Here is a 57,671-nt window from a genome sequence, read left to right as displayed (position 1 = left end):
TTAAGATGAATTTTTGTGCTATTAGATAGGCTTATAAGGTTCCTTTATACCTTATAGTGATAACTTCCCTGTAAAAGAGGCATTGTTCCCTGTTTAAGAGGCATTTTTCCCTATCTAAGAGGGAATGTTCCCTATATTAGAGGCATCATTCCTTGTATGAGCGGGATTGTTCCCTGTTAAAGAGGCATTGTTCCCTATCTAAGAGGGAATGTTTCCTGTATGAGAGGCATTGTTCCCTGTTAAAGAGGCATTGTTCCCTATCTAAGAGGGATTTTTCCCTATCTAATAGGCATCATTCCCTATTTAATAGGCATTGTGTTTTTTGAAGATTATTCTTTCCTCAAGCTTAAAATATTCAACATATTTGTAATTGTAAGTAAATACAATTTGAAATGGAAATGATAGTTAGACAAGCGCAAGAGAAGGAAATAGATACTTTACTCGAATTTGAAAAAGGGATTGTATTAGCAGAACGACCTTATGATAGCACGCTAAAACCTGGCGAAATTCATTATTACGATTTATTAGAACTAATAAAATCATCAGAAGCAGAAGTGCTTGTTGCTGAAATTAATGGAGAAGTTGTAGGATCCGGTTATGCTAAAATTTTAACGGCTAAACCTTACTTAAAGCATGCTCAATTTGCATATTTAGGTTTTATGTTTGTGAAGCCAGAATTTCGTGGCAAAGGCATAAACAAAGTTATATTAGAAGAACTTCTACGTTGGGCAAAAGAAAAGGGAATTTCTGAAATACGGCTTGAAGTTTATGATGAAAACATAGCGGCAAAAAAAGCTTACAGCAAAGCAGGTTTTACATCTAATTTATTAGAGATGCGCATGGAAATTTAAATTTTCCATGCGTTTATTTTCCATCACAAAACAAATTTTTATTCTGATAGAACTAATTCAAACTCGCCAAAACACCCATTTTTAAGTCGTAGGTAGAAAGTTTTATAGTTTTTATTTCCGTAAAATTTAATACATAATTGGTTAGCAAAGCTGCCATTACAATCATATCAACCCGCAACGGAATTAACCCTTCCATGTTTTCACGCTCAGCATGAGTAGATTTTAAGAACGATGCTGCTAACTCTTGATAAGCGTTAAAATTTATTGATGCAGATTTAATTTCCTTCGTATTTAATTCAGGATGTAGAATACCCGCAAAAGTTTCAAAAGCCCCGGCAGAACCTATTAAAGTTGTAGGTTTATATTCTTTACAAACCTGTTTTAAACCTTCCATAGTTTCCTCAAGATGTTCTAAAATTAGGCTTTCATCAGCTTTACTTAAAGGATCTGAATGAAAAAAACGTTGCATTAACCGTGCGGCCCCAATGTTATAACTCTTTTTCCATAATAAACCTTCGTTATTGCAGATAATAAATTCGGTGCTTCCACCACCAATATCCATAATAAGCGAAGTGCCTTTAATTGCACCACTTGCTTTTACGCCTTCAAAAATGAATGTAGCTTCTTCCTCACCAGAAATTACTTCAATATCAATTCCTGTTTCCATCTTAACGGCCTCTACAAAATCCTTTCCGTTACTGGCGCTCCGTATTGCCGATGTTCCGGTGGTTTTAAATTTAGTAACGCCATACTCCTTTAAAGTTTCGCTATAAATTTTTAATTGATTTACTCCACGTTTAAAAGCCGCATCAATAATCAAATTATCATTTAATCTACCCTCACCAAGTCTAACAGGTGCATTTGTTTTATAGATTATTTTAAGTTCATTATTTTCTTTTTCAGCAATAATTAAATGAAAGGTATTTGTTCCTAAATCGATGGCAGCAGTACGCATAATTTTAAATTTGGATAAATATCACTGTAAATATTGTAACGGCAAAGTGCACAAAGCAAAAAAGCACAGAGAACACGAAGAAGAGCATCTACTTCAAATTAAGCTTCGTTTTCTTAGCGTAAAACTTTGCAACCTTATCCGTTAAAATATAAAATAACTAGCCTTTATACCAAAACCATTTTACCATTTCTTTAAAGCTTGCCTTTTTGCCATACATTAAAATACCAACGCGATAAATTCTTGAAGCAAACCAAACTGTTCCAATAAAGCCAATAATTAAAATGGTCATGGATAAAATCAGTTCCCAAGCCGGAACGCCATATGGTAAACGCACAACCATTGCAATAGGGGAAGTAAACGGAATCATGGAAAGCCAGAAAGCTAAGGATCCATACGGATCATTGTTTACAACACTTAAAGATAGCGCATAACTGAGCAATAAGGGCATCATTACGGGCATCATAAATTGCTGCGTTTCCGTTTCACTATCAACCGCAGAGCCTATTGCAGCGTACAAAGCACTATAAAATAAGTAACCACCTAAAAAGTAAAATACAAATACAGTTATAATTTTACCGAAATCAAGCCCCTCCAAACTTTTTTGTATATCGCCCATTGGCCCATTGTTTATAGCTGATATTTGTGCCTGACTTGCTGCATTAACCGTTGGAACTTTTGATGAAGCTATTGCTATACTTTTTACATCATCTTTGTTCACAAATACACTTACTGCTAGTGTAGAGATAGATACAGTTAAAATAATCCAAAGTAAAAACTGTGTTAAACCAACCATTGCAATGCCAATAATTTTGCCCATCATAAGTTGAAATGGCTTAACAGAAGATATAATAACCTCAATAATGCGACTTGTTTTTTCTTCTATTACACCACGCATTACTTGTACGCCATACAGCATAATGAACATAAACATGAGCACACCAGCTACAAAACCAATAATTGTACTTGCGCCGGCGCTAGAATTTTCTTCTTTTCCAGTATCGTTAATCTTTTTAACATCAATATTTACTGTACTTTTTAAATTGTTAAGCTCTTCTTGTGATATACCTGATTTTTTAAGTTTATAATCTCTGATTAAATCTTCAATTGCATCAGAAATTTTTCCATCTAAGGATAAACCAGCCTGTTTAGTACCAATTAATTGAATGCCTTTGGGTGCGTCGATGTTAAAATCGGGTAAGTACAAAATGTAATCGAAATCAGATTCACTTAAATTTTTTTTCAAATGCTCAAAAGAATCTTGTTTATAAACAAAGGTTAGGTTTTTGTTTGAAGTCAATTTCTCTGTTAATGTTTTGTTTTCGTTTATTACTGCAATCTTATCAGATTTATCAGAAACGCCCTTAATACTGAAATAAATAATCAGTCCATAAAAGCCCGCAACGATTAAAGGCGTTAAAAAAGTCATTATAATAAATGATTTTTTCTTTACCCTCGATAAATATTCTCTTTGTATAATTAGTAAAATCTTATTCATGGCTTATTTTTTAACACTTTCGATAAAAATATCATTCATACTTGGAATTACTTCTGCCAGGTGGTTAATTTTAACTTTAGGTAGCATTGTTCCTAGCACATCATTTACGGTATAAGCATCTTTAAGCTTAAACTTGATTTTTTTGCCCTCCTTTAATGACTCAGAATTCAATATTTCAAACATCCAGTTGCTTTCAAAACTACTCTCGCCTGCATACTCAATTACATAAGTATTGTTCCTGTAGGATGCTTTAATATCATCGACAGCACCATCCAAAACTTTTTTAGATTTATCAATCAAAGCGATATTATCACAAAGCTCTTCTACACTTTCCATTCTGTGCGTTGAAAAAATGAAGGTAGTTCCTTGCTTGTTTAGTTCTAAAATTTCATTTTTAATCAGGTCTGCATTAACAGGATCGAAGCCAGAGAAAGGTTCGTCCAAAATGATAAGTTCAGGATTATGCAAAATGGTAGCTACAAACTGTACTTTTTGTTGCATACCTTTACTAAGATCTTCCACTTTTTTACTCCACCAACTGCCCATTTCTAGTTTTTCGAACCAGAATTTTATTCTTTTAGTTGCTTCAGAAGTACTTAAGCCCTTTAATTTTGAAAGGTAAAGAACTTGTTCACCAATTTCCATTTTTTTATACAATCCACGTTCCTCTGGCAAATAACCGATTTGATTAATGTGATTAGCGTTTAGTTTTTCTCCGTTAAAAAATACTTCTCCGCTATCGGGTGCAGTAATTTGAGTAATAATTCTAATTAAAGACGTTTTCCCGGCTCCATTTGGGCCCAATAAGCCAAAAATTTTTCCTTTTTCAACTTCTAAACTAACATCATCGAGCGCACGATGATTGGAATATTGCTTTACAATATTTTTAACAATGAGCATAGTTACAGTTTTAGTATTGTTTAGAATGTAAAAGAAGCTAAACGTTACAGCTCTTGGTGCGAATATTGCTTTGAAAAAAAAATCAGATTACTAAAACCAGAAAACATGAAATTAACAGTTAAATTAATTGCCCTTGCTTTCGTCGTATCATTTGCCGCTTGTAAGGGTGGAAATAAAAAAGATGGAGCGAAAACGGAATATGCAGATTCTAATAAAGATGATGCAAATGCCATTGTAGAGTATAACAACGTATTGGTTAGTTATACCGATAAAAACAACGATTACCTGAAAAGCCTTGATCGTACACTAACCAGAATTAGTAAGGCACTTGAAAAGCCAAACGATAAATTATCTTGGATAGGTATAATCTCACCAATGTCTACTCCTTATTTTAACCATTCTAAAGTTAAGCCAGAAACGCCTCCTGCTGCCTTGAGTAGTGATGACCAAAAGTTTTTTAAAGAAAACGTAACAAGTTTAAATAGCGCTATGACGAAAATAAAGGATACTTATAAATCCTTAAACGATTATATAAAAGCTGAAGATTGGAAAGATGATAAGGGCGCTAAGGGGAAGCTTTTAGTAGATTCTATTTACTCCATGAGTAAAACCTATTATACTTATGACGATAAAATTTTAGCAAAGCTTGAAGTGATAGGCGATGATGCCGAGAGAATTATTTTAAAATCGCACCCATTAAAAGAGTATATTTTTGCTTTTAAAGATGACAAAAAAGCGGTTGATGATTTTAATCATTTACTTGGAGAAAATGCTGAGAAATATAAAGCAGCCGAACCTAAAATTAAAACTGCTTACGCCGCATTGGAAGCTCAAAATACAAAACATAGCGCAATGACACCTCCAAATGCAAAGGAATTTCCAGGGCAAGATGGTTCTTTTAAACGTTTTAATGAAGCTTTTAATGATTATTTGATTGAAGCACGAAAGGTTATGAGAGATGCCTCTGCTTCAGGAAAGATTAGCCAAAATGATGGCGAAAGCTTAGTTAGAAAACAAGATTATATGCGTACTGCTTATAATAGCTTTGTAGATTAAAATTAGTTAATGAATGATTGAATTTTGAATAAATGTTAATATTCACTCAGTAATTCAATCATTCATTAATTTAAAAATTTACTCAAAATATTCCTTCATTCTTTCGAAGAAACTTTTATCGTTTTTACCAGGTTGTGGCTTAAAGTTTGGAGATTCACGTAATTTCTCTAAAGTATTACGTTCTTCACTACTTAAAGCTTTAGGTGTCCAAATATTAATATGAATAATTTCATCACCTCTATGGTAAGAATTTACTTCTGGTAAGCCTTTACCTTTTAAGCGTAATAATTTTCCGCTTTGTGTACCTGGCTCTATTTTAATTTTTGCTTTGCCATCAATTGTTGGTACCTCAATACTTAAGCCTAAAGCAGCATCAATAAAGTTTAAGTGTAAATCATAAACAATATTATTGCCTTCGCGTTTAAGCACTTCGTGTGGAGTTTCTTCAATTAAGATAATTAAATCTCCAGGAATACCACCATTTGGCGCTGCATTACCTTTACCACTCATGCTTAACTGCATGCCTTCGCTAACACCTGCAGGAATATTAATAGTAATGGTTTCTTCGCCTCGTACTACGCCATCACCATGACAAACCGTACATTTTGAAGTAATTTGTTGCCCGCTACCATTACAAGTAGGGCAGGTAGATGCTGTTTGCATCTGCCCCAAAATAGTATTGGTTACTCTACGTACCTGGCCACTGCCACCGCAAGTACCGCAAGTACTTACCGATGATTTATCCTTTGCTCCAGAGCCATCACAGGTTTTACAAACAATAAGTTTATTAACCTTAATCTTCTTCTCTGCACCGTGGGCAATTTCTTCAAGGGTTAATTTAACTTTTATCCGCAGGTTTGAACCTTTAGCAACCCGACGACCGCCACGTTGCTGACCGCCACCGCCGCCACCAAAAAAGCTTTCGAAAGGATTGTGTCCACCAAAAATATCACCGAAATTGCTGAATATGTCATCCATATTCATGTTACCGCCACCGCCATAACCACCAGCAGCACTACTGCCAACACCTGCATGACCAAATTGATCGTAGCGTTGTTTTTTCTCTGGATTACTTAAAACTTCGTAAGCCTCTGCAGCTTCTTTAAATTTATCCTCTGCAGCTTTATCTCCTGGGTTTTTATCCGGGTGATATTTGATAGCCATCTTACGATAAGCCTTCTTAATCTCATCTGCTGCTGATCCCTTGGTTACGCCCAATACGTCGTAATAATCTCTTTTGCTCATCTTCTTTATATAATGATTGAATTTTGAATGTTAGAATGATTGAGTTTTACATCCTCTCATTCAATATCTTCATTCATTCAATAATTTCCATTTCTAATAATTGAATTTTAAATAATCGATTTTTGCATTCTTTCATTCAATCCTTCAACCATTCAATAATTATTTTACGCTCCAACTACAACTTTAGCAAAGCGGATAACATTATCATTTAAAGTATAACCTTTTTCTACCTCGTCAATTACTTTTCCTTTAAGATCAGGTGTAGGAGCAGGTACATTTGTGATTGCTTCATGGAAATCTGTATCAAACTCTTTGCTGATGCTTTCAACATCTTTCAGACCTTTTTGCGCTAAAATACCTTTTAACTTGTTGTGTACTAAAAGCACGCCTTCTTTAACTGGCTCTATATCAGCAGCAGTTTCCATTGCTTTAAGTGCACGGTCAAAATCATCTAATACAGTTAATAAAGAAACAATTACATCCTTACCTGCAGTTTGCAATAATTCTACACGCTCTTTTTGGGTACGACGTTTATAATTGTCAAACTCAGCATATAAGCGTAAATATTTATCGTTTAGCTGTTGAACCTCTGCTTGTAATTTCTCTTCTGCAGATAATTCAGGTGCTTGTTCGGTTTCATTTGCAACAGCATCAGAATTTTCTACATTTTCTGCTGCAGTATTTTCTGACGTATTTTCAGGATTCATTATATTTTCTTCTTTATCGTTATTTTTCTTCTTATTAAACATAATATTAGGCTGAATTTTTTTGTCTTAATCTCAACAATTTTGCCATAAACGGAAATCAGCCAAGCTGTCAGTTTTATTTTAGATTAACTGAACAGATTGGCTGATTAGCTGACGGATGTCAGGAATTTTATGCTATTTGTGCATCTTCATGTACAATACCATTATCACATTTAATAATGCGTGATGGATATGTTCTAATGATATTATAATCGTGTGTAGCCATTAAAACAGCAGTTCCGTTTTGGCTAATTTGTTTTAAAAGGGTAACAATTTCTGAAGAGGTTTCAGGGTCAAGATTTCCAGTTGGTTCATCGGCTAAAATAATCTCCGGATCATTTAACAAAGCTCTGGCAATAACAATACGTTGCTGCTCACCGCCAGAAATTTCGTGAGGCATTTTTTTAATTTTAGAACGTAATCCTACTTTATCTAAAACATCTTTAATGCGCTCATTTATAAGTTTTTCATCTTTCCATCCTGTTGCCTTTAAAACAAATTCAAGATTTTTTTCAATGGTACGATCGGTTAATAATTGGAAATCCTGAAATACAACACCCAATTTACGGCGCAAAAATGGAACTTGCTTTTCGGTTAGATTTTTAAGGTCAAAACCAGCAATATCTCCATTACCATTGCCAATGTGTAAATCGCCATATAAAATTTTAAGTAAACTACTTTTTCCTGAACCTGTTTGCCCAATTAAGAACACAAACTCGCCTTTTTCTACATGTAGATTTACGTTTGAGAGTACCAGATGTTTCTGTTGAAATACATCAACATTGCTTAAATGAATTACTGCGTTTTCTGCCATTTTATATTTCTAATTTAGCAATCTGCCCAAAAGGCAAATCTTTTACCATTTGCATAATGTATTCCAGTTTGTCTCCAAGGCCCAATTTATCTAACGATTTATCAGGTCTATCAACCCTAAAATAAGCCAATAAGGTGAATTTATCATCTCTTAACTGAACATAATCGGGAATTTTGGCGATGCCTTTAACTTTAATGATATACATTGACTCCAAAAATAGCATTTCCAATCGATAAGCGAAAGCAAGCGTGCTTTTTTATATAATTGTATGCCTAATTATAATATTAGTTAAGCCCGTTTAAAAAATCAATAGTATTTACATTGTCCGCATAATCCCAAAGTTTTGGATGCTGACTTTGCCCGAAATCAAAGGTATTTAGGTTTAAATTCGCCTTGGTAATTACGCATTGAATATGTTCCTCTTTATCCTTCAAAATTGTTTCAACATCGTCAAGCTTTTCATATTCTTCATAAAATAAAACTGCCAATGGCGAAGTTAAGTTTTCATCTTCCTTTAAAAGTAAAAAGCCATTATCAAAGTGTTTTGCAGCATTTACCAGATAAATGGATTTATTATAATCGTAATTATTATTGTACTTAAAGTGGTTGATAATTGGTTGGTAGCTTTCAATACCTTCATAAAAGTTAGCAATATCATAGCCTGCCGGAAAATATATTTTAGATACATTTCTGCATCCCAATCCGAAATAATCAAACACATCAGCACCTAAATTTTGAATGTCTTCTTTGCTTTCAGTACCAGTTAAAACGGCTACGCTGTTTCTGTTTTTTCTAATGATATTTGGAACTTTACTGAAATAATAATCAAAGTATCTTGAAGAATTATTGCTTCCAGTAGCAATAACGGCATCAAAATCCTTTAGCCTTTCTACATATTGTATTTTATCTTCAAAGGTGGGTTCTATTTTAGTTAATTCGGCTAATACAGCTTTTAAAAGTTTATCATCAGATGATGACAGTTTAATTAATGCGATGTTACCTGTGGCTAAAACACACAAAACATCATGAAAACCTACCATAGGAATGTTTCCAGCAAGAATTAACCCTACTTTTTTAGGTGATGAAGTAAATGTTACAGATTTAAACCAAGTATCAACATCAGCATCATTTAGCATTTCTGAAAAAGATAAAACTGATTTTTTTACGTTTTCTACAGTAAACCAAGCATTGCTGTTTTCGGCAGCATAAATTGTATTTTCCAGTACATCAGTAGGATTTGAAAGTAATTTACCTAGTTTTTTAAAGGCATTTATTACTTTATCATGTGTTAGTGCTGACATATTTAGAATTATTATTAAGTGATTATGTATTATATTTGCATCGCAAAGGTAAACTAAGCAAAAGAATTAGACGATAACATGGCGATTAAAATAACAGATGAGTGTATAAATTGTGGGGCTTGCGAACCGGAATGCCCTAATAACGCAATTTACGATGCCGGTACTGCATGGCGTTTTTCTGATGGAACGAATTTAGAAGGTATCATTGATTTTGGAAATCAGCAAATTGAAGCTGATGCAACACAGGAAGCAGTTTCTGATGAGGTATATTATATTGTATCAGATAAGTGTACCGAGTGTAAGGGCTTTCATGATGAGCCACAATGTGCTGCGGTTTGTCCGGTAGATTGTTGTGTGGATGACGAGGATATTCGTGAAACTGAAGAAGAATTATTAGCTAAAAAAGCCTGGTTACATCAGGAAGGTTAATGGTATTGTAGCAATACAATTTAGATATAATAAATGTCCTGATGAAAATTGGGACATTTTTATTTTAAGCCGTTTATAACTTGATTTATTCTTTCTTCGACGGAGAAATCGCCTCTAATCTCTAAAATTTTACTTTTTATTTGTTTAAGCCAGCTTTCATGCACTTTTAATGATCTTCCACTAAAGCCAGATTCTTTAGGGTCAACATCATAGTTTATAGCCCAATCTAAGAATTCCTGATACAACTTTATCCTTTTTGGATCTGTATAAATTACTTCTCCATAACGTTCAAGTTCTCTCTTTTTTAATCTTTCCATCCTAATTTCTGAAGGGATCCAAAGAAATACTACAAGATCAAATTCAGGAAACACATCTTCGCCCCATTTTAAGCTTGAACCGCCAAAAATCCAATCGTTTGTTTCTGTTAAGATAAATTTTACCATTTTATTTCGTTCCTCAGGAATTCTTTTTTCTGTAAAAGGAGGATTAGAGGGTATCCAAAAATATTCATCACTATCAAAATAAGGAATATTTAATTTTTTAGAAAGTGCATTGCCTAAAGTTGTAACACCGGAGCCAGAAGCACCGAAAATATGTATTTTCATTTAGTCAAAAAACCTTTATTAATCTATATCACATTTGTTGGGTATAATTAGAACCGGGCAGGCCGATTTTCTGGCAACATGTTCAGCAACGCTCCCCATTAAAAAATGATATAAACCAGTACGGCCATAAGTTCCAATCACAATTAAATCAGATCCCCATTCGTCAGATTGTTGGATAATACCATGCGCTGCAGTATCAACAATGCTTAAATATTCTGTTTTAATACCTTTTCCATACTTAGATTCCATTTCTTTTAGCAACAAATGGCTGTTTTCTTCGCTGTTATCGTAGGTTTCCAGAAATACTGGCGCTAAAGTTAAATCGGGGTTTACATTTGCTGGTACAGGCTCTACAATATTAACTAATGCTACTTCGGCTCCAAACTTCTCAGCCATATCATATCCGGCTTTTGCTGCCTTTTCTGAGCAAGTACTATTATCAACAGCAATTAATATTTTTTTAAAGTTCATGGTATGAAAGTTTAAATCTAATTATCATAAAAATAACAATTTTAAGCTCAAAATGTTAGGCTATTAATGGAATTTATTAGTTTTACGAAACATTCACTGTCAGTATTTAATGGAAAATCAATATGGCATTTGCAGGGTAGCCGTAGCACCTTTGAGAGCAGATGCATCAGATAAAGCAGAAATTGTATCGCAACTATTATTTGGCGAGCATGTAGAAATTATTCAGAAAGAAGAGCGTTGGTGGTTGGTGCAAAATGGCTACGATGGGTATGAGGGCTGGATGGATTTCAGGCAACTGGCATCCATTTCTCAAAGTGAGTTTGCTGATCTGCACGATTGCAAATTCTTTGCACCATTAAGCTTTAATAATGTACTTACAGCAGGGGATGGAAGCTTGTATCATTTAAGTCCTGGAAGTAATCTTCCTTTTTATAAGGATGGATATTGTTTCGCTGGTGCTGAGAAGTTTAAATTAGATTTTGAACCGCATAACGATCAATTTATAAATTTTAATTCAGATATTATTTCTACCGCTAAATTTTTTCAAAACATTCCTTATTTATGGGGTGGAAGACATTTGTTTGGTTTGGATTGCTCTGGCTTTGTTCAAATAGTTTTTAAATTATTAGGCATTAAATTAAGGAGAGATGCATCACAACAAGCGGAACAAGGTGAATTAGTTGGCTTTTTAGCCGAATGTAAGCCTGGCGATGTGGCCTTTTTTGATAATGATGAAGGCAAAATAACACACGTTGGAATCATGTTAAACAATAGTGAAATTATTCATTCATCTGCTAAAGTGCGTATAGATCCTATTGACGATCAAGGTATTTTTAATAAGGAATTGGGTAAATACACACACAAACTTAGAATTATTAAACGCTTTGTGGATTAATGAATCTTTGTGCATCTATAAATAAAACGCTTTATGAAGCCTGAATTTAAGATTGTAATCCCCGAACCTTGCCATGAAAAATGGTATCAAATGACTGAAAATCATGTTGGTAAATTTTGTGATTTATGTCAGAAATCTGTTGTTGACTTTACAGGGTTGACGGATCAGGAATTGAAAAAGTGGTTTAAAAAAAATCAAGGAAAAAGTTGTGGAAGGTTTAAACCAGAACAATTAAATCGACTAATGGATTCAAATATTTCAAATAGAAAATTTAGTCCAGGACTAATCGCAGCATCATTAATAGCATTTTTAAGCTTTCCTAAATTAAGCGAAGCCAGACAAGTTGAAAAACATAATGTTTATCAACTTGATAAGAACCAGAATGTTTCTTCCGAAAATCAAAATAGCCAAACTTCGGTAGATTCATTAAAAACAATAAAAGGGAAAGTTGTTGATAAAGACGATAAAGCAGCTTTGCCAGGTGTTAGCATTCTTTTAAATGAAACCAATTATCGTACTTCAACAAACGAAAAGGGAGAATTTCTCGTTAAAATCCCTAAAGATTTTAGCCAAGATAAATGTTCTATCACCATAAATTATATCGGTTATAAGCGTTTGACTTCAATAATTAATTTATTAAAACCAGAACCCTTAAATTTGGAGCTTTGTATAAGTACTGAAGTACTGGGAGGTGCTGAAATTGTTTACGTTCGAAACCCCTCCATTTGGGACCGCTTAAGACAATTATTTGGTAAGAAAAACTAATTGGTAATTTCCCAAATCATAACTTTTCGGTCATCTCCGGTAGATATCAAATATTTGCCATCGTTTGACCAAATAATTTTATTAATGGAATGTGTATGACCAATATTTGTTTTCTCAAGGCTTAAAATTTTATACAGCTTAAAATTTTCAGCATCCCATAATTTAATGCTTTTATCCTGGCTACTGGTTGCAAAATAGGGGAGAGTAGGATGAAAAGCAATATCATAAATGGTAAACATATGAGCAGGGATGCTTTCCTTGAGTTCGTAATTTGGCAAACTCCATATTTTTAACTGCGCATCGCGACTTCCCGAAATCAGATATTTTCCTTGAGGATGGTAAGCCAATGAAGTTACAGGTAAAGAATGGCTTTCCAGTTTTTGTTTTAAGCTATAATCCGCCAAATTGTAAATCCTGATCAGGTGATCTTTGCAACCAAATGCAATTTCAGTTTCATCTGGCGAGATGGCGATGGTTCTAACGGTATCATATGCAGCCTGAAAGCGATAAATTTCTTTAAAATCATTTAATGACCAAATTGCAACAGTTCCATCTTCACCAGTCGTAATTAATTCATTTTTAGATTGAACCGTTTTTATATCGAATATTGGTTTTAAATGCGCATTGATTCTAACAATTATTTCTTCTTTTTTTAAATCATAAACACTAAAAGCTCCGCTACGTTCTCCTATAAAAAGTTTGTTATTGTAATAATGTAAATAGTAAACAGAACTTTGAACAGGCATTTTAACTTTTACAAAGGCCATTTTTTCAATAGACCATTCTACAATACCTTTATCGTTGCCTGCGCTATAGAAAATATTTCCATCCGCTGCGGCAGATAGGGCATATACAGGATTTTGGTGGCCAGAAAATGTTTGTACGTATTTTAGCATTTTTCTTAATTGGAAAATATTTTAGGGAAATTTATTTCTTCACCAAATTCATTAATTTTGATTTCATTTAATCTATTGAAAATTCTTTCCGAATCTGAATATTTTATTGGTAAAGAAGTTTTAAATATTTCCAGCGGTAATTTTTCTTCATTATACTTCCTAAAGGTCAGCTTTATTGGCTCATCAGGCATAATTTTAATTTCGTTATTATTGATTGAAATTTCATTGTAGTTAGATGTTTTGAACTTGCTTCTCCAAAATCCATAATTGTGCTGATGTGATATATGAGTAGTGCTAATGATGTAAATCTCTTCGCCAAATATATTCCAAAATAAATACCTGCCCATGGTTAGAAAATATCCTATGGGAATTAAAAAGGGAAAAAAGTTTGGTTTATTACCTTGTACACTAATTGCTAACCAAAATAAACCGATAATAGCCGCACAATTGAAAATAAATAACATTACTTTTAAGAAAGTGTTTGTTGGCACTTTACTTAAAATATATATGTTTAAAGAATCAAATGTTATATCTGTTTTCAATTTTATTTATGTCTTTTTTCTAAATTTTTAGCAATATCCTGGATGGATAAACCTTTTTCTTTTAACAGAAATAATAAGTGAAAAACAAGATCAGAAGCTTCGCCTATAAGTTCTTCTTCTGTTTCTGCTAGTGCTGCAATTACAGTTTCAACACCTTCTTCTCCAACTTTTTGAGCAATTTTATTCAATCCTTTATTGCGCATCTTGTTTATGTAAGATCCTTCTACCGGGTTTTCATAACGATCTGCAATGATGTTTTCAAGCTCAAAAATAAAATTCTGATTAAAATCCGTTTTAAAGCAGCTACGGCTACCTGTATGGCAGGTTGGACCAACGGCATCCGCTTTTATCAAAATCGTATCATTGTCGCAATCCACAAACATATCCTTAACATAAAGAAAATTATTGCTCGTTTCTCCTTTAGTCCAAAGGCGATTTTTTGTACGGGAAAAGAAGGTTACTTTGCCTTCGGCTTTAGTTTTTTCAAAAGCTTCAGCATTCATATAACCCAGCATTAACACCTCAAGTGTTTTATAATCCTGAATTATTACAGGAAGTAAGCCCGCTGTTTTGTCCCAATCAAGGGAAGTAGTATCAATATTCATTTAATTTTTTTTATTGCCGCATGTTTAGTGCATGCAGCCAATATAAACATTAGCCTTTATTTTAAAGCTTTGCTTTTCTACAGTTTTTAATCTATTTAAAGCGCTATCCGCACTTTTTTCAGTTCCATAAATTCCCGTTACAAGGGCAATCATCTTTTCGTGAGACTGAGGATGATAGGTGTTGAGGTATTCCAGACTTAAGTTTTCAGAAGGTGATCGCCTGGGGAAATAATCACCTGCATAAATTTCATCAGGATCATTTTCAGGTAAAGCAATCAAATTTTTCTTTTTATTGTAGGAGCGTCCCATTAAATCAACTGGAATATTTAACTGTTTACTTAATCTGATCATTTTTTGATTTAGGAAGTCGTAATTCTTGTTTGTATCTGCTACAACAATATAATAAATGGCATTATTTTCGTCAATGCTATCATTATCGCTCGTAATTTGCTTGTTTACAGTTACCAAAGGGGATGCCTTTTTCATAATTGGTTTTTGCTGTTCTTCTTTAACTTTAGGCGAATGACAAGCACTAAGCAATATTACTGAAAACAATATAGATTGAAATTTAGCCTTCATTATCTTAATTTAAATCCTTACTGGAATATTATTTCTTTTCAACTCCTGCTTTAAATCAGGAATTAAAATTTCTCCATAATGAAATACCGAAGCCGCCAAAGCTGCATCAACATTTGCCTTTTGAAAAACTTCTGTAAAATGGTCCATATTGCCAGCTCCACCTGAAGCAATAATTGGGATATTAATCATGTTGTTGATTTTGCCCAATAATCCACAGTCGAACCCGGTTTTTGTACCATCATGATCCATTGAGGTTAGCAAAATTTCTCCAGCGCCCAAATCTTCAGCTTGCTTAATCCAATTTTCCGTTTCCAGTTCGGTCAATAATCTACCACCATTTAAGTGAACCATATTTTTACCATTTATAAATTTGGTATCAACTGCTAAAACCACAAACTGAACACCAAAAGCCTTGGCTAGTTCTTCAATTAATTTCGGATTTCTAACTGCTGCCGAATTAATACTAATTTTATCTGCTCCTGCATTTAATAAAGCTTCAGCATCGGCAATTTCAGAAATTCCGCCACCAATGGTAAAAGGAATATTTAACTGTCTGGCCACAGATTTAACCATTTCAATCATGGTTTTACGGCGTTCATGAGTAGCTGTAATGTCTAAAAAAACCAATTCATCGGCACCTTGTTGAGCATATTGGGCGGCTAATTCAACTGGATCACCAGCATCACGCAAATCAACAAAGTTTACGCCCTTAACGGTACGGCCATCCTTAACATCTAGGCAAGGGATTATTCTTTTGCTCAGACCCCCGCCCCCTGAAGGGGAGGATACAAATTTGTTAACCTGCATGGTTTCTTTTATTTTCTCCAAAACCGAGTTTAAATTATTGTAAAGTTCAAAATTCTTAAATCTGATTACTTTTATTCCAAATTTTTCAAGAGCCTTTTGCCGTTCAATATCCTTCTTAATAACTTCAGGTAAGTTATGAATACTGCCGTCTAGTTCAATTATCAATTTTTTTTCATGGCAATAGAAGTCAGCTATGAAAAAAGATATTGGATGCTGCCTTCTAAATTTTACGCCTAATTGTTTATTACTTATCGAATTCCATAGTATTTGCTCTGCATCAGTAACATTATTTCTCAAACGTTTTGCATTTTCAAAAATAATGCTGGATGCTCCATAAAACATATTTGGTTCATCGCTTCCTAAATCTCCTAAAGGAAACTTTGAATTTTTTCTATTCATGTTTTATAAACTCTATTTTAATTTGGCAGTAAATGCCCCCTCCAGGGGATTAGGGGTTATATCGAGCTCAAAGCCTTTAAATTCCATTCTTTAATTTCTTCAATGGTAATTCTATCTTCGTAAATCGCTTTTCCAACCACTACACTTCTAATTGGAAACTTAGCTAATTCGTAAATATCTTCCATAGAACTTACTCCGCCAGATGCGATTAATTTAATCATTGGAGAATGCTCAAGCAGTTTTTTATACAGTTCGATCGCTGCGCCACCAAGTTTTCCATCTTTGCTAATATCGGTACATAAGAAGCGGAAAAAACCAAGGGCAAGGCATTTATCTACATAATCCATTAGCCTTATTGGAGAGCTTTCCATCCAACCAGAATATTTAATTACTTCATCCAAAACATCAATAGCAATTACAATTCGGTTTGCATAGTTATCCTTTTTAGCAAAAGCTACACTTAATTCTTGTAAAAAATCTGGATTGGTAATGGCTTGTGTGCCCACAATAACCCGGTGAATCCCTGCATCAAGCAAATTGGTAACTTGCTCAATGGTACGAATTCCGCCACCATATTGCACTTTCATTTCAGTTTTCTTAATGATTTCGAAAAGAGATTTCTGATTGCTGAAATCGCCTTTGGCACCATTTAAATCAATAATATGAATAAAATCTGTACCATTAGAACGGTATCTTTCAATCATTTCTGCGATAGAAACATCATATTCAGTTTTCTGATTGTAATCGCCTTCACACAGACGGACAACTTTTCCATCCAAAATATCAATAGCAGGTATTATGTACATTTTATAAGCTTAAGTTTGAAAAATTTTTTAATATCAGTTCACCGGCTTTTCCTGATTTTTCAGGGTGAAATTGTACGCCGTAAAAATTGTCTTTTTGTATCGCTGCAGAAAATTTTATTCCATAATCGGCAGATGCAATATCAAAAGTAGGGTTATATTCGATAAAGTAAGAGTGCACAAAGTAAAATTGTTCGTTATTTTCAATCCCAGTAAATAACGGATTTTTATTCGGTTGTATTGCGTTCCATCCCATGTGTGGGATTTTGATATTCAATGCTTTATCGAATTTTTTGGTTTTTACTGGAATGATTTCCAAAAGTGCAGAATCGCCTTCTTCTGAGTGTTCCGTAATCAATTGCATGCCCACACAGATTCCTAAAACAGGTTTGTTTAAGTTTTTAATCGCTTTAATCAAGCCTGTTCCTTTAAGTTTTTCCATTGCAGCACCAGCATGGCCCACACCTGGAATAATGATATGGCTATATTTTCCCAAATCAGCCTCGGTGTTTATCATGCCATAGGTAATATCCAAACGTTCTAAAGCAGCCGTTAAAGAGAAAATATTGCCAGCACCGTAATTTACTATTCCAATCATAATTAGTATCAAGTATTTAGTGTCGAGTATCAAACAAGGCACTTTTTTATAAAATTTGAAAACGAATGTCAGTTTTCCAAAGGTTCTGCAATCCCGCTATTCGTTTTTCCCGATGAAAAATCGGGATCCACTGCTATCGGGTTTATTTAACAGTATTTGTGCATCAAAACCTTTCAAATTCTCTACAATAATCCTTTTGTGCTTGGTAAAACCATTTTCTCGGCATCACGCTTTATGGCCATTTTAATTGCTTTCGCAAAAGCTTTAAATATAGCTTCAATTTTATGGTGCTCATTATCTCCTTCAGCCTTAATATTTAAATTACATTTAGCGGCATCACTAAACGATTTAAAAAAGTGGTAAAACATCTCTGTGGGCATGTCACCAACCTTTTCGCGTTTAAATTCGGCATCCCAAACAATCCAGTTTCTACCTCCAAAATCTATAGCAACCTGCGCAAGGCAATCGTCCATTGGTAGGCAAAAACCATACCGCTCTATGCCTAATTTATTGCCTAAACCCTTTGCAAAGGCTTCACCCAAGGCAATTCCGGTATCTTCGATGGTGTGGTGCTCATCAATATGAAGATCGCCTTTGGCAATAACTTCCAAATCAACGCTTCCATGTCTGGCAATTTGATCCAACATATGGTCAAAAAAGTTTAAACCAGTTTCAATTTTAGCCTTTCCTGTGCCGTCTAAATCCAGATTAATGGTTATATCCGTTTCATTTGTTTTGCGTACATGGTTAATTTTTCTGCTTCCACCTTTAAGCAAATTGTAAATATCTTCCCACTTTTTGGTTTCCAGAATAATTACATCCAGCAATGTTTCATGTTTATCTAGAGCTTCGGTTGAGCCTAATGCATCATTTTGACGAAGAAAAATAGCTTTTGCACCTAAATTTTTAGCTAAAACAACATCGTTTAACCGATCGCCTATTACAAATGAGTTCTTTAAATCATATCCCTCGCCAAAGTATTTTGTTAAAAGCGCAGTTCCAGGTTTGCGAGTAGGCGCATTGTCTTTGGCAAAAGTCCGATCAATAATTACATCATCAAAATGTACACCTTCACCTTCAAAAGTATTGATGATAAAATTGTGTATAGGCCAAAAATTTTCTTCAGGATTTGAAGGTGTTCCCAGTCCATCCTGATTTGTCACCATCACCAATTCGAAATCTAATTCTGATGCAATTTTAGAAAGATAGTACAACGCCCGAGGATAAAATTGTAGTTTAGCAAAACTATCTACCTGTTCATCTTCCGGTTCAATATCCAACGTTCCATCACGATCGATAAATAATACTTTTTTCATTTATAAATTTTTTAAAACGTTTAATAATTTGTCATTTTCCTCTTTAGTTCCAACGGTAATTCTTAGGCAGCCTTCGCAAAGTGTAACCTTAGAACGGTCGCGAACAATGATGCCTTCTTCAACTAAAGTGTCGTAAATTTTTAGTGCATCTTTTACTTCTGCTAATATGAAATTTGCATCAGATGGGTACACCTTATTTACAATTTCAAGTGCAATTAAATCTTTAGATAAACGTTCGCGTTCTGCTACTGATTCTTTGATCCAATTGTTTACTTGAGCAATGTTTTTTAGTGCTTCAAAAGCTAAGTCTTGCGTTGCTTGATTAATGTTATAAGGTGGCTTAATTTTATTCAAAACATCAATCACTTTTGTTGATGAAAATGCCATGCCCAAACGTAAAGCCGCAAGCCCCCAAGCCTTAGAAAAAGTTTGCAAAACAACTAGGTTTCCGTACTCGGTTAACTCTTGAATAAAGGTCTTTTGTCTGGCGTAATTTATGTAGGCTTCATCAATCACAACAATGCCTTTAAAGTTGGCTAAAATAGTTTCAATATCGGTTCTATTTATTGAATTTCCTGTTGGATTATTTGGAGAACAAATGAAAATTATTTTAGTGTTTTTGTCGATCGTTTCTGCAATTTTTTCAAGGTCTAATTGGAAGTTCGGAAGCAGGTTTACTTTACGAATTTCTACATCATTTATGTTCGCAGAAACTTCATACATTCCGTAAGTTGGAGGTAGGATAATTACGTTATCTTTTCCAGGATTACAGAAGGCACGATACAATAAATCTATAGCTTCATCGCTACCATTTCCAAGGAAAGTATTTTCAATTGGAACACCTTTTATTTTGCTGATTGCATCTTTCAAATCCAGTTGCAATGGATCAGGGTATCGGTTGTAATTTGCTGGCAATGGAGAGCCATAACTGTTCTCATTTGCATCTAAAAATACTGATGCCTGCCCTTTAAATTCATCCCTTGCCGTAGAGTAGGGGCGTAGGTTCTTTATATTTTCTCTTACTAAATCGTTAATATCCATATTATGACTCTAATCTAATCGTAATTGCATTTTTGTGTGCTTGCAAGCCTTCTGCAGCTGCAAGGGTTTCTACTGTAGATCCAATGTTTTTTAAGCCTACAGCTGATAAGTGTTGGAAAGTGATTTTTTTGATAAAGGCATCTAATGAAACGCCCGAATAAGCTTTTGCAAAACCACTAGTAGGTAAGGTATGATTGGTTCCTGAAGCATAATCGCCAGCACTTTCTGGGGTTAAATTACCCACAAATACAGATCCAGCATTAATAATTTGGGGGATAAGGCTTTGGTAATTATCTGATGCTATAATTAAGTGCTCGGGTGCATATTCATTAGAAAAGCCCATTGCAGTCTCTAAATCAGGCACTAACACTGCATAAGAGTTCTCTATTGCTTTTGCAGCTATTTCCTTTCTTGGTAGCTTATCTATTTGTTTTTCAATCTCTTTTAACGTTTCTACTATTATTTTGTTCGAAGTAGAAACTAAAACGGCTTGACTATCAGCTCCATGTTCAGCTTGTGCAAGTAAATCAGCGGCAACAAATGACGGAATGGCAGTTTCGTCTGCGATCACTAAAACCTCCGATGGACCTGCAGGCATATCAATTGCGATTGTGTTTTGAACCATTGTTTTCGCTGTAGTTACATAGCGGTTTCCAGGGCCAAATATCTTATAAACTCTCGGTACGGTTTCTGTGCCAAAAGCCATTGCTGCTACAGCTTGGGCGCCACCTATCAGGTATATTTTATCAATGCCAAGAAGTACCGCACAATAGGCCAAAAAGCAGTTTGTTTTACCATCACTTTGTGGCGGCGAGCATACCACAATTTCCTTGCAGCCCGCAATAATTGCCGGTGTTGCAAGCATTAAAAAAGTACTCGGCAAAACAGCCGTTCCGCCAGGAATATAAAGCCCAACTTTTTCTATTGCTCTAGCCTCACGCCAACATACTACACCAGGCATGGTTTCTATTTTATCTTCTGCTTTAAGCTGTGCCTGATGAAAGGTTTTGATATTTTGATAAGCAATATCGATAGCTTTTTTTGCCTCGGCAGGGATAGTAGATGCAATTTCTTTTATAGCATCTGCATCTAAAAATAATTTATCTAAATCAACTTTGTCAAATGTTTTTGCGAAGTTAAAGAGTGCTTTGTCTCCCTCTTTTTTAACCGAATTTATGATCGAAAAAACACGCTCTTCGATCAATTTATCGTCTTCAATTTGCCTCGAACACAGATATTCAATTTTTGATTTATATAAATCCTTATAACTGTAGACTTTCAATGTTTTATGTTTTTAAATTAACTAATAGTTAATGGTGTTTTTGCCTATTTATTTGATTATTTTCTCAATTGGCATCACTAAAATTCCTTCAGCACCAGCTGCTTTTAGGCTGTTAATTTTATCCCAGAAATCTTCTTCTGCAATTACAGAATGAACGGCAACCCAGTCTGGTTCAAAGAGTGGAACAATGGTTGGACTTTTAACTCCTGGCAATAAGTCTACAACTTTTTGTAAGTTATCTTTTGATACATTTAATACCACGTACTTATTGGATTTTGCACTTAGTACAGACCGAATTCTTTGCAACAACTCTGCAACTTCTGGATTGTCTATTATGGATTTATTTCCGATTAAAACGGCTTCGGATTGCATCACATCTGCGAACGGTTTTAGTCCATTACTTTTTAAAGTTCCACCAGTTGAAACAATGTCAAAAATGGCATCACTTAAACCCAAACCCGGACCAATTTCTACTGATCCGGAAATCGTTCTAATGTCTGAATTTATACCTTTAGATTTTAAGAAATTTTCAAGGATAACCGGATAAGAAGTTGCGATTGCTTTGCCGTTTAATTCTTCTAATTTTTGGATGTTACTTGTAGCTTGAACGGCGATTTTTAAAGTGCATTTTCCGAAGCCTAATTTTTGTAAATAGGTTACATCTGCCTGCGCTTCAGTAATCACATTTTCGCCAACAATTCCAAGGTCGGCAATACCATCCTGAACATATTCTGGAATGTCATCATCCCGAAGAAAAAGTATCTCCAAAGGGAAGTTGGTAACAGTTGATATTAAAGAGCTTTTATAGTTCTCGAAAGATAAGCCACAATTTTTTAAAATTTCTACGGATTTTTCGTTTAACCTACCCGATTTTTGGATAGCAATTTTGAGTGTTTTCAAAGTATTGAATATAGAGTGAACAGGAAATTATTTTACGGAAAAAAAGTTTTGAAGTACAAAACAAACATATCATATCGCCTATCGGCGATGGTGTAAATGTAAGTGATGGTTCAAAATTAAGTTCATAAAATTATTTGTGCCTGTATCAATACTTTAGCTGATAAGCGATGGCAAATATAAAGATACAATTGATAAAACAAAAAATTATGGCACTTAATTTGCCCTTTATTGCTTTTTTAACATAAACCATCGGTTTTTACATAAAATATAGTACATCTTGAAAAACTTTCGCTTTCTAATAATCCCTGTTATTTTAACATTTGGTGCTTGTAATTGGTTTAAAACACCTCCTCAGATCGGTGTCGTATTATCAGAGCATTTTAAAAATAAAATTTATAAGGATTTTGATACTGTAGCCTACGATAGCGTTTTTGTGAAGACAATAGATAGCTTAGCAGACGGTTTTGCGAATCCTAAATTAATGAAAGCATTTTATGCCGACAACAATTCTTCACCGCACATGGTGACGAAATTCTTCATTAATGGCGGTTTAGATTCACTTGAACTGTATTTACAAAACAGCAAGGCACATGGCTTTAATCCAAAAATATTTAAAACTGATGAAATAAAAAGTTTATTGGATGAATTAAATGCTAATAAATTTAAAAAAGTAGACGAAAGTTATCCGGTAATTGCGAAGTTAGAGTTGTTATCTGCGAGTGCTTATCTTAATTATTTTAACTATTTAAATTACGGAGTTGTAAATCCTCGTAACATATTTTCACGTTATTATATTAAGGTTAAAAGGCCAGATAGTTTATCCATTACCGGGCTGTTAAAAACTGAAAATATTTTAGATAGTTTGCACGCTGTTCAGCCAAAATCCATTCAATACAAAGCATTACAAAAAGCATACATAAATACAAATGCCGACGACGAAAAAAGAATTCTTTTGTTGAACATGGAACGTTTCCGTTGGAAGCTTCCAGAGACGGGTGATAATTACGTTCAGGTTAATATTCCTGATTTTAAATTGACCTGGTTAAATAAGCTTGATACTGTAATTTCGATGAAGGTTTGTGTAGGCGGAAAACGTGAGGCTGGGTATGAAGAAAAGATGAAAGCTTTTGCTAAATCTGGTAACCTGGATGATAAACCAAAGAACCACGAAACGCCGATGCTTTTTAGCAAAATTAATTCCATTCAGGCAAATCCAATTTGGAATATTCCAGTAAGTATTGCACAAAGCGAAATATACTGGATGGCTAGAAAAGATCCTTATTATTTATCAAACAGCAACATTAAAGTTTACTATAAGGATAAATTAATTAATGAGCCTGATACCATTAACTGGAGCAAATATTCAAGAGATAAATTACCCTTTAAATTTAAACAAGGTTCTGGTGGAGGAAATGCTTTAGGGAAATTTAAGTTTATTTTCGACAACAGTTCTAGTATTTATTTGCATGATACAAATAATAAAAATGGTTTCAATTTAACCAATCGTGCAATTAGTCATGGTTGTGTACGAATTGAAAAACCATTACAATTTGCAGAGTTGTTGGTAAAAGATCCTTACACTTACGATAAGTTGAGGGCTGAGGTTGATTTGCCGCCTGTTGATAGTACGCACATCAAATGGTATAAAAAACGCATGGCTCAAAAAGCAGATACGCTAAATGCATTTCAGTTAAAACCAGCATGGTTTGGGCCTAAAAAGGCTGTTCCTTTAATTATTACTTACATAACTGCTTGGTATCAAGATGATAAAATTCAATATCGTCCTGATGTTTACGGAATGGATGATAAATTATGGGTAGCTATGAAGAAATTTAGATAGAAGCCGTAGATTTGCAAAATGCAGGAAAAACCAACATTCAATCATCAGGCCGATATTGTTAACAGTGCAATTAGATTTATCAATTCCTGGTTTAAGCAATCTAAAACAATTACTGATGAGCTGAGTGATTTCTTTATCCTTCCTGGAAATAAAGTAATTGGCAGGGATGTTATTGTTGCAAGGCTGAAAGGTATTTTCGGTAAATCCGATGAATATGTTGGTGGCAGATACGATATTATCGATTCGAATTTTGAAACATATGGTGAAGGAAAGGGAATAGGCTTTGTAGAAGGCGTTGCTGGTTTTAGAGCAGTACTTAAAAATCAATCGAAAATTGTTAGTGGGCCTTTCAAACTTTATTTCGGATTGCAAAATGGACAATGGAAAATCGTAAATATTGTTTTTCCTGGCTTTGCGTATTGATTGCAGGAATATCTTGATTTGTTTGATCCGAAATTCGCTACTTTCCATATTTTTTCTATCTTTGGTTTTTAATGAATTTCCTTTATCCGGGCTTTCTTTTTGCACTACTAGCGGTTGCCATTCCGGTTATTATCCATTTATTCAATTTCAGGAAATTTAAAAAAGTTTATTTCTCTAATGTTCAGCTTTTAAAGGAAGTAGAGCAACAAAATTCCTCAAAAGAAAAACTTAAAAATCTGCTTATTCTGCTTTGCCGAATATTAGCCATTGTATTTTTAGTTTTAGCGTTTGCGCAACCTTACATTCCTTCAAACGATAAAAAAACAACTACCTTAAATAATGCGGTAAGTATTTACATTGATAATTCTTATAGCATGGAAGCCATAAATAAAGATGGCAATTTGCTTGATGAAGCAAAAAGAAGAGCAAAGGAACTTGTAAAAGGATTTGGTTTAAATGATCGTTTTCAGCTTTTAACAAATGATTTTGAAGGCAAAAACCAACGTTTACTCAACGCTGATGGTTTTTTGCAAGCGCTGGATGATGTTAAAATTTCAGCTTCTAACAGAAATTTACAGCAAATTATAAACCGACAACAAAACGTTTTAACAGGATCTGTAAATAAGTACGCTTTTTTAATTTCCGATTTTCAGAAGAATATTTCTAATGAAAAAGTTATTCAAGCTAATCCAGAGGTGCAATTTGCCTTTATGAAACTAAACGCAACCACTTTACCAAATGTTGCTGTAGATAGTGTTTGGGCGCTTTCGCCTAATCATCAGCCAGGAGCTAGTGAAAAATTGGTGGTTCAAATTCGTAATTATTCAGAAGAAGACGCTAAAAATATTCCGCTAAAACTTACTTTAAATAATCAGCAAAAAGGATTAAGTGCAATAACAATTCCCGCAGGAAAGGTAAAACGTGATACGCTGAACTTTTCAGGACTAAAATCTGGTTGGCAAAAAGGGGTAATAAGTATTAAAGATTTCCCTGTAACGTTTGATGATACTTTATCTTTCAGCTTTAAGGTAAATAATAATTTGCCCGTACTTACAATTAACAGCGCAGGTGATGGAAATTATATTAGAGCTCTTTTTAATGCAGATCCTTACTTTAAATTAACCGAAAACGCTGAAAGCAATGTAAATTACAATAACTTTTCTGGTTACGGCTTAATTGTTTTAAACGGACTTAACAATCCTTCTACCGGTTTAGCGCAGCAAATTAAAGCGTATGTTAATAATGGTGGTTCTGTGGTTTTATTTCCGGATTTAGATGCTGATATTAAAAATTACAACGCATTTTTAAGTGCTTTGTCATTACCTCAAATCCAAGCTTTGAATACAGATCCAGTTAGAGTGGATAAAATAGATTTGCAACATCCAATATTTAAAACTGTATTTGAACAGGTACCTAAAAATTTAGATTTACCAGAAATTAACAGATACTTCACATTTATAGAAAGCAATACCCAGCGCAAAGAAAATATTCTTCAGCTACCAGCAAATAAATTGTTTTTCGCAAAATTTAATGTTGGTAATGGTCAGGTTTATTTAAGTGCCACAGGCTTAAATGCAAAAGATGGTAATTTAGCGCATCATCCAGTCTTTGTTCCACTAATGTATCGCTTAGCAAATAGTGGAGGCTTAGAACAGCCTTTATATTACACCATCGGACAAGAAAATGTGTTACAAAGCAAAAAGATAACGTTAGCGAAAAATCAAAGCTTAAAATTAATTGCCGATCGTTTTGAAACCATTCCAGAGCTACGCCAGGTAAATGGAAAAACTTTAATTTATGTAGCCGATCAGATTAAAACCCCTGGATTTTACAATTTAAAGCAAGCCGATTCTACTTTAACCATTTACAGTTTTAACAATAGCCGTTCAGAATCTGATATGCACTATTTAAGTAAAGCAGATTTGGAAAATTTGACCGGAAAAAGCAACTTAAAAATATTTGATACCGATAAGGATGCAGTTAAATTAATTTCTGGCGAAAACAAAATCGGACAATCTTTATGGAAACTTTGTCTAATTTTGTCGCTGATTTTTATTGCAGCAGAAATTTTGCTCATCCGATTTTTGAATAACCCTAAAAAAACAATATGAATCTCTTAGTTAAGAATGCCAATATTATTGATTCGCAAAGTAAATTTGATAAAAAACAAAGCGATGTAAGGATTAAGGATGGCAAAATTACGAACATTGGTAATTTAACTGCCGAAAAGAATGAAACCGTATTTGATGCTGAAGGTGCTTTCTTAACACCTGGTTTTTTTGATTTAAACTGTGTAGCCGGCGATCCAGGTTTCGAAACTAAAGAAGATATACATACACTTACTGCTGCTGCAATGGCAGGTGGTTTTACAGGATTGGCACTTTTACCACAAGCAAGTCCAGTGGTACAATCAAAATCACAAGTAGAATACATCATCAATAAAGCCAAAAATAATCTGGTAGATGTGTTGCCGATTGGTGCAATTAGTCAAAACCGTGAAGCTAAAGAACTCGCCGAATTATTTGATATGCAACAGGCGGGTGCTGTTGCCTTCTCTGATGGTGACAAAGCTTTACAGGATGACGGCTTTATGAGTAGGGCATTGCAATATGCCAAAGGTTTTGATGCGTTGTTAATGGTTTATCCCGAAAATAAATCTATTGCAGGCAAAGCTCAGGTTAACGAAAGTAAAACGAGTGTGCTTTTGGGGATGAAGGGTTTACCTGCTTTGGCAGAAGAAATGCACATTGCCCGTGATATTTTTTTAGCAAGCTACAATGATACTAAAATTCATATCAATAATATTTCTACAGCAGGTTCAGTTGCATTAATCCGCAAGGCGAAAAAGGATGGCGTAAAAATTACATGCGATGTAACCGCACATCATTTAGTGTTTACCGAAGAACTTTTAAATGATTTTGACAGCAATTACAAAGTGAAACCACCACTAAGAGGCAAGGCCGATGTTAAGGCTTTAATCGCTGGCTTAAAGGATGGAACAATTGATGCTATCACTTCTCAACACAGACCTGAAGAAATTGAGTTTAAAAATGTAGAATTTGAAATTGCACATTACGGGATCATCGCATTGCAAACTGTTTTACCATTGCTAATAAAAGCAGGTTTAGATGCTACACTTATTGCCGATAAGCTAGCGATTAACCCACGTAAATTGCTAAATTTAAACGTTCCGGTAATTGAAGAAGGAGCCGAGGCAAATTTTACAGTTTTTGCAGCAGATCAAAAATGGTTATATACAACAACCAATAATTATTCAAAATCCGCTAATTCGCCATTATTGGGAACGGAATTAACTGGAAAGATAAAGTTGGTTTATAATAACAATCAATATCAAGTTAATAACTAAAGACGGCTTCAAAGTCAAAATATTATATTTAAATACTAAAAATCCAAACGATGGACAATAGAGTAAAAAAAGCGCTAAGCGCATCAATCAATAAATATGCTGAGGTATCGGCTATTACTGCAGGTACATTTGAAACAGAATTAATTACAGCTTTTGAACTGGATGCAAAATTTATGGATAAAGTTGGTGCTTTTGACGAGGTATTTGATTCGAACCCAAAATTTGAAGAATTAAGAGAAGTTTATTTCGATCTGCTTATGGTAAATTTCTTCTCAAGTGATGTTCAAAAGCTGGAAGATGATTATCTGGAAAGTGAAGAATGGGCAAATATTGAAGAAGAAACTATTGATAGAGGTAGCGAAATGCTAAACCTTCTTTTATACATTAAAGAATGTCATGATGAGGATTTAGATCCTGAATTGGGCGATTTCTTAAAAGAATTTTTATTGGTTGAAGATGATGAGTTTCAGGATGAATTTGAAATTTATGAAGAACTAATCAGCAATCAACAATTGGCAGAAAGCAGTATTGAAGAAATTTGCAAAACAGCACCAACCTTAAATATTAGTGATGAAATGCAAGAGTTATTTGTTCCATTCATGGCTTTTTTCCTTGATGTAGAGGGCAGTGCCGAAACTACAAAAGAATTAATTCAGTTTAGTCGTAACAAATCGTTCGATGTTGCTACTTATACATTAATAACAACTATTAATAACTAAATTAAACCCCAATCATGGAACAACAAATTATCCAGGAAGAAAAGAAACCAAACTTATTGGCATTTCAGGTTGCAATTGCTTTTGCTTTTTATACACTTGCACTAATATTTATTCTTAACCTTATCGGTATGGGAGCGCAAGGTATTGATGCCCCAATTTGGCAGAAAGCACTATCAATGGTTTTGTCATACGGAACATTTATCATTGCAATTTATTATGCACAGTATAAGCACAAGCAAGATTTAGGCGGTTATGTAACTTATAGTCGTGCGTTTTCTACTGGTTTTAAAGTTGCCGCCTACGCAGGTTTATTTATTGCCATTTTAATGGTTCTATATTATAAAGTTATCGATCCATCTGCACTTCAGGATATAATTGATATGCAAATTAAAGCTGTTGGCGATAATGAACAGGCTATAAAGGGAGTACAAATGATGAGTAAGTATATGACGCTTATGATTGCATTTGGGTCTGCACTTACTTATACTTTATTTGGCTTAGTTATAAGTTTAATCACAGCTGCTGTCGTTAAAAAGGAACGTCCTTTGTACTAACAGAAGTTAAATAATAATAAAACATAAAATTTATAACGTGCAGGTTTTATCATTTTATTTCAAATAACACCAGGTGCCAAACCTTTATATTATCTCTGGATGTAATGGTGCAGGAAAAACAACTGCATCATTTACTGTTTTGCCTGAGATGTTGAATTGTAGAGAATTTGTAAATGTAGATAATTTTTCAGCTGTTTCTGATTATTGGCTCATTATTAATAGTTCTGATAGCGATTTACAATTTATTGCTGAGGGGAATCTAAACAAGGAAATAACTATCTTTGAGAAAGATATATGGCAAAATTTAATCTAATATTAAATGGATAGTAAGATTAATAATAATGAAATGAGAGAAAAGATCAGAAATGGACTTAACCTTGCTTTCAAAAGGCTCATTGCTTTCAAAAGAAAAAATGATGGTATATTAGTTTTTTCCAATCGAGGGAAAATTGTAAAGGTAAAAGCTAAAAATATAAAACTATAATACAGATCAAAAATTTATAACGTGCAGGTTTTATCATTTTATTTGATGAAATTTGCACGTTTTAATTTAACGCCAAAATTTTGAACCATTGAGATTCGTCCCAATAGTTCAATGCTAATATTTTAATAAGATTAATGGATATATCAGTTGTAGTACCCTTATATAACGAAGATGAATCTTTGCCCGAATTAACGGCCTGGATTGCTAAAGTAATGGACGAGAATAATTTCAGTTACGAAATTATTTTGGTTGATGACGGCAGTACGGATACTTCCTGGGAAGTTATTGAAAACCTTCGAGTACAAAACAACGCCATAAAAGGAATTAAATTCCGAAGAAATTATGGTAAATCTGCAGCTTTAAATGTGGGTTTTGAAGCCACTCAAGGTGATGTTGTAATTACCATGGATGCTGATTTACAGGATAGCCCTGATGAAATTCCTGAATTATATCGTCGTATTAAAGAAGAAAAATTAGACCTTATCTCTGGTTGGAAAAAGAAACGTTACGATCCGATTACGAAAACCATCCCTACAAAATTATTTAATGCCGCAACTCGTAAAATGAGTGGTATTGAATTAAACGACTTTAATTGCGGTTTAAAAGCTTATCGTAGCGATGTAATAAAAACTATTGAAGTGTACGGAGAAATGCATCGCTATATTCCTGTAATTGCAAAATGGGCAGGTTTTAGCAAAATAGCCGAACAGGTTGTGGAGCATAGAGCACGTAAATACGGTACAACTAAATTTGGTTTCAGCAGATTTATAAATGGTTTTTTAGATTTATTATCCATTTTCTTTGTTGGTAAATTTGGAAAACGCCCAATGCACTTTTTTGGTTCTTTAGGTGTGCTAAGCTTCCTGATTGGAACTTTTATCGCTGTTTGGATGATCGGTGAAAAATTATATCATATTGCAGCACATATCGCTTACAGAAGAGAAATTACCGATCAACCTTTATTTTATATTGCTTTGGTTGCCATAATTGTTGGTTCACAAATGTTTCTTGCAGGTTTTATTGCTGAACTTTTATCGCGTAATGCACCTGAAAGAAACCAATACTTAATTGAAAAAGAACTTAAATAAGCAGAAAGAATAAAGCTTAAAGCAAAAACGCTTTGGTCTTTGGTCTTTCAGCTTTCAGCTTAAAAAAATGTTTTTCTCCATTATAATTCCACTTTATAACCGTCCTCAAGAAATTGACGAATTATTAAACACCCTAACCAAACAAACTTATTTGCAGTTTGAAGTTTTGGTTATTGAAGATGGATCAAAAGATGATGCTAAAGAAATTGTACAACGCTATACCAATAAACTGGATATAAAATATTTCTTTAAGGAAAATGCCGGACAAGGTTTCGCTCGAAACTTTGGTTTTGAAAAGGCGCAGGGTGATTACTTTGTAATTTTCGATTCTGATTGCTTAATTCCTGCAAATTACTTAGAAACAGTAAAAAACTATTTGTACGAACATCATTTAGATGCTTACGGAGGACCAGATGCCGCTCATGAAAGTTTTACACCTGTGCAAAAGGCAATCAGTTATGCCATGACTTCTCCATTTACAACGGGAGGAATTAGAGGTAATGCAAAACACATTGGGCAATTTCATCCACGCAGTTTCAATATGGGTGTTTCGCGTCAGGTTTGGGAAAAAGTTGGTGGTTTTATTTTAACCAGGTTGGGAGAGGATATTGAATATAGCATCCGTATTCACGAAAATGGATTTAAAATAGGCTTAATTCCTGATGCAAAAGTATACCATAAAAGGAGGACAAGCTTTAGCCAGTTCTATAAACAATTACACTTTTTTGGCCGGGCAAGAATTAATATTTATAAACATTTTCCTTCTCAATTAAAACTGATTCATTTTTTTCCTGCGGTATTTACTGTTGGTTTTGCATTTACAATACTATGTAACCTATTTTATTGGCCTTTAGCTGTTATTTGCAATTTCTTTGTATTAATTTACTTTTTGTTGATATTTTTTCACTCTTGGTCAGTAAATAAATCTTTAAAAGTTGCATTTTTGAGCATTATATCTTCATTTATCCAATTAACAGCTTATGGTTTAGGATTTATACAAGATTTAATTAAAAGAGTGCTACTAAAACAACAATGATCAGTTATCTAAAAGAAAGTACATTTGCCGTTAACGAAGTAATTCGTAAAGCTTGGGGCATTACTAAAAAACATTATTTCTCTATAGCTACGCTATGTTTTTTAATGTTTATTACCGCTAGTGCTTCTAGTTTAATGGCCTTTTTTATTAAAGATGTAAGCAAAGTGCTCAGTGTTTTAATGGTTTTTATCTTTATTATGCTCTACTTTACCATCAATCTTTCTTTATTTAAATACATTTTCCACTTAATGGATGATGAACAAGGTGATGTTAAAATTGTGGATACTTTGCCTACAAGACAACAAATTATCAGGTTTTTAGTAGCCACCTTATACTTTATTGGTTGTATTTTCGGAGTTTATTTGGTGGTTATCCTAATTGCATTTCCTTTTATTTATACAGGTATCAATCTCGAAATTGTTAAAAATGTAGCCATTTCTGTCGGTATTATAGCCATTTTTATTACCTGGTTAAGAATTTCCTTTTTCCCGTTTTTTATTATTGACAAAAATTCAAAACCATTCGAATCTATAAAATTAAGTTTAGCCACTACAAAAGGGAATTTCACTAAAATACTTTTGCTGTTGGTTATTCTTGGCGGTGGTTACTTGATCTATCTTTTGTTAAATTATTTACAATGGCCATTAGTTGCTTTTATTGTAAATATATTAAGTTCATTTATCATCGTTCCTTTATCGTCAGTAGCTTTAACGGTAGTTTACCGTAAGTTAATGGATGAATATAAAGGCGATGAGCATCCAGATATTTTACATAATATAGTGTAGTAGAAAACGGCATTCTGTCATTCAGTTACACTATCATTCAATCATTATTACATGGGATTAAAAGCAGCATTAAGCAAACCGTTTGCAGCATTTGCAGTAAGGCAGATTAATAAATGGAAATTTAATGCCGTTGAAGCTCAAAATAAAATCCTCCAAAAATTAGTTCAAAGCGCAGCCAATACTGCATTTGGTAAAGACCATTATTTTGCAAGCATAAAAACTTACGCAGACTTTAAAAAGTATGTGCCTATTCGTGATTATGAAGATTTAAAGCCTTATGTAGATCGTGTTGTGGCGGGCGAAGAGAATGTTTTATGGAAAGGAAAGCCACTTTATTTTGCCAAAACTTCGGGCACTACGTCAGGTGTTAAATACATTCCACTTTCGAAAGAATCGATGCCTGAGCACATTAAAGCTGCCAGAAATGCCATTTTAACCTATATAAATGAAACAGGTAAAACTGATTTTGTTAATGGTAAAATGATTTTTCTTCAGGGAAGTCCTGTTTTAACGGAGAAATATGGAATTAATATCGGTAGACTTTCGGGAATTGTTGCGCATCATGTGCCGGCCTACTTGCAAAAAAATAGATTACCATCTTATCAAACTAATTGTATAGAAGATTGGGAAGATAAGGTAGATGCCATTGTTGATGAGACTTTAAATGAAAACATGACTTTGATTTCGGGCATTCCACCCTGGGTTCAGATGTATTTCGATAAGCTTTCAGAAAAAACAAATGGAAAAAAGATTGCAGAGATCTTTAAAAACTTTAGCTTATTTATTTACGGTGGTGTAAATTTCGAGCCATATCGGGCTAAAATAGAACAAAGCATTGGCAAGAAGATAGATTCAATAGAGACCTACCCAGCATCTGAAGGTTTTATTGCTTATCAGGACTCACAAAAAGATAAAGGCTTACTTTTATTAGCTGATGCAGGTATTTTCTATGAATTTATTCCCGCAGATGAGTATTATAATGATAATCCAACTAGATTGTCGCTTGGAGAAGTAGAACTTGATACCAATTATGCTTTAGTGATGAATACAAATGCTGGTTTATGGGGGTATAGCATTGGCGATACTGTTAAGTTTGTTTCTAAAAACCCATACAAAATTGTTGTTTCTGGTCGGATTAAACATTTTATTTCTGCCTTTGGCGAGCACGTAATTGGCGAAGAGGTAGAACACGCACTTTTAAGTGTTGCGAACGAAGAAAATGTGGAGATCACAGAGTTTACTGTTGCTCCTCAAATCAATCCAAAAGATAGCAATTTGCCTTATCACGAATGGTTTGTGGAGTTTTCTACCTTGCCGAAAGATTTGGTTGCTTTTAGCAAAAAGGTTGATGAAGCTTTACAAAAGAAAAATATTTATTATTTTGACCTCATTGAAGGAAGTATTTTACAGCCGCTTATTATTCGTACTTTGCAGAAAGATGCTTTCGTAAACTATATGAGAAGCGAAGGTAAATTGGGCGGTCAAAATAAAGTACCAAGGTTGAGCAACGATAGAAAGTTGGCAGATGCTTTAGAGAAGTTTATTGCTTAATTGCTAAATTATTTAATTGCTGAGCAATGTGTAAAATATGAAAAATGGAAAAAAATTATTTGCAATTAAATCAAATAACAGCTTATACAAAGTCTTTTCATTTAGGTAATTTGGTATGGGAAATAACATCTAATTGGGATAATTTCGCTAAATACTCGATAGGACAGCAATTCGTTAATGCTGTAGATTCTATTTCAGCAAATATTGCAGAAGGTTTTGGAAGATACCACAAGAAAGATAAAGTCAAATTTTATTATATAGTTTTGGCTCAGTTAAAGAGTGTTTTGATTGGAACGAGAGGCGAAAGTGAGAAAATTGATTAATGTTGAAACTTATTCAAAGATTTTTGCAATTTTAGAAATTCTACCAAAAGAAATACACCAATTAATAAAGTTTACAAACGAAAGGTTAAAGATTTAATAATTAAATTTTATCCCGAGAGAAAGAAAAACAATTTGAACAATACAACAATACAGCAAGCTGTAAAAAATATAACCATTTTAGGTTCTACAGGAAGTGTAGGTACGCAGGCGTTGGAAGTGATCAGAGATAATCCTACTATTTTTAAAGTTTCTGTATTATCCGCTCTAACCAATTCCAAATTATTAATTCAACAAGCATTAGAGTTTAAACCTGAAGCTGTTGTAATTTGTGATGAAAGCAAATATAGTGAAGTTAAGCAAGCACTTTCTACGCATAATATTAAAGTATTAGCCGGTGAGAATGCACTTACTGAAGTTGCTGCTCAAGCTACAGCGGATATTGTTTTAACCGCTTTAATGGGGTCAGTAGGCTTAAAGCCAACAATTGCTGCAATTAAAGCCGGAAAAAATATTGCTTTAGCAAATAAGGAAACTCTTGTTGTTGCCGGAGAATTAATAACACAATTGGCAGCAGAAAATCAGGTGAAAATCCTTCCGGTTGATTCCGAGCATTCGGCAATTTTTCAATGCTTAGTAGGAGAGGAACAAAATGAAATTGAAAAAATTTACCTTACCGCTTCAGGTGGCCCTTTTTTAGGAAAAGATAGAGATTTTCTTTCGATAGTTAAAAAAGAACAAGCTTTAAAGCACCCTAATTGGGTAATGGGAGCAAAAATTACTATAGATTCTGCTTCGTTAATGAACAAAGGACTTGAAGTAATTGAGGCCAAGTGGCTTTTTAATCTAAATGTAGATCAAATTGATGTAATTGTACATCCACAATCTATTGTACATTCTTTGGTTCAGTTTACAGATGGCTCGATGAAAGCGCAAATGGGCGTTCCTGATATGAAATTACCCATTCAGTATGCTTTAACTTATCCAAATAGGCTAAAAAACAATTTTAAGCGTTTTAACTTTCTGGATTATCCAAACTTTAGCTTTCAAAAAGCCGATAAGCAAACCTTTAGAAATTTAAATTTAGCTTTTGAATCTCTGAAAAAAGGAGGTAATATGCCTTGTATTTTAAATGCAGCAAATGAAATTGTTGTTGAAGCATTTTTAAATGATAAAATTGGTTTCTTGGAAATGAGCGATGTGATTCAGCAATGCATGGAAGAAATCGAATTTCTGGAGAAACCGCAATTAAGCGATTATTTAGAAACTGACAAACATAGCCGTATCTTAGCGGCAGAATTAGTAACAAAAAGTATAGTTTAACATCTAACATAAAAATTTTATAAGAGAATATGAATGGATTGATTATGGCGGGGCAGCTTTTGCTCGGATTGTCTTTATTAGTAATCTTACACGAATTAGGGCATTTTCTGGCTGCAAGGGCGTTTGGTATTAAAGTGGAAAAATTTTATTTGTTTTTTGATGCATGGGGTTTTAAACTATTCAGTTTCAAAAAAGGTGATGTAGAATACGGCGTTGGATGGTTGCCTTTGGGTGGTTATGTTAAAATTGCCGGGATGATTGATGAGAGTATGGATACTGAGCAAATGGCACAACCAGCTCAGCCATGGGAATTTCGATCTAAACCAGCATGGCAGCGTTTAATTGTAATGCTAGGTGGTATTATTGTAAATGTTATCGTAGGCATTATTATTTTTTGGATGCTTACCTTTAAATATGGCAAAACGTTTACGCCTAACAGTGCTGTTGTAAACGGTATTCAGGTAGGTAAAGTTGCTTCGGATATTGGCCTTAAAAATGGCGATAAAATTTTAGCCATCAACGGGATTAAGGTTATTAAATTCGATGAAATTAAGAGTTCTAAGGTCTTAATGGGCGGCACTACTCTAACCGTTTTTCGCGGTGATAAAACGCTTGAGATTAAAATCCCCGATAACTTTTTAGATCAGTTGAAAGATGGTAAAGCACTTTTTGTAGAGCCTCGTTTAAAAAATATTGTTGATACCGTTATAAAAGGAAGCCCCGCTGAAAAAGCAGGCTTAAAAATTGGTGATAAAATTACTGAAGTAGATGGTGTTCCTGTAATTTATCAGGATGAAGTGAAGCCTGTTTTAGCTAAGAAAAAGGGTAAAAGCGCAAGCTTATCTATCGTTAGAGCTGGCAAACCGATGGAATTAACCGTTAATGTAGATACCACCGGTACAATAGGTTATTTAGGTAATATTAAGGAAATTAAACGTACTAAAACTACTTATGGCTTCTTCGCAGCGTTTCCAGTAGGTGTAAATATGGCTTGGAGCACATTTGCCGATAACGCAAAAGGTATTGGTAAAATGATTACAGGTAAGATAAGTGCAAGAAATATTAGCAGCCCAGTTGGCATAGCTAAAGTTTATGGTAGCACTTTTGATTGGATTAATTTTTGGACTTTAACAGGATTAATTTCAATGGCCTTGGCTTTTATGAATTTACTGCCGATTCCAGGCTTAGATGGTGGTCATGTTGTGTTTCTTTTGATAGAAATGATTCAGCGTAAACCAGTGAGCGAAAAAGTGCTTGAAAGAGCGCAAATGGTGGGATTTGTAATTTTAATTGGCTTAATGGTATTTGCCTTTGGAAATGATATCTTAAAATCGTTCGGTAAATAACAAATTTATATATTGCCGCAGGTGTGTTTAATTGTTTTTCAATGAATACACCTGCGGCTTTTTTAATGTACATAACCTATGGTAGAGAAAAAACAACTTCCCAACTATTTTGAGTTTTACGAATTACCTGTTCAATTTAATCCTGATATAAATGCTGTAAAGGCAAAGTTTTATGCCTTCAGTAAAAAATACCATCCCGATTTTTATGCCAATGAAAGTGAAGAAAAACAGCAAGAGGTTTTAGATCTTTCTACTTTAAATAATAAGGCATATCAAACTTTAAGTAATCCCGCAAAGCGTTTAAAATATGTGTTAGAGTTAAAAGGTATTGTAGAAACCGATGAAGGCTATCAGTTGCCGCAATCATTTTTAATGGAAATGATGGATGTAAACGAAGTTTTGATGGATTTGGAATTTGAACCTAATGCGGCTAAACTTTTAGAAGTAAGGAAGGAAGTAGATACCATTGAGCAGAAATTAAACGATGATTTATCTGCTTTAACAGATTCTTATAACGAAACCAATGCTGATGCTGCGGAAAAGTTAAGTACTATCAAGGATATTTTTTATCGCCAGAAATACATTAACAGAATAAGAGAGCGTCTGCCGAAAAATTAAATTTATTAATTCTTCCTGTTAATTTCGAACGGGTTGTAACACCGTATTGTCAAATCATTTTTTAGTTTTTGTTTGGCAAATCCTTTGTTTTACTTTCGAGATAAAACAATCAGATAATGAACAGTTCAATTTCCATTTTTCGTAAAGTAGCCGTTGCAGAGGGGATATCTTATCTTCTTTTATTATTCGTTGCTATGCCTTTAAAATATTTTGCAGGCATGCCATTGGCCGTTAAATATACGGGATGGGCACATGGCTTGTTATTTGTACTTTATGCGGCAACCTTAGTATTAGCATGGCAAGAACAAAAATGGAAATTTGGTAAAGCTGTTTTAATATTTCTGGCCTCTTTGTTGCCATTTGCGCCATTTATTGTAGATAGAAAATTAAAAGACGAACGTCCTGAAAATGCAAATAGCAGTATTTAAACTGTTTATACAATTATTTGAATCTAATTTAAAATAATTTTGTGATTTTGGCTTTCGTTGTATACATTTGCATCCCGCTGAATAAGCAAATGCCCAGCTGGCGGAATTGGTAGACGCGCTGGTCTCAAACACCTGTGGGAAACCGTGCCGGTTCGACTCCGGCGCTGGGTACAAAGCCTAACTATTTAATAGTTAGGCTTTTTTTATTTCTATACTCTGGTTTAGTTTCTTAACTAAACTACGCAAAACGACTGCATTAATCATTTTTAGTATTGTTAACTGTCTTTTAATTAGAAGATTATGTTTTTGCAGTACATTTGCGTAACCGCTGATTCACTTGTAATGACTATTTATGTAATTAAATCGAAGATTCAGTTTCTGTATTATCACTGCCGTAATCTGATCCACTGTAACTAATATTAGCACCGCTGTTTAGGTACACTAAATTTAATACCACACAATTAATTAATACAACCAATTTAACCCAATTAATATGAAAAAACACTACGAAAAAGAGGTTTAATTTAAAATGAAATCACTCTAAAGATACCGAAGATGGCGATCAAAGGTATTTAAGAATCAAACTGCTTTTACAAGCTGTACGAATAGTTTATCAATTAACCCCAACCCAAACAAAAACATGAATTATATTATTCATTGCATTGCGCTGTATAAAAAGCAGCACAGGCAAATGTGGCGAAGCATGAAGCTAACATTCGCTATTTTATTTCTAACACTGGTGCATACAAGTGCCTCAGGATTATCACCAAACATTAACCTCAATAAAAAGAATGCCACACCTATCAAAGGTTTTACTAATGAAATATTCAGTAAAACACCTATTGTTAAGGATAAACAACTGTTTAATAATGCAACTGGTTATTTTGCAATTATACAAGTAAATGGTCAGGTAAAGGATAAAAGTGGAAGTATACTTCCTGGTGTGAGCATTCGTGAAAAAGGAACCACAGCTGTAGCCTCTACCGATAGTAAAGGCAATTACCAAATTAAGGTAGGAGAAAATGCCACCCTGATTTTTAGTTTTATTGGGTACAAAAGTAAAGAAGTTCAGGTTTCAGGTAAAACAACCATTAATGTAGTGCTGGAAGAAGATATAAACCAACTTAAGGAGGTAACCATTTCTACAGGATATCAAGATGTGAACAAGAAATTGTTTACGGGATCGGCTACATCCTTAAAAGCAGCTGATGTTCAGCGTGTGGGTGTTCCAGATGTAAGCCGGATGCTCGAAGGTCAGGTTGCCGGAGTTTCCGTACAAAATGTTTCAGGAACATTTGGTGCGGCTCCTAAAATCAGAGTACGTGGTGCCACTTCATTAAGTGGGGACAATAAACCTCTTTGGGTAGTAGATGGAATTATTCTGGAAGATATTGTTAATATTTCTAATGAGCAATTATCTACTGGAGATGCCAGTACTTTGATCGGTTCTTCAATTGCAGGCTTAAACGCTGATGATATTGAGAGCTTTGAAATTTTAAAGGATGCTGCGGCTACTGCGTCGTATGGTGCAAGGGCAATGAACGGTGTAATAATTGTAACCACAAAAAAAGGTAAAAATACAGAAGGCAATGCCCTGGTTTCTTATAGTGGTAATTTTACTACCTTTTTAAAGCCTAGTTATAACCAGTTTGATGTTATGAACTCCGCCGATCAGATGCAGGTATATCTAGATATGCAAAATAAAGGCTGGATGAACCATCCCAATGTATCAAGTGAAATAAATGGTGGTGTTTTTCGTAAAATGTATGATTTGATGTATGATTACAACCCTCAAACTTCACAATTTGCATTAAAGAATGACGCTTTTAACCGTATTCAATTTTTAAACAGGTATGCCAATGCCAATACAGACTGGTTTGATGTTTTGTTTCGCAACTCACTGATGCAGGATCATTCTATTAGCATACAGGCAGGAACGGCCAAATCTAAATTTTACGCATCTACCAGTTATTTAAATGATAGTGGCTGGACGGTTGGTGATAATGTTAAACGCTTTACAGGTAATTTGCGTGGTACTTTTGATTTGACGGACAAGTTACAAATTGAATTAATTACGACAGGTTCCATCAGAGATCAGCGAAGCCCGGGTACAGTAAACCAGGATAATAATGCTGTAACTGGGCGAGCAGCCCGTGATTTTGATATCAATCCATTTAATTATGCTTTAAATACCAGCCGTACATTAACGCCTTATGATGAAAACGGAAAACGCGAATTCTTTGTTCAAAATTATGCGCCCTTTAATATCTTAACCGAGTTGGAAAATAACACCATTAAAACAACCTTAATTGATTTAAAGATACAAGGTGGAATAAAATACAAAATTACCAAAGATTTAAAGTATGCCTTTAATGGTTCTTATCGTTATGTTAAATCAGATCGGGAGCATAGCATAACAGAATATTCTAACGCGGCTAATGCATACCGTGCTTATGGCAGCCAAACCATTATAGAAAATAATAGGTTTTTATATAAAAATCCAGATAAACCAGGCAGTCTTCCAATGGTAGTATTGCCCGAAGGCGGTTTTTATAACACAACTTATAATGGTTTAACCAATTATTACATGCGTCATTCATTAGAATATGATAAAACTTTCAACGAAGATCATATATTCAATGCTTTCGCTGCTGTGGAATTAAGGTCTATTGATAAGCAAAACCGCCTGAACAATGGTATTGGTTATCAATTTGATCGTGGAGGGGTACCTTTTATCATTCCAGAATACTATAAGCAAGCGTTAGAAGCTAATTCTTTCCCTTATGAAATGGGGCATAATTATGAACGTTATTTTAATTATATGTCTCGTATTGCTTATTCTTATAAAGGTAAATATAGTGTCAATGTAACAGGAAGATATGATGGCTCTAACCTCATGGGCGAATCCAAAACAGCTCGCTGGTTGCCTACATGGAATGTTTCGGGTGCCTGGAATATTGATAAAGAAGAGTTTTATGGTGCCGATGAGCATGAAAATACTACTCCATCCCAATTGAGCAAAATTATAAATCGTGCTACAATCAGGGCTACTTATGGTTTAACTGCAAGCATGGGATCTGCCACGAATTCTTCAGTAATTCTGCGCAATCAAACCACTAGGAGAGCTGATGTGGTAGATAAAGAATCATCACTTTACATTAGTAACTTAGAAAACAGTAAACTCACCTGGGAAAAACAATATGAAACCAATATAGGCCTTGATTTGGGTTTTCTTAAAGATCGGATCACCTTATCAGTTGATTTTTATAAACGTAATGGTTTTGATCTGATCGGGCATTTACCAACTGCAGGTATTGGTGGCGAAAGTTTAAAATATGCCAATTATGCAGATATGAAATCGAAGGGGATTGAAGTCACTTTAAATGCCAAAATTATTAATCAGGATAAATTTAAATGGAGTACCAACTTAAATTTTGGTTATAATAAAAGTGAGATTACCAATTTAGAATATAGTCCTTCAATTTTTAACCTAATTACTCCAGATGGAGGTGCAAGACTGGGTTATCCACAAAGGGCTTTGTTTTCTATTCAGTTTGATGGTTTAGAGCATAATACGGGCTTACCAACCTTTATTAATGAAAAGGGAGAAAGAAATGCTCGGGCAGTATATTTTCAAAGTCAGGACCTTCAGTATTTAAAATATGAAGGGCAAGTAGATCCAAAAATTACGGGAGGTTTTTCTAACCGTTTTAGTTATGGCAACTTCTCTTTATCTGCACTGGTAACCTTTAGTGCAGGTAATAAAGTAAGGTTAAGCCCGAATTTTAGTGATACCTATAGCGATTTATCAGCAACTTCAAATGATTTTCTTCGCCGTTGGGTTAGTCCGGGCGATGAACTTAAAACTGATGTACCTTCTATTGCTGATATTTACATTATTAAAAACTTAGATGGGACTACAAAACCTTATAACGCCTATAATTATTCAAGTGCCAGGGTGGCCGATGGTGGTTTTGCCCGTTTAAAACAAGTAATGCTTACATACCAGTTGCCTAAAAAATGGGGTAAACCAATTGGAGCAACCAATGCTTCAATTAGTTTCACTGGCAATAACGTTTGGCTGATATATTCAGATAAACGCCTTAATGGGCAGGATCCTGAGTTTTTTAGTTCAGGTGGGGTAGCAATGCCTATTCCACATCAATATTCCGTATCACTCAAATTAGGATTTTAAAAGATGAAAACTATAAAATTTAATCAATATATCTATATAATCGGCTTTACACTCATCGGAGTGTTAAATGCCGGCTGCAAGAAGTTTCTGGAACATGCACCAGATTTACGTACACAGCTAAACTCTAAAGAAAAAGTAGCACAACTACTTACTTCTGCTTACCCTAAGGCTGATTATTTAGCCTTTACAGAGTTATCTTCAGATAATGTGGAAGATAAAGGACCAGCTACATATTATTCTTTGGGATCTGATGAACCCAGTTTAGTTAAGAATTACATGTTCGAAGATTTTGTGTCTGGATCACAAGAGGTAGGAGCAAGTACAGATTTTTACTGGGCCGCATGCTATAAAGCAATAGCATCAGCTAACCTGGCACTTGATTATATTGTTAAACACCCTGATGAAAATGATCTTTTGCCATACAAAGGTGAGGCATTAGTAGCAAGGGCTTATGCTCATTTTATGCTGGTGAGTTTATATGCTAAAACTTTTGTGCAAGGAGGGGCTAATAATTCTGCTGGCATACCCTATCTAACCGAAGTTGAAACTGTAGTACAGGGTAAATACGAAAGAGGAACCGTTGCCGATACCTATCAAAAAATAGAGCAAGATTTAACAGAAGGTTTGCCTTTGATAGATAATTCGGTTTATAAAACCGCCCCTAAATATCATTTTACTCTAAATGCAGCCAATGCCTTTGCTGCGAGATTCTACCTGTTTAAAGGCGAATTTGACAAGGTTATAACCTATGCTGCTAAGCTATTTACCAGTGATATTCAAACAAAGGGATTGTTAAGGCCTTGGAATACAACTTATATCAATGCCACAGATGATGCTTTTGAAATCATGTTTACTCAGTCTAGCCAAAATGCAAACCTGTTAATTTGCGAATCACCATCCATATGGTCAAGAAGTTGGTTTATCCGTTACGGTATGGGAAATAATGCCCGGAACAATATATTAGAAGGAAAAAATATTTCAGGCGGAAGTTATACTTACCGCGGCAACCCGCAGATCTATCCAAGGATATATACTAATAAATTCAAAGAATTGTTTTTTGAAACAAAAATAGGTTCAGGCTTTGGTGATCCTTATATTATGGTTCCTTTATTTACGACAGACGAACTATTAATGAACAGGGCAGAAGCTTATGTGCAAAGTAACCAGTACAGCATGGCTTTAAAAGACATCAATACTTTTTTAAGTACGCGTATTAACGGTTATGATGCGGCCAGTAATGAGGTTACCCTTGATAAGATTGCAAGTTATTACAACACTCAGGATCAAAAAAAGGGCTTAATTAATACCATTTTGGATTTGAAACGGGCAGAATTTATGCAGGAGGGATTGCGTTGGTTCGATTTAAACCGCTATGGCTTACCTATTAAACATACACTTGTTGATAACAACAATAAGCTGATTAAAACGCTTGAACTTACAAAAGATGACCCGAGAAGAGTTTTTCAATTACCGACAGCTGTATTAAAAGCAGGTCTGGAGCTTAACCCAAGATAGAATAATGAAAAAAATATTTTTATGCGCATGGATATTGAGTGTAGTACTTGTATCCTGTAAAAAAGAAAAGGCACTAAATACAGATTTAAGCAAATCTATTTTAGATGGCTATAAAGAAAATGAAACAGATAAATGGTTAAAAACCAATTTTTTAGATGTTTATAATATGGAAGTATTATATCGTTTTGATAGCTTTCAATTGGCTGTTGATAGATATTCTACTCCGGTAAAAGAAGATAAAGTAATACCAACAATGGAATTGGTACGTAAAGCTTTTATAAACCCATATATAGATGTGGCAGGCAAAAAATTTTTTATGCCAAGGGTACCTAAAGAATTTGGTTTGTTCGGTAGTGCATTATATAGGGCTGCTGATAATACTCCCGAAGCGGCTGGTAATGCTGATGCTGGAAGGCAGATTAATTTGTTTGTTTTGAATGATTTTGATCCAACAAATAAGACGGCAGTAATATCTATGATGCATGTTATCCATCACGAGTTTACACATATTCTAAATCAAACCATCCCGGTGCCTGCAGGCTATGAAGGAATTTCTAATAATTACATTGGTGATAATTGGGTAAGGGAATCCCTGGATGATGCCCATAAGCTGGGGTTTATCTCCGCTTATTCCAGGAAAAATAAAATGGAAGATTTTGCTGAAATGGTTTCTTTTTTATTGGTTGAAGGGCAAACTGCGTTTGATAACAAAGTAGCAAGTGCACCTGATGATGGCGGTGTCAAGCTAAGACAGAAAGAACAGATGGTGGTTGATTATTTTAAAATTGGCTACGGTATAGATTTTAGGGTTTTACAGGATGCTGTAAAAAAAGCTATTTAAATGAGTTGGTAATAATAATTTACCGTAAAGGAAAAATAAAATGAAAAAAGTATTAATATTAAGTCTTTTTGCCCTGTTTTTTATGCAAGCTTGTAAAAAAGATCAGAGTCTTATTGATAATGAAAAGCCTGAAGAAAGAGCAGGCAAAGAATTGCAGAAATATAATGATGAGTTGATTCAAAGTCCTAATGGCTGGGTGGCTCATTTATATACCACAGAGGTAAAAGGAGATTATGGTTTCTACATGAATTTTAAAAAAGATAATGTGCTCAATATTCGGGCAGATTTTGACGAAAACAGCCTAAATGTAGAGCAGATTAGCACTTATCGGCTGAAAAAAGTAATGGCAACAACCTTAATTTTTGATACTGATAACTATTTACATGAATTAATAAATCCAACATCTACAAGAGGAGGAAATCCAGGCACTGGTTTTGGTTCTGATACGGAATTTGAATTTAGAGAACAAGTTGGTGATACACTTAAATTTGTTGGTAAAAGAAGACAAGCTAGGTTAATATTGATTAAAGCGACTGCCGCTGATAAAGATTTTTATACAAATGATGGAGGTAAAGCTTTAAGGGATTATCTAAAAGCAAACCCTTATTTATATATACTGGATAAAAACGATGGAACTAAAAAAATACAAGTTTCTGTTAATTCGGATATAGTAAACCGAAACATTAGTTTTTTTGCTTTAGATAATGATATAGTTACATCGGCTGCACAGTACTTTTCATTTTCATCCATTGGCATATCAAATGCACCCTTCACTTATAAAGAAAGAATTTTTATAGGTTTTGAATGGGATAAAGTAAATAAGAAATTGTTTGTTTTAACCTCAAAAGGAGAGAAGATTGAAGTATTAGTATCTGCCAGTACACTTATACCACTACAGTTTTTAATAGGAGTAACTTATAAAAGTATTCTTGTGCCTAATCAAAAAACTTATCCTGGTTGGGGGAGTGATTTTATTGCCCAAAGGGCTGGAGCGGATAAATTACCTTATCGCTTAAGATTGGAAACAATGGAGTTTGAATTTGATTCGGATACTAAGAAAGTTCTTTTAACTGTTGGTATACCCCAATTTACAACTCAATATTGGGCAACCTTCAGGTATGATTATACCAAAACCAGTGCGGGTATTTTCAAGTTTACTAAGGATCAATCTTATTCAAATGGTAATGCAAATCTTATAGTAGATGCTATGGCTCCTTTATTGGCTCAAAGATTTGAAACAGACACATTTACTTTAAGTTACTTTGTAGATCCAACAACAAATGCAGTTTTAGGCCAGTTTAAAAGTGTAGAACATCCAAATTTTACTTTTACAGGGACATTATAAACTTATTAAGATTAATTTCCTGGTTGGTTTTTTCACTAACCAATTTTAAACTACAGGGGTCTCGATGAGATCCCTGTTTTTTTATACCCTTTATTTCAAGTTTCTTTCCTTTAAAATATTTTCCAACTCTTTAAGTATTATGTTTTGAAGTTAAATTCGGCTTTATAATCCGATGTGTTCCCTTATCTTTGCCAACAATTCAATATTTTCATACTGTGATTAATGTAAATAACATCTCCGTTTCATTTGGCGGAACAACTCTTTTTAGAGACGTAACGTTTTCTATAAACGAAAATGATAAAATAGCCCTAATGGGTAAGAATGGTGCAGGTAAATCTACTATTCTTAAAATTATCGCCGGTGCGGCTAAACCTACTTCTGGTAATGTAACTGGCCCTAAAGAGGCAGTTATTGCATATTTGCCTCAACATTTGCTTACTCAGGATAAGGTTACTGTTTTTGAGGAAACAATGAAAGCCTTTGAAGAGGTAAACCAGATGCAAAAAGAGCTTGATGAGCTAAATGAGCAGCTTACCATCCGTACTGATTACGAAACTGATGATTACATGAAGCTAATTGAAAGAGTATCGGAGCTGAGTGAAAAGTTTTATTCAATTGAAGAAACAAATTATGATGCAGAGGTAGAAAAAGTGCTAAAAGGTTTAGGTTTTGAGCGTAAGGATTTTACCCGTCAAACCTCAGAGTTTTCTGGTGGATGGCGTATGCGAATTGAATTGGCAAAAATTCTATTAAAAAAGCCTGATCTTATCCTGCTTGATGAGCCTACCAACCATATGGATATTGAAAGTATACAATGGCTGGAAGATTTCTTAATCAACTCGGCAAAAGCCGTAATGGTTATCTCTCACGATCGTGCCTTTGTAGATAATATTACCAATCGTACCATTGAGGTTACCATGGGTAGAATATACGATTACAAAGCTAAGTATACCCATTACCTTCAGTTGCGGGCAGATAGGCGCATACACCAATTAAAAGCTTACGAAGAACAACAACGTTTTATTGCCGATAATCAGGAATTTATAGATCGATTTAGAGGTACTTATTCTAAAACTTTACAAGTACAATCACGAGTAAAAATGCTCGAAAAGCTGGAAGTTATTGAAATTGATGAGGTTGATACGTCGGCTTTGCGCTTAAAATTCCCTCCATCGCCACGTTCAGGTCAATACCCAGTAATGGTAGAAGAATTAACCAAAAATTATGGCGACCATGTGGTGTTTGAAAAAGCAAATATGGTAATTGAGCGTGGAGAAAAAGTGGCTTTCGTTGGTAAAAACGGTGAGGGTAAATCCACTATGATTAAAGCCATTATGGGTGAGATTGATTTTGAAGGTGGTTTAAAAGTAGGGCACAATGCTAAAATTGGCTACTTTGCTCAAAACCAGGCGGCATTGCTTGATGAAAGTTTAACCGTATTTGAAACCATCGATCAGATTCCGCTTAGTGATAGCACCGTAAAAATTAAAGATCTTTTGGGTGCTTTTATGTTTAGTGGTGATGATACCACCAAAAAGGTTAAAGTACTTTCTGGAGGGGAGAAAACCCGTTTAGCCATGATAAAACTTCTTTTAGAACCTGTAAATGTGCTAATACTCGATGAGCCAACAAACCATTTGGATATGAAAACAAAGGATATTATTAAAGATGCCTTAAGGGATTTTGATGGTACCTTGATTTTGGTTTCACATGATCGTGATTTTCTTGATGGCTTAGTACAAAAGGTATTTGAGTTTGGCAATAAACGGGTACGCGAACATTTTGAAGATATTAAAGGATTTTTAGCCTATAAGAAAATGGATAGCCTAAAAGAAATTGAACAAAATTAAAAGATAGATTTAACCAAATCGCCAGCGTTTAAACTATATATTTCAAAATAGTGTACCGCAAATAGATTGTAGAACATGAAAATACTTGCCATCGTTATTCTATTCTTTCTTGTACCTATGCATTTATTTGCTCAGGTAGATCAGGATGGGCCTTATATTGTTAGAAAAGGAAATCAAATTATTTCTACTAAGGTAATTAATGACCAACTTAAAGTTGATACATTGAAGGAAAACGATTTGATAAGTGTTGAGTTTTATGCGCATAAGGATTGGAACTTTAGCTTTAAGCTGCATAAAAAAATTGAAATTCCGGCTGCTACATATAAAGCAGCTGATAAACTTTTAGTCCTATCAGATATTGAAGGCGAATTTGAAGCCTTTAGAGCGTTAATGATTGGAAACAAAGTTATTGATGAAAAATATAACTGGATTTTCGGTAAGGGGCACCTGGTAATTTGTGGAGATCTTTTTGATCGTGGAAAGGATGTAATGCCTTATATATGGCTATTATATAAGCTGGAAGAAGATGCAGCAAAAAAGGGTGGCAATGTGCATGTGCTTCTTGGTAATCATGATGTGATGAATATGGCTGGAGATCTTCGTTACCTTTCCCCTAAATATCCAGCTTCAGCAAAGCTAATGGGTGTTGATTATTTATCGCTTTTAGCCCAAGATACTGAAATTGGTACTTGGCTGAGAAGTAAAAATGCAATAGAAAAAATAGGTGATAGGTTGTTTTTACATGGAGGCATTTCTCCAAAAATTAATGCACTGGATTTATCTATCGAGGCAATTAATGAAAAATGTAGAAGTTATTACGGCATTCCAACTAAACAGCTTAAACCAGATGGAAGCTTATTTATGAGCAGTGGTGGACCGTTTTGGTACAGAGGATATTTTGGAAAAGATAGTACCTCTGTAGCTACAGTAGATTCTACACTCACAAAATTTAATGTAAAACAAATTGTAGTAGGCCATACTATAACTGCCGATAATATTGCTTCTTATTATGGTGGTAAGGTTATTGGTGTAGATGTGGATGAGCACCGTGGGCATAGAAGGGCATTATTATGCTTAGGCAATAAACAGGTTGTTGTAGATGATAAGGGAAAGCAGTATTCATTAAAACAAGCTGCAAGGGCTGGCGAAATTTAATAACTGAGCATCATTTAACTGACGAGGAGCATCATTTACCCAACGAGGAGCATCATTTACCCAACGAGGAGCATCATTTATCCAACGAGGAGCATCATTTAACTAACGAGGAGCATCATTTAACTAACGAGGAGCATCATTTAACTAACGAGGAGCATCATTTACCCAACGAGGAGCATCATTTACCCAACGAGGAGCATCATTTAACTAACGAGGAGCATCATTTACCCGACGAGGAGCATCATTTAACTGACGAGGAGCATCATTTAACTGACGAGGAGCATCATTTAAGGTCTGAAGGGCAGGTATTGAAAAAATAAATTTTGATTAAAAAAGACCCCATGATAAATCATAGAGTCTTTAGGTATTTGTGTGTTAGCAGAGCGTAGCTATCTATTTATTAATAGCTAATACTTCTGTTGGGATAACATTGGTATTGAGTGCAACAAAATCGTAAGCTGTTAATTTCTGTTCCTTACCCATTTGCAACGTATGATTATCTGTATAACCAGTAAGTTTCAGATTAGTATTTCCTTCAATAACGGTGTATAAACCCTGAGTGTTTGTGTTAATATCTGCCTGGGCATTTCCCTTTAAAAATATTTGTAGAAACTTTGTATTTAATTTGCCCTCAGTTTTTACAACCGCATTACCATCCGCCTCTATTCTAAAAATATCATTTACATAAACAAAAAGCTTGCTTACCTCTTGAGTTTTTCCTGTAATTCGGAGCAAAGCCCCTTCTTGAGAAACAATTGCTGTTCCATAATTGTCATCCGTATAAGTAATGCCTTCAGATAATCTTTGTACCAATATTACTTGTACATTTCCCTTTATGGAAATTTTTTTAACGTTGGTAATTGTGTGAAGCTTTTTAGGTTTTACTTCCAAAGCAAATGTAGCTAATGGAAAAATAATGGAAGCTAAAAGGATTGCAATAAAAGCTTTTACAGATTGGATTTTAATTGAGGTTTTCATGGTGTATTTTATTTAATTGTTTAAAAATTAATCAGTTGTTAAAATATTTATAAACTCCTAAAGGCTAAGCTTGTGCCAAACGGTTTGCTTGATATTAATGCGCTGATAATAAGTGTTTTATTTAATTTAGAGGTGTTCGTTATCGAACAGTTTATGTGCGTGAACGAACGGTGTGATCGAGTTTTTATAGCCTAAAAATCTTTTACTTCTAAAGTATCAGGGTAATTGCCTTAAAGGAAATAGTAGCAACTATGTTATTTGATAATTTTTAGCCAACAATCTAAAAATGTAAATTGCATTTGGAAAAGGCACCATTAACCGAATTTTAAACCTAAAGCATCCCATTATGATAAGAACACTTTTTACTATTTTAATTTTAATATTTTTTGTCAAGGCAAATGCGCAAACGGGGAAGTTGTTTAAGGGCACTTTAAATAAAACCACTAAAATAAGTTTGTACTTACAAGGCTTGAATGATGGAACACATGCAGATCCAATTTTGGGCGCTTATAAATATGATAATCAAAAAGATTATATTCTATTAAACGGGTATAAAAACAACAATGGTAATATTGTGTTAGTAGAACATGCAACGGTTAATTTTTCGGGTACTTTTTTAGGCACCTTAAATAAAAAACAAATCAAAGGGAAATGGATTTCAGCAAACCAGAAAAAAAGCTTCTTATTTGAAGTTGTTGAAACGGATGCAACAAAAGAACAATTAACCAAATTTCAGACTGCAATTGAAGCTAAAGCAAATGAATTTAGAAATTATTAAACCAAGATTAGGCATTGTTTTCTACTGTTTTAGCTTATTAATTGCAATTTGTTCAGGCACAAAAACGTATGCTCAGCTTACCGCTCAATCCTCAGCATTGCTAACCGAAAAGGAAGTGTCAGAATTGTTTCCAAATCCTGTTCGTGCTAAGATAGGGATCAACTTTCCAATTTTTAGAGTGTATAAATATGCCGATAAAGGAGGGCAATATTATTGTGTGCTAACGGAGAGCCAGGATGTTGTTAATAAGGAAAAGGATGCCTTTAATAAAATATCGAATTATAAAATAAAGGCTATAAACTTTAAGGTACAAAATGGTTCGCTAATTAAAACGTGGGAGATTAATGATAATACGCAACCAAATATGCATGGTGAAGAATCTATATGGTTTTGGACTAAGTATGCGCAGTTCAGCGATTTTGATCACGATGGTTTTATAGAGCCTATTATTGTTTATGGCACGCAGGGAATGAATAATTATGACGATGGGCGGATTAAGTTTATCATCTTTTACAAGGGGCAGAAGATTGCGATAAGGCACCAAAATGGTGTGCTTGATGATGAACGTGATACTGCCATTGATAAGGCTTTTTACACTTTACCTGCAAAGTTGCAAGAAACCATTAAGGAGAAAATGAACTTAATGGTTAAAAATAATCATGCAATTTTTCCTTACGGATGGCAAAAAGCTATGCAAAAAAAGAAAACCTTTTTTAGTGAGCGGGGCGATTAGATTTCTTTAAGGGCTTCTTTTTAAATAAATAAAACAAAAGTCCTGTTATTGGCAAACTTGCAGCAATTAAGCTAGCTAAAAAAGCTAAAACTTTTCCAGGGAAACCAATGGCACTTCCTGTATGAAGGTCAAAATTAAGTGCCTTTAATTTGTTTAGGGGTTTCAAGTTTTCAAAAGATTCTCCTTTTTGTAATAATTTTCCAGTAAACTGATCGTACTTATATTGGGTTTTTTCGTAAAGGTGGTTATCGCTCATATAAGCCGTAATATTAACTGTACCACTTTTTTGAGCAGGAAAATTATATAGAAAGTAGCTTGCCGTTGGAGATAAGTTATTTGTTTGCGCTAAAATTGCGCCATGCTTGGTTTTAGGTGCCGTTAAAGTTGTATCAGAATATAAGGTGGATTTCTTTTCACTGGTAAGTTCAAAAGACCAGGCAAGCCCTGTTAAAGAGATAACCAGCAATATCATTGCCGCATAAAAGCCCAATACGTTGTGTAAATCGTAGTTTAAACGCTTAAATTTTGCTTTAACTTTAATAGTAAGACTATTTTTAGCCGCTTTTAAGTTTTTAGGCCACCACAATACAATTCCCGATAAAAGTAAAAGCACAAAGCAAATAACAGCATACCTAACAATCTGGTGTCCTACTTTATCGCCTAAAAGCAAATTCATATGTGCAGCAAGAATTACATTAAAAAACTCTTTTTTTGTATTTTCTAGCTTAACAACCTGCCCGTTGTAGGGATTTATATAAACCTTGTAATAATATTTATAGTAATTCCAATAGCCGATACCGTTCTTATTAAGCTTTAAAGCCCTAAACATATAAGTTTTGCCAGGCGTATTGGGTAATTCTGCCCTTGATATTTTATGATCTTTGCCTAAGGCAGTTTCTGCAATGGTAACAATCGTTTCAAAAGGTAGTTTTTCTTTATTGGCAGGAATTGCAACATGAAGCCTATCTTTATAAAAAACTTCTTTTAGCTCATCAGAAAAAGCATATATAGCCCCCGTAATTCCTAAAATAAAAACCACTAGCCCGGATATTAATCCGAGCCAGAGGTGTAAAAATCCTATAGTTTTCTTAAAATCTAACCGTAACATTAGCAGAAAGTGTTCTTGGCATTTGCGCACTCAATACGCCTTGCCCTGTAAAATATAATACGTTTCCAATATTATCTCCTTTTAATCCAACGCGAAAGCGTGGCGCATCATAAAACAAACTGGCGTTTAATAGGGTGTAACTTGGAAAAGTGAAAACACCGGTTGTAAGAGAATTGCCTGATAGATATTTGCCTGAATAGTTTCCTCCAAAGCCGGCACCCAAACCTTTAAGGTTTCCATTTGGCTGGGTATAGCTTGCCCAAAAATTAACAAGGTTTTCTGGCCCTGCCGAAGCTGGTCGTCTGCCCTCAAGCGCTAAAGATGATTTGGTAAGTTTGCTATCATTATGGCTATAGCCTGCAATAACATTTAAGCCTGTTAATGGGTTTGCAATTAACTCAAATTCTACACCTTTACTGCGCTGTGTGCCATTTTGAACCACAATATTGTAATCAGTTCCATTTCTTGTTAACACTTCATTTCTAGTCACATCTTTAACCTTTATATCGTAATAGCTTGCTGTAAAAGATAAACGACCATCAAATATATCCATTTTTACACCACCTTCTATTTGATTAGCTTGCTGCGGTTTAAAAGTACCCGATATATCATTTAAAGGCTGGGTAACGGGCGCAACGTTGCTAAATCCATTCATGTAGTTTCCAAAAATAGAAACCTTTTCCTTTATAATTTGATAAACCAAGCCAAATTTAGGTGATATAGCCGTTTGGTTAAAAGCTGTATTAGGTTGTTGCGTATTAGTAGCAAGATCTGTTGTACCAAGACTTTGAAAGCGATCTACCCTTAAACTTAACATGGCCACCAATTGATCTGTTACATTAATGGCATCAGAAGCATAAATGCTATAAATATTGCTGGAGTTGTAGTTTTTAATAACTGCCCCAGCAGCTCCTATGCCTGTGGTTGCAGCTATTTTTGCTTCGGCCTTTGCTCTTGTTAAATTACCATATTTAACTGCCAGCGTGCCGTTAAGCGCACTAACAGTATCAAATTTTACAATAGGAGAGTTGTTGTTGTAAGTGGTTTGGTTCAGGTAATCTAGTCCTGCTACTAATCGGTGCCTCATGCTACCAATTTTAATATCTGCATTAAAATTTTGTTGTACAGCAGTTGTTGTCCCTTCATAATTTTGATATTGCACATTTCGTTCTACCAAATCATCACTAGTTGCACCACGTATAAATTCATATTGGTAAATACCATCCGTTTTTCTAATGTTTCTTGAAAAACTGGTTTGCGAAGTCCATTGATCTGAAATTTTATAATTAAGCTGACCATGAATATTTGATGCAGGTGCTTTTAGTGTTATATCATTGGATGTAAAAGAACGTTTCCAATCGTAATTTAATTCAGCAGGAGTTGTAGCAATGTATTTTCTGGTACGATGTAAAAAAACAATAGATGGGTTGGTGCCTTCATAATCATAGAATTCTGCATTTAACAAAAGTTCAAGCTTTTCATTAAAGCGATAAGAAATTGCTGGGGCAATGAAAACAGATTTACGAAAGCCCGCATCTTGAAAGCTATTGCGCTTGTGATACGCAGCATTTAAACGAAACTTTAAGCTTTTATCTTTATTAATCGGTCCGTAAACATCTGTAGTAAGCCGATTAAGGTTAAAGTTTCCTGTGGTATAACCAATTTCGCCACCCATGGTATCCAAAGGTTTTTTTGTAACTACGTTAATTAATCCTCCAAAGGTAGTAAGTGAGCCACCAAATAGCGTTCCAGATGGGCCCTTTATTACCTCAATCCTTTCAATATTTGCAGGGTCAATATCTCCGTTAGTTTGTCCAGCAATTCCATCAATCATGGAAATCCTTGTCGGAAAGCCACGTAAATTGTAATAAACAGCACCATCACCACTTCTTCCAATACTTCCCTGCATTTTCAAAATTCCCGGTGTATTTTTAAGTACATCAGTTAAATCGGTTGTAATTTGCTCATTAATAAGCGATTTTGTGATGGTGGTATATACTTGTGGGTTTTCTAAATTGTTTAAGGGTAATTTGGCTACAGTTTCACTTTTGCGAACGGCAAATTTGTTTTTCTTTCTTCCATTTATTTCTACCTCATTAAGATCATTACTATTTTCTGTTAGTGTAAAGTTTAATAAAGTGTTTTCTGCAGGGGCAACCTTAATTTGCTTGCGCTGCGGATTGAAACCAACATAACTAGCGGCAATGGTATAATTTCCTTCTTCTATTTCCTTAATACTATAATTTCCATTAACATCCGCTTGTGTACCCCTTAAACCAGCTATTTCTACGGTAACGTAAGCCGCAGGCTTACCATCACTCGTTTTTACATTTCCTGATACGCTCCCTTTTGGTGCAGAAGTTTGAATGGTAATATTTTGCCCATCAGCACTTAATCTCTTTATTTGGCGACCAAGAAGTGAGGTAAGGATTTCTTTAACAGACTTATCTTGAAAATTAAAGGTTACTTTTTTCTTTACATTTAATTGGGTACTGCTATAAGAAAATGAAACGCCTGCCTTTGCAGCAATTGCATCCAGTGCATCGCCAAGTGTGGTATTGTTTGCCTCAATAGTTATGGTTTTATTTAACGGAGAACTCTGTTGCGCCACAGATGAAAGTGAAATAAGCCAAAAGGCGCAAAAAAATAAGAGTATAATTGAGTTTTTTTTCTTTGGGGTACATGCTTTGTGCATACTTTTGTTTGTTGTTTAAATTAATGATGAATTGATTTGCAATAGCCCGGATTGAAGTTTGCAGACAGAAACCGGGTTTTTTATTTTTCTATAATAAAAGTTTTATTGTGCTGAGTATATTCAGATCTTGTGGCAAAGCATATGCTCGTAAGTACCTCTTTAATAGTTGGGTTATTAAAAGTGCCCTTGTAACGCTCCTTGCCAAGTTCTTTTTTACTTATAATGAGATTAATGTTGTACCAACGTTCTAAAATTGGCTTTATCTCTTCTAAAGTTAAATCATCAATAATCAGCTTATTGTCTTTCCAATCGAAGTATTTTCCGCTATAATCTATATTTTGAGTAGCGTTTAACTTGTTTTTGCTATCGAGAATTCCTTTTTGGTTTGCCGTTAGTATTAGGGTTCCATTTGTTTTTATAGCAGAGAAACTAACTTTTCCTTCCTCTACAACAAGTTCACTCTTTTCTTCATTTTGATAATCTCTGAGGTTAAACTTGGTGCCTAAAACTTTAGTAGTAGTACGAGGAGAAGTTATAATAAATGGTTTATTAGGATTTTTTGCTACCCTAAAATATGCTTCTCCAATAAGATTAACAGCCCTTTGTGTGCCATTAAACTCCTTCGGAAAGGTTAATCTACTTTCAGCATTTAGCCAAACTTGCGTTCCATCAATCAGCTGTACAAATCTTTTTTCTCCTTTTTTAACTTCAATAGTTTGGTAACCAACTGCTACAGTCGGTACTTTATCGTTATTAAATAATTTATAGGCTAGCCCAAGCGTTAAAACAACAGCAAAACAAGCCGCCAACGGCAAATAATAGCGTTTTAAAACGGATTTTTTCTTTATGGCTACAGGAGGTTTAACCGACAGGCTTTTTTCAAGATTATACCTTTTCGAAATTTTATCCCATCCATTTGCCTGGTAAACATCAAGATTAGTATCATCGGGATAACTCAACTCTGCCTCTTCTGATTCTAACCAAGCTTCTACAGCTAGTTTTTCAGCTTCGGTACACTGGTTATGATGGTATTTACGGATTAATTCTTTTGTAACTTCCATTAATTTCGTTTGGAGCGTAACGCCCTTTCGATAATCATGATGTACAACTAAGAAATTTTCCTAGGTGGTAATGGAAAGAAAATTGATGATCTGTTTAATCTGCTGATAGTCAGCTGATTTTTTTTACGCTTTTTCAAGCGTAAGAGATTCACGTAGAAAAGCCATTGCCTTGTATAAGTGATATTCGACTGTTTTTTCTGATATGGAAAGCATACCAGCAATGGTGCTATTGTTCAGTCCATCATTTTGGCTCAAGCTATAAACCTCCTTGCATCGATGTGGAAGTGTATTAATCAAAACATTTAATCTACTTCTAAGCTCATTGTGCATAACGGTATCTTCAGTGCTATTTTGATTTTGGGAATAGGATAGAGGCGAGTTTTCTAATAATTGCTTACGGCGAATACTTGTACGGATGTAATCAAAAGCTTCCAACTTGGCTGCTTTAAATAAATAAGCTCTTATATCTTTTTGAAATATTAATGATGCTCTTTTTTCCCAGATTGAGGCAAAAAGTTCTTGAGTTAATTCAGCAGAAATTTCTCTGTCTTCAGTATAATGATAAATAATTCCAAAAACTTTCTTCCAATAGCTTTTATATAGAAATTCAAAATTTTGCTCATTAATGTTGCTGAGCGCAAAGTTTTCATCGAAATCAGAGGAATCTTTTTTTATCACCGATTTAAAATTTGTCAAATCTACAATATTATATGGAATCAATCTAAATAAAAAATAGAAAATTATTGGAGGATTTATAAGTCTTCAAAGCATCCTTTTAATCGTATCCATATAATTACTTTGCTATTTAATTTCTATAAGATATATTTGGTGGCAGATTATCAATTATTCTAATTACGTTTATCAAAAATGCGCTCATGAAAAATCTCTTTTTAACCCTCTTATTTTCCGCTTTATTTCTGCCAGTTTTCAGTCAAATCAAAAATGATTCTTTTGAAAACCGAAATGAAAAATCAGTTACGCTTCCAGCAGATTGGAATGTTAAATTGATTGATGGGTACATGGTAAAAATGGACGATACAATAAAACATTCTGGTAAATCATCAGTTAAAATAATTGGATTGGATAACATTAAGCCTGGCACTTTCCAAAATGTTTCACAAGTAATTACTTATGAGCCCACAGGATTAAGAAAAGCCACTGTTTCTGGTTATGTAAAAGTTGAAGATGTAGAAGGTTCTGTAGCGTTTTGGTGCCAAATATGGGATAAGGACAATAAAA

57 protein-coding genes, 1 tRNA gene and 1 pseudogene (1 of these 59 only partly in view) are annotated in these 57,671 nt (G+C 34.4%); 32 read left to right on the top strand and 27 right to left on the bottom strand.

The features are described from left to right. The first annotated feature begins 392 nt into the window (after positions 1 to 392). The gene (locus EHC72_RS06710) at positions 393 to 851 is read left to right on the top strand and encodes a GNAT family N-acetyltransferase (protein WP_165585775.1); all 459 of its coding nucleotides are present in this window, start codon (positions 393 to 395) and stop codon (positions 849 to 851) included. Between the two features lie 52 nt (positions 852 to 903). Here the strand turns inward: EHC72_RS06710 and EHC72_RS06705 are convergent, their stop codons facing one another. The 3 genes from EHC72_RS06705 to EHC72_RS06695 all read right to left on the bottom strand — a co-directional run bounded on the left by EHC72_RS06705 (position 904) and on the right by EHC72_RS06695 (position 4,201). Then, positions 904 to 1,806, bottom strand: a complete 903-nt coding sequence (locus tag EHC72_RS06705) for a Ppx/GppA phosphatase family protein (protein WP_131536903.1) — start codon at positions 1,804 to 1,806, stop codon at positions 904 to 906. 157 nt (positions 1,807 to 1,963) lie between these two features. Next, entirely contained in the window at positions 1,964 to 3,301 is a 1,338-nt protein-coding gene (locus EHC72_RS06700; protein ID WP_131536902.1) for an ABC transporter permease, read from the bottom strand. 3 nt (positions 3,302 to 3,304) lie between these two features. After that, positions 3,305 to 4,201 (bottom strand): ABC transporter ATP-binding protein, encoded by an 897-nt coding sequence (locus EHC72_RS06695; protein ID WP_131536901.1) that lies wholly within the window; start codon positions 4,199 to 4,201, stop codon positions 3,305 to 3,307. A gap of 105 nt (positions 4,202 to 4,306) precedes the next feature. Between EHC72_RS06695 and EHC72_RS06690 the strand changes: the two genes are divergently transcribed. Beyond that, positions 4,307 to 5,257: a DUF3829 domain-containing protein gene (locus EHC72_RS06690; protein ID WP_131536900.1), complete on the top strand. Its 951-nt coding sequence runs from the start codon at positions 4,307 to 4,309 to the stop codon at positions 5,255 to 5,257. A gap of 78 nt (positions 5,258 to 5,335) precedes the next feature. Here EHC72_RS06690 and dnaJ read toward each other — a convergent pair whose 3' ends face one another. The 5 genes from dnaJ to EHC72_RS06665 form a co-directional block, all read right to left on the bottom strand. Then, entirely contained in the window at positions 5,336 to 6,502 is a 1,167-nt protein-coding gene (dnaJ, locus tag EHC72_RS06685; protein WP_131536899.1) for a molecular chaperone DnaJ, read from the bottom strand. Positions 6,503 to 6,666: 164 nt separating this feature from the next. Next, complete coding sequence (locus EHC72_RS06680) at positions 6,667 to 7,251, bottom strand: nucleotide exchange factor GrpE (RefSeq protein ID WP_131536898.1); 585 nt, start codon at positions 7,249 to 7,251, stop codon at positions 6,667 to 6,669. 127 nt (positions 7,252 to 7,378) lie between these two features. Continuing rightward, positions 7,379 to 8,062, bottom strand: a complete 684-nt coding sequence (locus tag EHC72_RS06675; RefSeq protein ID WP_131536897.1) for a cell division ATP-binding protein FtsE — start codon at positions 8,060 to 8,062, stop codon at positions 7,379 to 7,381. 1 nt (position 8,063) lies between these two features. Beyond that, on the bottom strand, positions 8,064 to 8,267 hold the full coding sequence (locus EHC72_RS06670) for a fructose-6-phosphate aldolase (RefSeq protein ID WP_131536896.1): 204 nt from the start codon (positions 8,265 to 8,267) through the stop codon (positions 8,064 to 8,066). Between the two features lie 79 nt (positions 8,268 to 8,346). Then, positions 8,347 to 9,363 (bottom strand): acyl-CoA reductase, encoded by a 1,017-nt coding sequence (locus tag EHC72_RS06665; protein WP_131536895.1) that lies wholly within the window; start codon positions 9,361 to 9,363, stop codon positions 8,347 to 8,349. Positions 9,364 to 9,441: 78 nt separating this feature from the next. Here EHC72_RS06665 and EHC72_RS06660 point away from each other — a divergent pair, with 78 nt between their 5' ends. Then, complete coding sequence (locus EHC72_RS06660) at positions 9,442 to 9,792, top strand: 4Fe-4S dicluster domain-containing protein (protein WP_131536894.1); 351 nt, start codon at positions 9,442 to 9,444, stop codon at positions 9,790 to 9,792. 59 nt (positions 9,793 to 9,851) lie between these two features. Here EHC72_RS06660 and EHC72_RS06655 read toward each other — a convergent pair whose 3' ends face one another. After that, a complete protein-coding gene (locus EHC72_RS06655) occupies positions 9,852 to 10,397 on the bottom strand; it encodes a P-loop NTPase family protein (protein WP_131536893.1) in 546 nt (181 codons plus the stop codon). 18 nt (positions 10,398 to 10,415) lie between these two features. Continuing rightward, positions 10,416 to 10,868, bottom strand: coding sequence for a universal stress protein (locus tag EHC72_RS06650; RefSeq protein WP_131536892.1), 453 nt, complete (start codon positions 10,866 to 10,868; stop codon positions 10,416 to 10,418). A gap of 109 nt (positions 10,869 to 10,977) precedes the next feature. On the opposite strand from EHC72_RS06650, the gene EHC72_RS06645 reads away from it, so the two are divergent. Together EHC72_RS06645 and EHC72_RS06640 are read left to right on the top strand one after the other, a co-directional pair. Beyond that, the gene (locus EHC72_RS06645) at positions 10,978 to 11,763 is read left to right on the top strand and encodes a C40 family peptidase (protein ID WP_131536891.1); all 786 of its coding nucleotides are present in this window, start codon (positions 10,978 to 10,980) and stop codon (positions 11,761 to 11,763) included. 33 nt (positions 11,764 to 11,796) lie between these two features. After that, positions 11,797 to 12,528, top strand: coding sequence for a carboxypeptidase-like regulatory domain-containing protein (locus EHC72_RS06640; RefSeq protein WP_131536890.1), 732 nt, complete (start codon positions 11,797 to 11,799; stop codon positions 12,526 to 12,528). Here the strand turns inward: EHC72_RS06640 and EHC72_RS06635 are convergent. The 12 genes and pseudogenes from EHC72_RS06635 to hisG form a co-directional block, all read right to left on the bottom strand. Then, positions 12,525 to 13,424, bottom strand: coding sequence for a WD40 repeat domain-containing protein (locus EHC72_RS06635; protein ID WP_131536889.1), 900 nt, complete (start codon positions 13,422 to 13,424; stop codon positions 12,525 to 12,527). The two genes, EHC72_RS06640 and EHC72_RS06635, sit on opposite strands and share 4 nt — an antisense overlap. A gap of 5 nt (positions 13,425 to 13,429) precedes the next feature. Beyond that, positions 13,430 to 13,966, bottom strand: a complete 537-nt coding sequence (locus EHC72_RS06630) for a hypothetical protein (protein ID WP_131536888.1) — start codon at positions 13,964 to 13,966, stop codon at positions 13,430 to 13,432. 2 nt (positions 13,967 to 13,968) lie between these two features. Then, positions 13,969 to 14,571 (bottom strand): bifunctional phosphoribosyl-AMP cyclohydrolase/phosphoribosyl-ATP diphosphatase HisIE, encoded by a 603-nt coding sequence (hisIE, locus tag EHC72_RS06625; protein WP_131536887.1) that lies wholly within the window; start codon positions 14,569 to 14,571, stop codon positions 13,969 to 13,971. 24 nt (positions 14,572 to 14,595) lie between these two features. Beyond that, positions 14,596 to 15,150 (bottom strand): hypothetical protein, encoded by a 555-nt coding sequence (locus EHC72_RS06620; RefSeq protein ID WP_131536886.1) that lies wholly within the window; start codon positions 15,148 to 15,150, stop codon positions 14,596 to 14,598. Positions 15,151 to 15,159: 9 nt separating this feature from the next. Beyond that, positions 15,160 to 15,957: an imidazole glycerol phosphate synthase subunit HisF gene (gene hisF / locus EHC72_RS06615; protein WP_246029391.1), complete on the bottom strand. Its 798-nt coding sequence runs from the start codon at positions 15,955 to 15,957 to the stop codon at positions 15,160 to 15,162. A gap of 9 nt (positions 15,958 to 15,966) precedes the next feature. Continuing rightward, positions 15,967 to 16,299, bottom strand: a pseudogene (locus tag EHC72_RS23040) (endonuclease domain-containing protein); the annotation flags it as partial. Between the two features lie 113 nt (positions 16,300 to 16,412). Continuing rightward, on the bottom strand, positions 16,413 to 17,162 hold the full coding sequence (gene hisA / locus EHC72_RS06610; protein WP_131536885.1) for a 1-(5-phosphoribosyl)-5-[(5-phosphoribosylamino)methylideneamino]imidazole-4-carboxamide isomerase: 750 nt from the start codon (positions 17,160 to 17,162) through the stop codon (positions 16,413 to 16,415). A gap of 1 nt (position 17,163) precedes the next feature. Further along, a complete protein-coding gene (hisH, locus tag EHC72_RS06605; protein WP_131536884.1) occupies positions 17,164 to 17,757 on the bottom strand; it encodes an imidazole glycerol phosphate synthase subunit HisH in 594 nt (197 codons plus the stop codon). A 182-nt stretch (positions 17,758 to 17,939) separates the two neighbouring features. After that, positions 17,940 to 19,073 (bottom strand): bifunctional histidinol-phosphatase/imidazoleglycerol-phosphate dehydratase HisB, encoded by a 1,134-nt coding sequence (hisB, locus tag EHC72_RS06600; RefSeq protein ID WP_131536883.1) that lies wholly within the window; start codon positions 19,071 to 19,073, stop codon positions 17,940 to 17,942. Beyond that, on the bottom strand, positions 19,074 to 20,114 hold the full coding sequence (hisC, locus tag EHC72_RS06595; RefSeq protein WP_131536882.1) for a histidinol-phosphate transaminase: 1,041 nt from the start codon (positions 20,112 to 20,114) through the stop codon (positions 19,074 to 19,076). 1 nt (position 20,115) lies between these two features. Beyond that, a complete protein-coding gene (hisD, locus tag EHC72_RS06590) occupies positions 20,116 to 21,396 on the bottom strand; it encodes a histidinol dehydrogenase (RefSeq protein ID WP_131536881.1) in 1,281 nt (426 codons plus the stop codon). Between the two features lie 48 nt (positions 21,397 to 21,444). Then, the gene (gene hisG / locus EHC72_RS06585; RefSeq protein ID WP_131536880.1) at positions 21,445 to 22,296 is read right to left on the bottom strand and encodes an ATP phosphoribosyltransferase; all 852 of its coding nucleotides are present in this window, start codon (positions 22,294 to 22,296) and stop codon (positions 21,445 to 21,447) included. A gap of 277 nt (positions 22,297 to 22,573) precedes the next feature. On the opposite strand from hisG, the gene EHC72_RS06580 reads away from it, so the two are divergent. From EHC72_RS06580 to EHC72_RS06470, 24 genes are all read left to right on the top strand, one after another. After that, positions 22,574 to 24,136 (top strand): L,D-transpeptidase family protein, encoded by a 1,563-nt coding sequence (locus EHC72_RS06580; RefSeq protein WP_131536879.1) that lies wholly within the window; start codon positions 22,574 to 22,576, stop codon positions 24,134 to 24,136. A gap of 18 nt (positions 24,137 to 24,154) precedes the next feature. Then, entirely contained in the window at positions 24,155 to 24,559 is a 405-nt protein-coding gene (locus EHC72_RS06575; protein WP_131536878.1) for a hypothetical protein, read from the top strand. A 71-nt stretch (positions 24,560 to 24,630) separates the two neighbouring features. Further along, the gene (locus EHC72_RS06570; protein WP_131536877.1) at positions 24,631 to 26,670 is read left to right on the top strand and encodes a BatA domain-containing protein; all 2,040 of its coding nucleotides are present in this window, start codon (positions 24,631 to 24,633) and stop codon (positions 26,668 to 26,670) included. After that, positions 26,667 to 27,926, top strand: coding sequence for a dihydroorotase (locus tag EHC72_RS06565; protein WP_131536876.1), 1,260 nt, complete (start codon positions 26,667 to 26,669; stop codon positions 27,924 to 27,926). Before EHC72_RS06570 ends, EHC72_RS06565 begins: the two co-directional genes overlap by 4 nt. 50 nt (positions 27,927 to 27,976) lie before the next feature. Further along, positions 27,977 to 28,645 (top strand): hypothetical protein, encoded by a 669-nt coding sequence (locus EHC72_RS06560; RefSeq protein ID WP_131536875.1) that lies wholly within the window; start codon positions 27,977 to 27,979, stop codon positions 28,643 to 28,645. Between the two features lie 14 nt (positions 28,646 to 28,659). Continuing rightward, positions 28,660 to 29,199, top strand: a complete 540-nt coding sequence (locus EHC72_RS06555) for a DUF4199 domain-containing protein (protein ID WP_131536874.1) — start codon at positions 28,660 to 28,662, stop codon at positions 29,197 to 29,199. Between the two features lie 73 nt (positions 29,200 to 29,272). Then, a complete protein-coding gene (locus EHC72_RS23035) occupies positions 29,273 to 29,512 on the top strand; it encodes a hypothetical protein (RefSeq protein ID WP_246029388.1) in 240 nt (79 codons plus the stop codon). A gap of 6 nt (positions 29,513 to 29,518) precedes the next feature. Continuing rightward, positions 29,519 to 29,683 (top strand): hypothetical protein, encoded by a 165-nt coding sequence (locus EHC72_RS22620; RefSeq protein WP_165585771.1) that lies wholly within the window; start codon positions 29,519 to 29,521, stop codon positions 29,681 to 29,683. Between the two features lie 134 nt (positions 29,684 to 29,817). Continuing rightward, on the top strand, positions 29,818 to 30,771 hold the full coding sequence (locus EHC72_RS06545) for a glycosyltransferase family 2 protein (protein ID WP_131536873.1): 954 nt from the start codon (positions 29,818 to 29,820) through the stop codon (positions 30,769 to 30,771). Between the two features lie 67 nt (positions 30,772 to 30,838). Beyond that, positions 30,839 to 31,807, top strand: coding sequence for a glycosyltransferase (locus tag EHC72_RS06540; protein ID WP_131536872.1), 969 nt, complete (start codon positions 30,839 to 30,841; stop codon positions 31,805 to 31,807). Continuing rightward, positions 31,804 to 32,592, top strand: coding sequence for a hypothetical protein (locus EHC72_RS06535; RefSeq protein ID WP_131536871.1), 789 nt, complete (start codon positions 31,804 to 31,806; stop codon positions 32,590 to 32,592). Before EHC72_RS06540 ends, EHC72_RS06535 begins: the two co-directional genes overlap by 4 nt. Positions 32,593 to 32,643: 51 nt before the next feature. After that, complete coding sequence (locus EHC72_RS06530; RefSeq protein WP_131536870.1) at positions 32,644 to 34,143, top strand: GH3 auxin-responsive promoter family protein; 1,500 nt, start codon at positions 32,644 to 32,646, stop codon at positions 34,141 to 34,143. A gap of 44 nt (positions 34,144 to 34,187) precedes the next feature. Then, a complete protein-coding gene (locus tag EHC72_RS06525) occupies positions 34,188 to 34,466 on the top strand; it encodes a four helix bundle protein (RefSeq protein ID WP_131536869.1) in 279 nt (92 codons plus the stop codon). Between the two features lie 132 nt (positions 34,467 to 34,598). Further along, positions 34,599 to 35,786, top strand: a complete 1,188-nt coding sequence (locus tag EHC72_RS06520) for a 1-deoxy-D-xylulose-5-phosphate reductoisomerase (protein ID WP_246029387.1) — start codon at positions 34,599 to 34,601, stop codon at positions 35,784 to 35,786. A gap of 29 nt (positions 35,787 to 35,815) precedes the next feature. Then, positions 35,816 to 37,132: an RIP metalloprotease RseP gene (gene rseP / locus EHC72_RS06515; protein ID WP_131536868.1), complete on the top strand. Its 1,317-nt coding sequence runs from the start codon at positions 35,816 to 35,818 to the stop codon at positions 37,130 to 37,132. A gap of 78 nt (positions 37,133 to 37,210) precedes the next feature. Beyond that, complete coding sequence (gene hscB, locus EHC72_RS06510) at positions 37,211 to 37,750, top strand: Fe-S protein assembly co-chaperone HscB (RefSeq protein ID WP_131536867.1); 540 nt, start codon at positions 37,211 to 37,213, stop codon at positions 37,748 to 37,750. Positions 37,751 to 37,866: 116 nt separating this feature from the next. Beyond that, positions 37,867 to 38,178: a DUF3817 domain-containing protein gene (locus EHC72_RS06505; RefSeq protein WP_131536866.1), complete on the top strand. Its 312-nt coding sequence runs from the start codon at positions 37,867 to 37,869 to the stop codon at positions 38,176 to 38,178. Positions 38,179 to 38,269: 91 nt separating this feature from the next. After that, a tRNA-Leu gene (locus tag EHC72_RS06500) sits at positions 38,270 to 38,349 on the top strand. 469 nt (positions 38,350 to 38,818) lie between these two features. Further along, positions 38,819 to 42,373, top strand: a complete 3,555-nt coding sequence (locus EHC72_RS06495) for a SusC/RagA family TonB-linked outer membrane protein (RefSeq protein ID WP_131536865.1) — start codon at positions 38,819 to 38,821, stop codon at positions 42,371 to 42,373. Positions 42,374 to 42,376: 3 nt separating this feature from the next. Further along, positions 42,377 to 43,888 (top strand): RagB/SusD family nutrient uptake outer membrane protein, encoded by a 1,512-nt coding sequence (locus EHC72_RS06490; RefSeq protein ID WP_131536864.1) that lies wholly within the window; start codon positions 42,377 to 42,379, stop codon positions 43,886 to 43,888. Between the two features lie 4 nt (positions 43,889 to 43,892). Then, positions 43,893 to 44,729, top strand: a complete 837-nt coding sequence (locus EHC72_RS06485) for a substrate import-associated zinc metallohydrolase lipoprotein (RefSeq protein ID WP_131536863.1) — start codon at positions 43,893 to 43,895, stop codon at positions 44,727 to 44,729. 40 nt (positions 44,730 to 44,769) lie between these two features. Beyond that, positions 44,770 to 46,074 carry a DUF4302 domain-containing protein gene (locus tag EHC72_RS06480; protein ID WP_131536862.1) on the top strand — a complete coding sequence of 435 codons (1,305 nt, stop codon included), beginning with the start codon at positions 44,770 to 44,772 and terminating at the stop codon, positions 46,072 to 46,074. A gap of 215 nt (positions 46,075 to 46,289) precedes the next feature. Then, a complete protein-coding gene (locus EHC72_RS06475) occupies positions 46,290 to 47,924 on the top strand; it encodes an ABC-F family ATP-binding cassette domain-containing protein (RefSeq protein WP_131536861.1) in 1,635 nt (544 codons plus the stop codon). A gap of 75 nt (positions 47,925 to 47,999) precedes the next feature. Then, positions 48,000 to 49,079: a metallophosphoesterase gene (locus EHC72_RS06470; RefSeq protein WP_131536860.1), complete on the top strand. Its 1,080-nt coding sequence runs from the start codon at positions 48,000 to 48,002 to the stop codon at positions 49,077 to 49,079. Between the two features lie 393 nt (positions 49,080 to 49,472). Here the strand turns inward: EHC72_RS06470 and EHC72_RS06465 are convergent, their stop codons facing one another. Continuing rightward, a complete protein-coding gene (locus EHC72_RS06465) occupies positions 49,473 to 50,057 on the bottom strand; it encodes a GIN domain-containing protein (RefSeq protein ID WP_131536859.1) in 585 nt (194 codons plus the stop codon). 346 nt (positions 50,058 to 50,403) lie between these two features. Here EHC72_RS06465 and EHC72_RS06460 point away from each other — a divergent pair, with 346 nt between their 5' ends. Together EHC72_RS06460 and EHC72_RS06455 are read left to right on the top strand one after the other, a co-directional pair. Beyond that, the gene (locus tag EHC72_RS06460; RefSeq protein ID WP_131536858.1) at positions 50,404 to 50,835 is read left to right on the top strand and encodes a hypothetical protein; all 432 of its coding nucleotides are present in this window, start codon (positions 50,404 to 50,406) and stop codon (positions 50,833 to 50,835) included. Next, a complete protein-coding gene (locus EHC72_RS06455; RefSeq protein WP_131536857.1) occupies positions 50,816 to 51,568 on the top strand; it encodes a M949_RS01915 family surface polysaccharide biosynthesis protein in 753 nt (250 codons plus the stop codon). Before EHC72_RS06460 ends, EHC72_RS06455 begins: the two co-directional genes overlap by 20 nt. On the opposite strand, the gene EHC72_RS06450 is transcribed toward EHC72_RS06455, so the two are convergent. The 4 genes from EHC72_RS06450 to EHC72_RS06435 all read right to left on the bottom strand — a co-directional run bounded on the left by EHC72_RS06450 (position 51,549) and on the right by EHC72_RS06435 (position 57,110). Beyond that, on the bottom strand, positions 51,549 to 52,607 hold the full coding sequence (locus EHC72_RS06450; RefSeq protein ID WP_165585774.1) for a PepSY-associated TM helix domain-containing protein: 1,059 nt from the start codon (positions 52,605 to 52,607) through the stop codon (positions 51,549 to 51,551). The genes EHC72_RS06455 and EHC72_RS06450 overlap by 20 nt on opposite strands. 49 nt (positions 52,608 to 52,656) lie before the next feature. Beyond that, positions 52,657 to 55,287: a TonB-dependent receptor gene (locus tag EHC72_RS06445; protein ID WP_246029386.1), complete on the bottom strand. Its 2,631-nt coding sequence runs from the start codon at positions 55,285 to 55,287 to the stop codon at positions 52,657 to 52,659. Between the two features lie 164 nt (positions 55,288 to 55,451). Next, positions 55,452 to 56,432: a FecR family protein gene (locus EHC72_RS06440; protein ID WP_131536854.1), complete on the bottom strand. Its 981-nt coding sequence runs from the start codon at positions 56,430 to 56,432 to the stop codon at positions 55,452 to 55,454. A 123-nt stretch (positions 56,433 to 56,555) separates the two neighbouring features. Then, positions 56,556 to 57,110 carry an RNA polymerase sigma factor gene (locus EHC72_RS06435; RefSeq protein WP_165585773.1) on the bottom strand — a complete coding sequence of 185 codons (555 nt, stop codon included), beginning with the start codon at positions 57,108 to 57,110 and terminating at the stop codon, positions 56,556 to 56,558. 197 nt (positions 57,111 to 57,307) lie between these two features. Here EHC72_RS06435 and EHC72_RS06430 point away from each other — a divergent pair, with 197 nt between their 5' ends. Beyond that, on the top strand, positions 57,308 to 57,671 hold the start of the coding sequence (locus EHC72_RS06430) for a S41 family peptidase (RefSeq protein ID WP_131536852.1). 1,106 nt of this gene lie beyond the right edge of the window; 364 of the gene's 1,470 nt are visible here — the first part of the coding sequence; its start codon is at positions 57,308 to 57,310; the stop codon falls past the right edge of the window.

It is taken from the genome of Pedobacter nototheniae, from assembly GCF_004335085.1.
In the GTDB taxonomy this organism is placed as follows: domain Bacteria; phylum Bacteroidota; class Bacteroidia; order Sphingobacteriales; family Sphingobacteriaceae; genus Pedobacter; species Pedobacter nototheniae.
This window is presented reverse-complemented; position numbering and strand designations above follow the sequence as displayed.

Coding starts and splice junctions, on each gene's coding strand:
- EHC72_RS06545 (WP_131536873.1), top strand. CDS start 29,818: ATGGATATATCAGTTGTAGTACCCTTATATAACGAAGATGAATCTTTG.
- EHC72_RS06540 (WP_131536872.1), top strand. CDS start 30,839: ATGTTTTTCTCCATTATAATTCCACTTTATAACCGTCCTCAAGAAATT.
- EHC72_RS06455 (WP_131536857.1), top strand. CDS start 50,816: ATGAATTTAGAAATTATTAAACCAAGATTAGGCATTGTTTTCTACTGT.
- EHC72_RS06665 (WP_131536895.1), bottom strand. CDS start 9,363: ATGTCAGCACTAACACATGATAAAGTAATAAATGCCTTTAAAAAACTA.
- EHC72_RS06555 (WP_131536874.1), top strand. CDS start 28,660: ATGGAACAACAAATTATCCAGGAAGAAAAGAAACCAAACTTATTGGCA.
- EHC72_RS06530 (WP_131536870.1), top strand. CDS start 32,644: ATGGGATTAAAAGCAGCATTAAGCAAACCGTTTGCAGCATTTGCAGTA.
- EHC72_RS06690 (WP_131536900.1), top strand. CDS start 4,307: ATGAAATTAACAGTTAAATTAATTGCCCTTGCTTTCGTCGTATCATTT.
- EHC72_RS06705 (WP_131536903.1), bottom strand. CDS start 1,806: ATGCGTACTGCTGCCATCGATTTAGGAACAAATACCTTTCATTTAATT.
- EHC72_RS06655 (WP_131536893.1), bottom strand. CDS start 10,397: ATGAAAATACATATTTTCGGTGCTTCTGGCTCCGGTGTTACAACTTTA.
- hisF (WP_246029391.1), bottom strand. CDS start 15,957: ATGCAGGTTAACAAATTTGTATCCTCCCCTTCAGGGGGCGGGGGTCTG.
- EHC72_RS06675 (WP_131536897.1), bottom strand. CDS start 8,062: ATGGCAGAAAACGCAGTAATTCATTTAAGCAATGTTGATGTATTTCAA.
- EHC72_RS22620 (WP_165585771.1), top strand. CDS start 29,519: ATGGATAGTAAGATTAATAATAATGAAATGAGAGAAAAGATCAGAAAT.
- hisB (WP_131536883.1), bottom strand. CDS start 19,073: ATGAAAAAAGTATTATTTATCGATCGTGATGGAACGTTGGATATTGAA.
- EHC72_RS06635 (WP_131536889.1), bottom strand. CDS start 13,424: ATGCTAAAATACGTACAAACATTTTCTGGCCACCAAAATCCTGTATAT.
- EHC72_RS06650 (WP_131536892.1), bottom strand. CDS start 10,868: ATGAACTTTAAAAAAATATTAATTGCTGTTGATAATAGTACTTGCTCA.
- EHC72_RS06535 (WP_131536871.1), top strand. CDS start 31,804: ATGATCAGTTATCTAAAAGAAAGTACATTTGCCGTTAACGAAGTAATT.
- hisIE (WP_131536887.1), bottom strand. CDS start 14,571: ATGAATATTGATACTACTTCCCTTGATTGGGACAAAACAGCGGGCTTA.
- hisH (WP_131536884.1), bottom strand. CDS start 17,757: ATGATTGGAATAGTAAATTACGGTGCTGGCAATATTTTCTCTTTAACG.
- rseP (WP_131536868.1), top strand. CDS start 35,816: ATGAATGGATTGATTATGGCGGGGCAGCTTTTGCTCGGATTGTCTTTA.
- hscB (WP_131536867.1), top strand. CDS start 37,211: ATGGTAGAGAAAAAACAACTTCCCAACTATTTTGAGTTTTACGAATTA.
- EHC72_RS06470 (WP_131536860.1), top strand. CDS start 48,000: ATGAAAATACTTGCCATCGTTATTCTATTCTTTCTTGTACCTATGCAT.
- EHC72_RS06710 (WP_165585775.1), top strand. CDS start 393: ATGGAAATGATAGTTAGACAAGCGCAAGAGAAGGAAATAGATACTTTA.
- EHC72_RS06640 (WP_131536890.1), top strand. CDS start 11,797: ATGAAGCCTGAATTTAAGATTGTAATCCCCGAACCTTGCCATGAAAAA.
- EHC72_RS06620 (WP_131536886.1), bottom strand. CDS start 15,150: ATGAAGGCTAAATTTCAATCTATATTGTTTTCAGTAATATTGCTTAGT.
- EHC72_RS06495 (WP_131536865.1), top strand. CDS start 38,819: ATGAATTATATTATTCATTGCATTGCGCTGTATAAAAAGCAGCACAGG.
- EHC72_RS06680 (WP_131536898.1), bottom strand. CDS start 7,251: ATGTTTAATAAGAAGAAAAATAACGATAAAGAAGAAAATATAATGAAT.
- EHC72_RS06490 (WP_131536864.1), top strand. CDS start 42,377: ATGAAAACTATAAAATTTAATCAATATATCTATATAATCGGCTTTACA.
- EHC72_RS06700 (WP_131536902.1), bottom strand. CDS start 3,301: ATGAATAAGATTTTACTAATTATACAAAGAGAATATTTATCGAGGGTA.
- EHC72_RS06575 (WP_131536878.1), top strand. CDS start 24,155: ATGCAGGAAAAACCAACATTCAATCATCAGGCCGATATTGTTAACAGT.
- EHC72_RS06485 (WP_131536863.1), top strand. CDS start 43,893: ATGAAAAAAATATTTTTATGCGCATGGATATTGAGTGTAGTACTTGTA.
- EHC72_RS06460 (WP_131536858.1), top strand. CDS start 50,404: ATGATAAGAACACTTTTTACTATTTTAATTTTAATATTTTTTGTCAAG.
- hisC (WP_131536882.1), bottom strand. CDS start 20,114: ATGGATATTAACGATTTAGTAAGAGAAAATATAAAGAACCTACGCCCC.
- EHC72_RS06525 (WP_131536869.1), top strand. CDS start 34,188: ATGGAAAAAAATTATTTGCAATTAAATCAAATAACAGCTTATACAAAG.
- EHC72_RS06480 (WP_131536862.1), top strand. CDS start 44,770: ATGAAAAAAGTATTAATATTAAGTCTTTTTGCCCTGTTTTTTATGCAA.
- EHC72_RS06465 (WP_131536859.1), bottom strand. CDS start 50,057: ATGAAAACCTCAATTAAAATCCAATCTGTAAAAGCTTTTATTGCAATC.
- dnaJ (WP_131536899.1), bottom strand. CDS start 6,502: ATGAGCAAAAGAGATTATTACGACGTATTGGGCGTAACCAAGGGATCA.
- EHC72_RS06695 (WP_131536901.1), bottom strand. CDS start 4,201: ATGCTCATTGTTAAAAATATTGTAAAGCAATATTCCAATCATCGTGCG.
- EHC72_RS06645 (WP_131536891.1), top strand. CDS start 10,978: ATGGAAAATCAATATGGCATTTGCAGGGTAGCCGTAGCACCTTTGAGA.
- EHC72_RS06565 (WP_131536876.1), top strand. CDS start 26,667: ATGAATCTCTTAGTTAAGAATGCCAATATTATTGATTCGCAAAGTAAA.
- EHC72_RS06570 (WP_131536877.1), top strand. CDS start 24,631: ATGAATTTCCTTTATCCGGGCTTTCTTTTTGCACTACTAGCGGTTGCC.
- EHC72_RS06505 (WP_131536866.1), top strand. CDS start 37,867: ATGAACAGTTCAATTTCCATTTTTCGTAAAGTAGCCGTTGCAGAGGGG.
- EHC72_RS06660 (WP_131536894.1), top strand. CDS start 9,442: ATGGCGATTAAAATAACAGATGAGTGTATAAATTGTGGGGCTTGCGAA.
- EHC72_RS06670 (WP_131536896.1), bottom strand. CDS start 8,267: ATGTATATCATTAAAGTTAAAGGCATCGCCAAAATTCCCGATTATGTT.
- hisA (WP_131536885.1), bottom strand. CDS start 17,162: ATGTACATAATACCTGCTATTGATATTTTGGATGGAAAAGTTGTCCGT.
- EHC72_RS06560 (WP_131536875.1), top strand. CDS start 27,977: ATGGACAATAGAGTAAAAAAAGCGCTAAGCGCATCAATCAATAAATAT.
- EHC72_RS06440 (WP_131536854.1), bottom strand. CDS start 56,432: ATGGAAGTTACAAAAGAATTAATCCGTAAATACCATCATAACCAGTGT.